The following is a 57,136-nucleotide window of genomic DNA, read 5'->3' as shown; positions in this document are numbered from 1 at the left end:
CGAAGCCTTCCTGGATGCGAAAATTACCGGTGGCCGTCAGTGTCGCCAGAGTGCGGCCATGAAAAGCGTTGCTGAATACCAGAATCCGCGGTTCGGCGATGCCTTTGCCATGACCGTGGAGACGGGCGATTTTGATGGCCGCTTCATTGGTCTCGGCGCCGCTATTGCAGAAAAAGGCCGCATCCATCCCACTGATCGTGCAGAGGGTGTCAGACAGTTTTTCCTGCGCAGGGATGTGGTAGAGATTGGAGGTATGCAGCAGTTGGCCGGCCTGGGTCTGCAGGGCGCGGGTCACGGCTGGATGGCTGTGACCCAGGCCACAGACGGCGATCCCTGCCAGGGCGTCCAGATAACGGCGCCCCTCGGTATCATAGAGCCATACCCCCTCACCCCTTGCAAAAGCGACTGGCAGCCGGGCGTAAGTGGACATGAGTGGCATCAGGCTGCTGCCCCCCCGTCCAGGGCAAAAGCCGCGTGCAGCGCCCGCACCGCGAGTTCTAGATATTTTTCTTCGATGACGACGGAAATCTTGATCTCGGAGGTGGAAATCATCTGGATGTTGATGTTTTCCCGCGCCAGCGTTTCGAACATGGTGGCGGCGATACCGGCATGGGAGCGCATCCCGACGCCCACCACGGAAACCTTGACGATATGGGTATCGCCCCGCACGTCCTCGGCGCCGAGTTGCTGGGCCACGCTCTGGAGAATACCCTGGGTCTTGGCGAAATCATTGCGGTCCACCGTGAAGGTGAAGTCGGTTTTACCCGCCTCCGAAATATTCTGGAGGATCACATCCACATTGATATTGGCCGCAGAAATTGGGCCCAGAATGGCATAGGCGATGCCCGGATGGTCGGGCACGCCGACGACGGTGATTTTCGCCTCATTGCGGGAGAAGGCGATGCCGGAGACGCGGGGAGCTTCCACAGAATTTTCCTCATTGGTGACCAGGGTGCCGGGTCCATCCTGAAAAGACGACAAGACCCGCACGGGAACATGGTATTTCATGGCGAATTCGACGGAGCGGGTTTGCAGAACCTTGGCACCGAGGCTGGCCATTTCCAGCATTTCTTCAAAGGTGATGCGATCCAGACGGCGCGCCCGGGATTCCACCCGCGGGTCGGTGGTGTAAATGCCGTCCACATCGGTGAAAATGTCGCATTCATCGGCATGCAGGGCGGCCGCCAGGGCCACGGCGGTGGTATCGGAACCACCGCGACCCAGGGTGGTGATATTGCCATGCGGATCGACCCCCTGGAAGCCCGCCACGACCACAATCTTGCCGGCATCCAGTGCCGCCCGGATCTTGTGATCGTCAATATGCTCGATGCGCGCCCGGTTATGGGCCGAATCGGTCATGATGGCGACCTGCCCGCCGGTGAACGAAACGGCGGGTTGACCGATACCCTCCAGCGCCATGCTCAGCAGCGCGATGGTCACCTGCTCGCCGGTGCTGAGCAGGGTGTCCAATTCACGTTCCGCCGGGGCATCGGCCAGGGCGCGCGCCAGTTGCAGGAGTCGGTCCGTCTCGCCCGACATGGCGGAAACCACCACTACCACCTGATGACCGGCGCGATGACTGGCGGTGACCCGTTCCGCGACGGCCCGGATGCGTTCCACGCCGCCCACGGAGGTGCCGCCGAATTTCTGTACGATGAGTGCCATTTTCAGTGATTTTATGAAAAATTAAGGGCAAATGATAAATCGTTGCGGCGGGGTCTGTACAGGACGAACTGCGGACGCCCTTTGCGGAAGCCGTTTGGCGGCGCTGTGCCGGTAAGGCCTTCTGGTGGTAGGCGTGCGGGGGCGCCAAATGAGGTAAGAAAGATCCTATGGTTCGGCAGGATGATGGGCGCGACGGTGGGAGCGGAAATGTCTGCCCACCAGAATGAGGAACTGGATGGTCTGCTGGGTTTCGGGTTGTTTGATGATCTCCCAGAGGCCACCTACGCCTCCCTTGGGTGCGGGGACATGGGCGGCTTCTTCAGCGGCGCTGGCGAGAGACTGGAGGAGATCCGTAATGGCATGGGTCTTTTCGATCTGCTCGGCTATCTCTAGCAGGCGTTCCGCCGTGCCTGCGCGCGTGATGCGGTCCACCAGACGGAGGATATCCCCCACCATGCCAGCCATCCGGCTGATCATCTCGTCACTCATGGCATCCTGTGCCGCCCCGGCCAGGCGCGCGAGGTGGACGAGTCGCTCCAGATCGCCGTTCTCCACCAAAGTCGTGATGGTGGGCAGGGCCTTGACCACGCCGGAGCGGATGACCCGATCCAAGAGATCCAGACCGTCACCGGTCATGGCGGAGAGGCGACTGACCATCTCATCGCTCATGGCATCCTGGGCAGAGCCGATCAACCGTGCGAGGTGGACGAGGCGGTCAAGGTCGCCATTGTTGATCAACTCGGTCAAGGCCTCCTGGGCCCGGCTCGGTTCGGTATCGTGGGTATGGTGTTCTGGGATTGCGGTAGCCATGCTGTCCTCCCTTCTTAGAGTAAGCCACGGGCAGTCGCCCAGTAGAGCTGATTGTAGGCCATCTTGAAGGCATGGACTGCACCGGTGGGCGCTTTGGGCTGGGGCGGCGTCTTGTAGTTGAACGAAGCATAGGTGGCGCGATCCTTGCCCGCCTCAATGAAGCAGAAGACCTTGCCGTCATATTCCCGCACCGGGCACCCGATCTTGATCAAGGCCGCGACATTCTCGGCGGCGACTTCTGCCTCATAATGGGCGGTGGAGCCGGCCTTGCTGATGGGAATATTGGTGGTATCGCCCAATACCAGAACATTTTTACCATATTCACCTTCCATATGCAGGCTGTTGCGATTGGTGGGGATCCAACCGTTTTCACCAAGACCATTCTTCTCGATAACTTCCTGACCCCTGTGCGGCGGGACTGCCACCAACAGGTCGTATTTCACGGTACCACCTTCCTCGCTGAGGACGGCAGCATTTTTGCCATCCACCTCCTTCATGTTGAACAGGGTTTCATATTGGATGCCCATACGGTCGAATTCCGGCGCCGCCCACTTGGCGACATTCTCCAGGCTATGGACGCGACCGATGGGATAGGTGTAGTAAAACTCCGTCTTGTCCAGCAGACCGCGATCCTTGATGAAGTCGTGTATGGCAAAGGTGATTTCCAGCGGAATCATCGGACATTTGTGCGGCAGGCCCACGGTGATGACGATGCGGCCGCCCTTGAACGTCGACAGTTGCCTGAAAAAGTTCAGCGCGTCATCCGCCGTATAGCAGTGGATAGAGTTCTCCCGGAGGCCGGGGATGGTCTCTGGCGTGGGCCGGGAACCTGTGGAAATGACGATGAGGTCATACTCATGGACCTTGCCGCTCTTGCATTTGACGTGATTCTCGGCGAGGTGGAACTCCTCCACCGGGTCCACATGGAACTCGATGCCGGGTTCCAACAGGCTTGCTTGCTCACGGACCAGTTCATCCGGGGTGACACGGCCCATGGCCACATATAACCAGCCAGGCTGATAGACGTGCTCGTGACTGGCCGAGAGCATGGTGATCTGGATCTTGCCGACCTTTATTTCATGAGGGAGACGGCGGGCCAGATGGTTGGCAAAAATAGTACCACCCATACCGCCGCCGATGACGAGAATTTTCATGCAGCACTCCTTTGTAATTAGTTGGTTACCTTACATTGGTTAATAGATCCTGTTCATACTGCGCAATTGGTTCACGGCCATCGCATATGCAAATCCTAGTGGAAACGCTCCCTGAAATGGCCGAATGTATCGGACACTGATGCAGTATCCTAATCAGAATTGTTTCGTCTTCTGCCGACAATTGTAAAGGTAGTTTCAATATGACATCAGCACATTCTATCCGGGCCGAACCGGTATTTTTTACCGTCATACGGATGCTTGTCAGGCAACATGATTTTAGATTTCTGCGCTCCAGAAACCGCAAGGCGAGTTCGGCTATGCATTGACCAAGAGCTATGTTTAGCATATGCAATGGGGTGAGTTGTGCATCATCCAAGGAAAACCCAAAAATTATATTTTTAGAATCATCCAGCTGGCATGCTGCAATATGACGCTCTTTATCCCTGAAAATATGAACTGTAGTCTCTTTCATTATCATGCGTTCCGAATATTCTCAATCATACGTTAACAACATCCGAGATGTTTTCCTCCAATGATAGGTGTTGCGACAGGTGTACCGCCGCACCCACAATGATGATTGTCGGACTACCAAGATCGGCTTCATGAATTACATCGGAAAACCGGTTTAGTCGGGTGTGCACATGGCGTTGCTGTGGCAAGGTCGCCCAATGTACCGCCAGTACCGGCGTGTCTGGATGCCGTCCACCGGCGATTAGGCCGCTCTGGATCTCCGTTGTCTGTGCCAGCCCCATGTAAATTACCAGTGTATCCGCAGCCTTTGCGAGATGGGCCCAATCTATCGGAGGCCCCCCCGGGGCCGCATGTCCCGTTACGAATAGGACGGATTGGCTGATTGTGCGGTAAGTAAGTGGCATGCCGACAGCGGCAGCGGCGGCGATGCCACTGGTGATGCCGGGCACTACTTCATAGTCGATACCAGCCGTCCACAGGGCTATACATTCCTCACCACCGCGCCCAAAAATGAAGGGGTCACCACCCTTGAGGCGAACTACCCGCATGCCTTGCCGCGCTGCGTGAATCATGCGTGTCTGAATGCTCATTTGAGAAGTTGAGGGCTGACCGCCACGTTTGCCGACGTCCACCAATTTGGTATCTGGCCGTGCCATTGCCAGGATGCGGATATTAACCAGTGCGTCATGGAAGATAATGTCGGCCGTCCCCACAAGCGTGGCCGCCTTCAGGGTGAGGAGTTCCGGGTCGCCGGGGCCCGCCCCAACAATCCAGACTTTTCCAGCGCTGCCGTAACCAACTCCGCTCATAGACGAAACCGCTCCATTCCAGAAGCGTTGCGGCGAATCATCCCCGCCGCGACTGTTTGGTGGGTCACTTCATCAATCAGAATGAACGCACCGGTCGAGCGAATGGCGTCATACGCATCGGCGGCGAGCGGCTGCTGCACATTCAGCGTGATGCTGGCGATGTCATTCAGTCGCAGGGCATTGGCCGGGTGCTTCTGTTGCGTATTGACGTCGAGTAACGTATCGATTTCCGTGACGCGCGCGGTGACTTGCCTGGTCGTGTGTTTCAGCCAGTATTTGCGACGCAGATCGAGCGGATCCTCCGACAACCAGCAGACGTCGGCGGTGACGGTTTTGAGCAGGCTGGCCGGACGATCGGCGGACGCGAGCATGTCGCCGCGCGAAATATCCAGGTGTTCCTCCAGCAACAGCGTTACCGATTGGCCGACGACGGCCGATTCCAGCGACCGATCGAGTATCAGGATGTCTTTCACCGTCGCCGTTGATCCACTTGGCTGCACTACCAGTCGGTCGCCCCTGCTGACTTTCCCGGCTTCGATACGGCCCATGTAACCGCGGAAGTCGTTGGCCTCGTGACCATTGTGGCGCGCCACCAGTTGTACAGGAAAACGCAGCGGTTCGTCATGGCATGCGTCATAGACGCTCAGGGATTCGAGCAGTTCGATCAGCGTCGGCCCCTGATACCAGGGCATTCTGTCGCCCGCAGTGACCACATTGTCGCCCGCCAGGGCGGACAACGGAATCGTGCGGATGTCCTTCAGGCCCAGCCGTTGCGCGAATTCCCGGTATGCCTGTACGACACGGTCATACACCGCCTGGTCGTAATGCACCAGATCCATCTTGTTGATCGCGACCACGACATGCTCGATCTGCAGCAGGTGGGCTATGCTCGAATGGCGCTTGGTTTGCACCAGTAATTCCACACTGCCATCGTCGCCCAGCCGCACTTTCGAGACATCGATCAGGATGACGACGGCGTCGGCGGTGGATGCTCCAGTGACCATGTTGCGCGTGTACTGTTCATGGCCCGGGGTGTCGGCGATGATGAACTTGCGCCGGGGCGTGGCGAAGTAGCGGTAAGCGACGTCGATGGTGATGCCCTGCTCGCGCTCGGCTTCCAGGCCATCCGTCAGCAGCGACAAGTCGATCGTGTCGCCGGTCGTGCGCCGGTGCTTGGCGCGCGACATGGCACTCAGCTGGTCGGCGAAAATACCCTTGCTGTCGAACAGCAGGCGGCCGATCAGCGTGCTCTTGCCATCGTCTACCGAACCGGCAGTAATGAAGCGCAGCAAGCCGCGTTCTCTGGTCAGTTCCTGCAAAAACCGTTTGGGAATGGTTGCGCTCATCAGAAATATCCTGCCTTCTTGCGTTGTTCCATTGATGCTTCCGATGCCTGGTCATCCATCCGCGTCGCACCACGTTCCGTGATTTTGGTCATGGCGGTTTCGGCGATGACGGCTTCGACGGTGGCGGCATCCGACGCCACCGGGCAGGTGCATGAAATATCGCCGACCGTGCGGAAACGCACGGTTTTGGTTTCTATCGCCTCGCCTTCTTGGGCCGGGGTCAGGGTGGTCAGTGGTACCAGAAAGCCGTTGCGTGAAATGACCTGGCGCTCATGGGCAAAATAAATCGGTGGCAGCGCCAGTTTTTCGCGGGCGATGTATTGCCAGACGTCCAGTTCGGTCCAATTTGAAATCGGGAACACGCGCATATTTTCGCCAGGATGAATGTGGGTGTTATATAAATCCCAGAGTTCCGGGCGCTGCGCCTTCGGATTCCACTGCCCGAACTCGTCGCGGAATGAAAAGATCCGCTCTTTGGCGCGCGCCTTCTCTTCGTCGCGACGGGCACCGCCGATGCAGGCATCAAACTGAAACTCAGCGATGGCCTCCAGCAGCGTGACAGCCTGCGCCGCATTGCGCGAATCGCTTGCGGGGTTACGCAGGCGCACGGTGCCGCGCCTGATCGATTCCTCGACCGAACGCACGATCAGTCGTTCACCCAGTTCAGCAATGCGTCGGTCGCGGAATTCGATGACTTCAGCGAAGTTGTGGCCGGTATCGATATGCACCAGTGGAAATGGAAACCTGCCCGGACGGAAGGCCTTCTCGGCGATGCGCAGCAGCACCACCGAATCCTTGCCGCCTGAAAACAGCAGTGCCGGCTTGCCGCATTCGGCCGCAACCTCGCGCATGATGTGGATCGCTTCTGATTCCAGCCAGTCCAGATGGTGATCGCTGGCGGCATCGATAACGTGCTTTTCGACTGCAGTGTTCATTGTATTTACCCTGACGTTTTTTGTGACGCTGCTGGTTTGATGCGAATCACTTTGCCGTCAACGACATGCAAGCCGCACTCTCTGGTATCCGGACTCTCCCACCACCAACGACCCGCGCGGATGTCCTGGCCGGGGGAGATGGCGCGCGTGCAGGGGGCGCAACCGATGCTGGGGTAACCCTGATCATGAAGACGATTGTAGGGCACCTTAAAATCACGGATATAATCCCAAACTTCCGCATGGTGCCAATCGGCCAGGGGGTTGAACTTGGGCAATTCATGGGTGGTGTCCCATTCCCGGACGGCGAGGTCCTGCCGCGAGAGCGCCTGTTCCCGACGCATCCCGGTCAGCCAGGCCCCTTTACCCCGCAATGCCCGCTGCAAGGGCTCGACCTTGCGCATATGGCAACAGCTCTTGCGCAATTTCTGGCTTTCATAAAAGGCGTTGGGCCCGTGTTCCCGGACATAGCGCTCCACTGCCCCGTGCTCCGGAAAATACACCTGAATGGGGAGGTGGTAGCGCTCCCGGGTTTCCTGCATCAGTCGGTAGGTTTCCTCCGGTAAACGGCCGGTATCGAGGGTGAATATCTCCATCCAGGGCGCATGCTTCGCAATCAGGTCCGTGAGCACCATGTCTTCCGCCCCAAAGCTGGTGGCAAAAGCCGCCGGGGCATACGGCGCATTGCGCAATTCCCCGAAAAGGAGGAGCACGTCCTGTATCTTGGTCTCTGTACTCATGGGTTCCTCACTGCCTCCCTGTGTGCAGGAGACCGGGATCCGGCGGTAATAAATCCTGTCGCCGGACAAAGTCCCCGAATGTCTCGCCGGGCCAGCGGTGACCGGAAAATCGCTTCAACAGGGGCCGTAGGGTATCCAGCAGGGCTGCCTCGCCCATCGCCTCCCGGTAAAGGGTATTGAGGCGCATACCGGCTCGGTCGCCGCCCAGATAAAGATCGTAAAGGCCGGGCGCTTTGCCGACCAGGCCGATCTCCGCGAGATAGGGCCGGGCGCACCCGTTGGGGCACCCGGTCATACGCACTGCCAATGCTTCTCCTTCCAGACCGGTCTCGGCAAGCAACGCCTCGATGCGATCCAGAAAAACCGGTAAATAGCGTTCGGCCTCGGCCATCGCCAAGGGGCAGGTGGGCAGCGCTACGCATGCCATCGCGTGGGTACGGACAGGGGCGAGATTCAGCAGTCTGTTGAGCCCGTATTCAGCGAGCACGGTTTCGACAACGGGGCGTTCCGCGGGGGAGATGCCGGCGATCAGCAGATTTTGATTGCAGGTCAGCCGGATTTCGCCATGGTGCAGACGGGCGAGTGCATCCAGCCCGCTGAGGAGCGGAATATCGCCATCGGCAACCCGGCCACCGGGTATGAAGAGGGTAAGGCAGGCTGTTCCGTCATCATTTTCGAGCCAGCCGAACCGGTCTACCGAAGTCTCGAAGTGGAACGGGCGTGGCGGGGCCAGCGGGAATCCAGTGCGTTGCTGCACCTCCGCCATGAAGCGATCCAAACCCATGCGGTCCACCGTGTATTTGAGCCGGGCATGGCTTCGATCACTCCGGTCCCCGTGGTCGCGTTGGGTGGTGAGCACGGCTTCGGCAACGGCCAACACTTGTCCGGGGGCGCAAAAGCCGCAGACATCCGCCAGCCTCGGGTAGGTATCGGGTTTGTTGTGGCTGCGGCCCAGGCCTCCCCCAACGCACACATTGAATCCCGCCAGTCGCCCCTCCTCGTGTATGGCGATGAACCCAAGATCCTGCGTGAACACATCGACGTCGTTGTGCGGTGGCACTGCGATGGCGATCTTGAACTTGCGGGGCAGATAGCTGGGTCCGTACAGGAGGTCCTCCTCCGGCGCGGTTATCTGCTGGCCGTCGAGCCAGATTTCATGATAAGCATGGCTCCGCGGCAGCAGGTGTTCGGCAATTTTCTGCGCCCAGCCGTATGCCTCGGCATGGAAGGCGGAGATCTGCGGGGCGGAACTGGCGATGACGTTGCGGTTGACATCGCCGCAGGCGCTGACCGTATCGAGCAGTGCCCGGTCGAGGGCTTGCAGCGTCGGCTGGAGATGCGGTTTGAGCAGTCCGTGAAATTGTATGCTCTGTCTGCTGGTGATACGCAGACCACCATTGCCGTAGGTGCGGGCGATGTCGCCCAACGCCAGCCATTGTGCTCCGCTTAATACGCCGCCCGGCAGGCGCAGCCGGGCCATGAATTGATACAGGGGCTCCAGTTTCTGCTGGTGGCGTTCCGCCCGCAGGTCGCGATAGTCCTGCTGGTAAATGCCGTGGAACTTGATGACCTGAACGTCATCTTCCGCCAGTGCACCGGTGACGGGATTGCGCAGACTCTCCCGCAGCGTACCGCGCAGCCCCCGGCTCTCCGCCTTGATCCGTTCCACGTCGGAAAGCGCTTTGTCATTAATAGACATCTCGGTGATATCTCCCCGTCTGTTTCAATTCCAGAATATATTCCTCGGCCTGAACCTGCGTGCGCCCGGCAGACTGAACGATATCCACCAGAGATTGCTGTACCGCCCTGCCCATCGCTTCGGCCCCGCACACATACACGGCGGCACCTTCTTCAAGCCATGCGAATACGTCACCGGCACGCTCCCGTAAGCGGTCCTGGACATATATCTTGCGTTCCTGGTCGCGGGAGAAGGCAACGTCGAGCCGGCTGAGGTGCCCATCCTTGAGCCAGCGCAGCCACTCCCGCTGGTATAGAAAATCGGTGCTGAAGTGGCGGTCCCCGAAGAAAAGCCAGTTATTTCCTGCAGCACCCAGCGCCTCCCGTTCCTGCAGGAAGGAACGAAAGGGGGCCACCCCGGTTCCAGCCCCGATCATGATCATTGCCTGTCCGGAATCTTCGGGTAGTCGGAATTCGGCGTTAGGCTCGATAAATATGGGTACAGGCCGACCGATGGCGACACGATCCGCCAGAAATGTCGAGGCAACCCCCAGACGCTCCCGCCCGTGGCTGCTGTAGCGGATGGCGGCGACCGTCAGGTGGATCTCGCCCGGAACGGCCAGAAGGCTGGAGGCGATGGAATACCGCCGCGGCGGCAAGGGCCGCAGGCAGTCAGCGAAGGATTGCGCGCTAAGCCCCTTGACGGGGTATTGCCCGACGACGTCGATGATTTCCCGGCCGTCTGTCCAGGTGCCGAGGCCGTTGACATCCCGTTCGGTAATCGCGCTTTGCAAAGCCTTCGCATCGCTCAGGCGCGCGTAACGCTCCAGAAATGGCCATGTGATTCTGGTGATTTCATAATGCGCGGCAAGGGCCTCCACCAGCGGCATTTCACCCTGCCTGGTCCGTACGGGAGCCTTGTGGTCCAGTTCGAGCCGGTCGAGCAGTTCTTCCACGAGTTGGGGCGGATTGCTTGGGGCAACGGAAACGATATCGCCTGGTGCATAGTGAAGACCAGATTTGTCGAGGTCCAGTTCGAAATGCCAGACTTCTCGGCTCGATCCACGGCCCGAGAGATTCACCTTGTCCAGCAGAACGGCGGGAAAAATGGCATGGTTCGAGTATCCCTGTTTTGGAGCGGCGGCGGGAAGCGATGCTGCCGGAGAGAAATCACCAACGGTGAGGGCTTCCAGAACCTGCCCCATCCAGTATGCAACCCGCTCTTCATAATCCACATCGCAATCGACACGGGGGGCCAGGCAATGAGCACCAGCGGCCGCCAAGGCAGCATCGAAATCTCTTCCGGCCTGGCAAAATCGAGGGTAACTCGCGTCGCCCAATGCCAGTACAGAGAAGCGGAGATGGCGCAAGTCCGGCGGCGCTTGGCGGTCCGTTAAAAGGGCGTGCAGGGCACGGGCGCTGTCAGGGGGCTCGCCGTCGCCATGCGTGCTCACGATAATGAGCAGCGTGCGATCCCGCCGCATCTTGGCGCGACCATACGTCAGCATATCCTGGAGATCAGCCTGCATGCCTGTGGCTCGTACCTTGGTTGCCAGAGCCTCCGCCAACCTTTTGGCGTTACCGGTCTCCGTACCAAACAAGATAGTGATACGCGCATCGGCATCTCCTGATATCCGTTGAACGTGGATCGTGTTTCCAACACCCGTCAGATACCCGCTGGCCCAAAGTAATTGCTCACGGCTCAAACTTTCGGCGAAACGCCGCAGGTCTTCCTGTTTGGAGGAAGGCAGCGGAACATCTGATCGTTGAAGCGATTCCATGTCATCCTCAAGATTTTTAGAATTATTTATCGTGCAGCTCGAATGGCTGCGATTTTCTGGAAGGCAGATCAAGAAGAATAGGCTCTTAGGGTTCTTGGTGTATCTGTGGATACATTGTGGTGTGTACGAGCCCGATCAACCATATGGGCGACCAGCGCGATTTCATGGGCAACGCAATATTGTTTTCTCGTCAAGCCCCATTCCCGCAACTCATCAAGGTCTAATCCAACGCCGTCGCAGGGTACATCAAGCTCCTTACATGTCTTGCTATCATTGAGGAATCCGGCCATTTCGGCGATCTGATTGTTGCCTAGCACGGCTATGGCCATATCCATGGAGAGTTCCGCCGCTCCTGCCAGTTGTTCCCCAACCGCAATCGTCGCCGCGTTTAAACTACTTGTTTGGGTAAGAAACGTGGCACGTTCAATGGCATTTTTACGGTTGATAATGATCATTCAGTGCTCCTTGTCCAAAACATAGTTATATTTTTGTAAGCCATACATTCCTTCTTCTCTTGGGATCTCGTGGCAAGTCCGAGATCCAGAAAGACTGAGACAGTCCGTTCCACGCTGGCAAAAGTGCATTAACGCTCCCTTGTGTACGGGGGTAAACTTGCCAAGTTCATCAAGGGTTTTGATTCTAAGTACGGATGTGCAAAGGGGGAAATACTGATATATTATATCTATATATGAATTAGATTGGTTAATGGTCTCTCTGCTGAACTTGCAACGGGCTCTGTGCCTGTCTGCGCGGTGGTGCGTCAGAACTTCAAAGACGCTGCCGGTGGCCTGCATACGTCGCAGGCTGGGGTGAGCAAACAGATCCAGCTTTTGGAGGTCGAAACCCACGTTGAACTTTCTTGCGTAGGGACAAACGAATAGTCGGAATGAGCGCAGAGAGAATATCCGCAAAGTGGGACAGGATTTTCTTCTGGAGATTATGGAGAATTCGTGATTGACACTACCCGTATCCAAGCCCGATATACGCTCAGTAGTGCCGTTGGAAGGTATCATTAGTGTTGCCGAACGCTAATGACCGTCGGCTCCGGCGAGCAGCCGATGGCATCCGCTGGTTGCTGGTGCTGATGGGCATCATCGGTACTGTTTACCGGGTAACGGAGCGATCGGTTGGACCCGTGGCGGGCCTCCTGATCCGTCTGTGGTTGGCAAAGGTCTTCTTTGTGTCGGGGATATTGAAGATTTTCGATCTGAGCGTCGCGCCCTATCTGTCTAATGTTGCCTATCCCGTGCCTTGGGTGGAGCCGCTAAGCCCTACCTATCTGGGGGCAGCGATACAAATGCTTATTCCGGTATTGCTCGCGCTGGGGTTGGCAACCCGGTGGGCCGCGCTGTACATGCTTATTCTCGTGCTGGTGGTCCAGTTCAACTATCTCGCCCTGGATATCAACCTGTACTCGGCAGTGCTATTCGGGTGGTTCGTGATATGTGGCGCGGGGCCGTTGTCGTTGGATCATCTTCTTGCGCGCGGATTAGGGGATACCGCGCTGCCCTTCGCCACCGCCCTAACCCGCCTGGCAAGCGCCGTTACGCGGTATCTCAAGCCATACTATCAATTGGTCCTCCGTCTATGGCTTGGCTTGGCGCTGCTGGTGGTAAGTTTGGGAGCGGTGATACCAATTCGTCTGGTAAAACTACTGCCGGGAAAATCGCTTGCTCATTTTACACCAACACCTACTCTGACGCTGGTATGTGCGCTACTTATTGCTTTCGGCTTTGTTGCCCGTCCCGCGGTGCTAGTGCTTATCATGACCGTTATCGGTATGCATATAACCGGCTCAGATGGCCCGGCGGACGTATATTTTGTGATGACGCTCGCACTTGTTGGCTTGTATGGGCCTGGCAGGTTATCGCTCGACAAATGGATTCTGGATGTCCTTCCACAGATTAGTGGCGGGCAGGTATTCCCACTGGAAGGGGCGCCGCGCGTGGTGATCGTGGGCGCTGGTTTCGGCGGGCTGGCTTGCGCGGCGAAGTTGGCGAAAACGGCGGTGCACGTGACCCTGATCGATCGTCATAACTACCACTTATTCCAGCCGCTATTATACCAGGTCGCCACAGCGTCTCTGTCTCCTGCCGATATCGCCGCCACGGTGCGAGGCCTGTTTTGCGATCACCTCAACGTGCAGGTGCTGCTGGGTCAGGTGACCGGGATCGATACGGTCCAACAGGGGGTGTTAATCGGTAAGCGGATTATACAATACGATTATTTGGTGATCGCCACAGGCGCATCCCACAGTTATTTCGGGCGGGACGAGTGGGAACCGTATGCGCCCGGATTAAAGACCATTGATGATGCGGTGGAAATACGACGACGGATTCTCTCCGCTTTCGAACGAGCGGAGGCCGCCGAAGATCCCGCCGAGCGGCAGGGTTTGCTCACCTTTGTGATTGTGGGAGGCGGGCCGACGGGGGTAGAGTTGGCAGGCGATATTGCCGAACTGGTGCGCCACGGCATGGAGAAGGAGTTCCACCATTTCGACCCGGCCAGCGCTCAAGTAGTTCTGGTCCAGTCGGCTCCGCGCCTATTGCCGACCTTTCCCGAGACGTTATCGGAGAAAGCGAAGCGGGCACTCGAACGATTGGGTGTCGAGGTCATGCTAAAAAGCAAGGTGGATCATATTGATCAAGAGGGAGTACTCATCAACGGCAAGCGCCTGGCGTCTCACACCGTGTTGTGGGCGGCAGGGGTCGTGGCATCGCCGGCGGCACAATGGCTCAATGCCTCGGCCGATCGTAGCGGACGGGTGAAAGTCGAAGCGGACCTCTCGGTAACGGGTCTACCAAACGTGTTTGTTATCGGTGATACGGCGCTGGCCAATGCCTGGAAAGGGAAACCGGTGCCCGGCTTGGCACCGGCGGCGAAGCAGGGTGGTGCCTACGTAGCCAGAGTGATTCGCAGAAAACTGCAGGGACAGCCTGCGCAACCACCATTCGCATACCGCCATATGGGTAGCCTAGCCACCATCGGCAGGAAAGCTGCGGTGGCAAGCTTCAACGGCGTAAACATGAGCGGCGCACCGGCCTGGTGGCTATGGGGTGTGATTCATGTGGTGCTTCTGGTGGGCTTGCGCAATCGAATCTCGGTGATGTTCAACTGGTTTTGGGCTTATCTCACTTTCAAACGGGGTACACGCCTGATCACGGGAGACGAGCGGCCGCTGGAAGCCGGAATAAATCCTACCGTAAGAACCTTAGGCAAATAATGGTCGTTTTAGGACGAGGGTGCCAAGGGGCGTTATGATGTACGGCAATATACCGTACAATTTTGGTTAAATTAATCATCCCCATATGCGCAGTGGGGTGGGAGGGAGTAAGATTGTGAAAACTTCACCAATCCCGGCCAGATCTTGGATGCCCGATCCCGCAACGTATGGCGATCCTCTCGCTGCGCTACTCACCCGCGTTCGCCATTGCGAACTTTGCGCCGGGCACCTGCCGTTTGGTGCGCGTCCGGTGCTGCAGATGGATTCGCGCGCCCGTATTTTGATCGCTGCGCAAGCACCGGGCAGGAAGGTGCATGAAACAGGAGTTCCCTTCAATGATGCCAGCGGCGATAGACTTCGTGCCTGGCTGGGTATCTCCCGAGAGGTGTTCTACGATGCCCGACAGGTGGCGCTCGTGCCCATGGGGTTCTGCTACCCGGGTACCGGGACATCCGGAGATCTGCCGCCGCGGCCAGAGTGCGCTCGTGCCTGGCATGGGGAATTACTGCCGCATTTGCCGCATCTGCAGCTCACCCTGGTCATCGGCCAGTATGCCCGGGCTTATCACCTTCCCGCCGAGGTCGGAACGCTGACTGAGGTGGTCCATGCATGGCGTAAAAACTGGCCCAACCGGATACCGCTGCCGCATCCCAGCCCGCGTAATAATCTGTGGCTGAAGCGCAATCCGTGGTTCGAGGAAGAACTTATTCCGGTACTTCAGGCGCGCGTGGCCGAGGTGCTTGCGCATGGCCGTTAACCTGGTATTCAGGAGCGTGTTATCCTTGAATATGCATGGTCACCTGCGGCCCGTCCCAGTGAGCGCTATGTCCCGCAAAAGGTTTTGAATGGCCCGAAATCCTCGGGGGCGGGCTGGGTATAGCTCTCCAGTCCTGGACGCTCCGCGAAGGGTTGTTCCAGCACGGCGAGCAGCGCTTTAAACGGGGTGAGGTCCTGGTCCTGCGTAGCGGCGGCTAAGGCCTCCTCGACTTTATGGTTGCGGGGTATGTAGAGCGGGTTGACGTGATCCATGGCTACTGCGCGGGCCTCCGCAGTGGTGTTTTCGCGCGCCAGTCGCGCCTGCCACTGCACCAACCAGAGATCAAATGGCGCCGGGTTGGCAAAGTGGGCGCGGACCTGCGCCGGATCACCGCGCACTGCCGCTGATAACGCGCGGAAGACCTGTGTGTAATCGGCATCCTGGCCTTCCAGGGCGGACAGAAGATCTTGCGCCAGCGCGAGATCGCCGTCCTCTGCCGTGGCCAGGCCCATCTTGGCGCGCATGCCATCAAGCCAGCGGCGGGTGTAGAGCGTAGGAAAATCGTTGATTTGCTCGGTCAGCAGGCGCACTGCCTCATCGGCGTCGGGGTGAACCAGATCAATCAGCGTTTCGGCGAAGCGCGTGAGGTTCCATTGCGCGATCGACGGCTGGTGGGCATAGGCATAACGGCCCTGCGCGTCGATGGAGCTGAAAACCGTCTCCGGATCATAGGCGTCCATGAAGGCGCAGGGGCCATAGTCGATGGTCTCGCCGGCGATGCTCATGTTGTCCGTGTTCATCACACCGTGGATGAAACCGACCAGCATCCAGCGTGCGATGAGCGCGGCCTGTGCGGCGGATACCGCAGCAAAGAGGCTGAGGTAGGGATTATCGGTCCCTTTCAAGGCGGGGTAGTGGCGAGCAATAGTGTAGTCGGCCAACCGTTTGACCTTGGCACTTTCGTTGCGCGCGGCAAAGAACTGAAAGGTGCCGACGCGAATATGGCTGGCGGCGATACGGGTGAGGATGGCGCCGGGGAGCGATGTTTCCCGACGGACGGTTTCCCCTGTCGTGACGGCGGCCAACGCGCGGGTGGTGGGTATGCCCAGCGCATGCATGGCTTCGCCGATGACATATTCGCGCAGCACCGGCCCCAGTGCCGCCTTGCCATCGCCGCCCCGCGAAAAGGGCGTGCGACCGGAGCCTTTCAGTTGCATATCCCGGCGCCGACCATGGCGGTCGATCAACTCGCCGAGCAAGAGGGCGCGGCCATCGCCCAATTGCGGGGAGAAATGACCGAATTGATGCCCCGCATAAGCCTGGGCGAGCGGATGCGACCCTTCCGGCACTCGGTTCCCCGAAAAAATGGCGGCACCGAGATCGCTATCCAGTGCCGCGCTATCGAGCCCCAGTTCTTCGGTCAGCGCGTGGTTCAATAGCAGCAATCGGGGCGCCGGAGCAGCAGCGGCCTGCCAAGGGGCGAAAAACCCCTCCAGATCGCGCGCATAGGTATTGTCAAAATGTAATAACACCCTACCCATCCGTCATTCCTGATGCACCGGCTCCGGTATCTCCAGCTTCACCGCACCATTCTCCAGGCGCGCAGTGATGCGCGTGCCCTTGGGCAAGTCGCCAAAGAGGATATGCTCCGCCAGCGGCTTCTTCAGATGTTCCTGAATAATCCGCGTCATCGGCCGTGCGCCCATCTGCGGGTCATAGCCTTTGTCTGCCAGCCACTGTCGTAGTTCGGCGCTGATCTCCAGGCTGTAGCCCTTTTGCAATAACTGCTCGTCCAGTTCCATGATGAACTTGTCTACCACATGCAGCACCGTCTCCTTAGAGAGCGGTGTGAAGGGTACGACGGCATCCAGGCGATTACGGAACTCTGGTGCGAAGACCCGGCGGATGGTTTCCATCTCTTGTCCGCTGTCATCCTGGGGCGTCGTCATAAAACCGATGGTGGCCTTGCCGCGCGCTTCGGCCCCCGCGTTGGTGGTCATGATCAACACTACATTGCGGAAGTCCACCGTGCGGCCGCCAGCATCCGTCAGCTTGCCGTGATCCATCACTTGCAAAAGCACATTGAAGATATCCGGGTGTGCCTTCTCAATTTCATCCAACAATAGCACCGCATGTGGATTGCGGCTCACTGCCTCCGTCAGTTGCCCAGCCTGGTCATGCCCGACATATCCCGGTGGTGCGCCGATAAGCCGCGACACCGTATGCCGCTCCATGTATTCACTCATGTCGAAGCGCAGTAGCGGAATGCCGAGCAGGCTGGCCAACTGCCGACTGAGTTCGGTCTTACCTACCCCGGTCGGGCCGGAGAAGAGGAAATTTCCCACCGGCTTTTCATGGTGGCGCAGGCCTGCCCGTGCCATTTTGATAGCTGCGGAGAGTTCGTGGATGGCCTTTTCCTGACCGTAGATGACGAATCCCAAATCCCGCTCCAAGTTCTTCAGCGCCTGACGGTCGTTAATAGAGACATTCTTGCCCGGAATACGGGCCACCCTGGCGACCATCTCTTCAATATCGTGAACGCCGATGCTTTTCTTGCGCCGAGAAGCAGGCAAAAGCGCTTGTGCGGCACCCACCTCGTCGATGAGATCAATGGCCTTGTCGGGCAGATGACGATCATGGATATGCTTGACAGACAGTCCTACCGCCGCGCGCAGGGCGGCGTCGGTATAACGCAGGCTATGATGCTGCTCGAATTGCCCCTTCAGTCCGCGCAAAATCTGCACGGACTCCTCCTGAGAGGGCTCCGGCACGTCAATTTTCTGGAAGCGGCGGGTGAGCGCTCTGTCCTTCTCAAAATACTGGCGGAACTCTTGATAGGTGGTCGCCCCGATACACTTCAGTTCACCTGAGGCGAGGGCGGGCTTCAGCAAATTGGAGGCATCCATGGCGCCGCCCGAGGCGGCCCCGGCGCCGATCAAGGTATGAATCTCGTCAATGAAGAGGATGCTGTTGGGTTTCTTGCGTAGTGCCTTCAGTACTCCCTTCAGGCGTTCTTCAAAGTCACCCCGATAGCGGGATCCGGCGATCAATGCCCCCAAATCCAAGGCATAAATGGTCGCATCTTCCAGCATCTCCGGCACCTTGCCGGCGACGATGGCGCGTGCAAGGCCCTCGACGATGGCGGTTTTCCCGACTCCCGGTTCACCAACGAAGAGGGGGTTGTTTTTTCGGCGCCGCGCCAGCACTTGCAGGGCCCGGATCAATTCCTCCTGGCGTCCGATCAGCGGGTCCAGTCGTCCGGCTCGCGCCATGGCGTTGAGGTTGCGCGCATAGACGGTAAGCGGGTCTTTACTATTTCCCTTCTTTTCCGTGGTGCCTTCGACTTCCTCTTCTTCCTCATCCATGACTTCATCCTTGCGCATGCCGTGTGCTAGAAAATTGACCACATCAAGTCGTGTAACATGCTCTTTATGCAGGAAATAAACGGCGTGGGATTCCCTTTCGGCGAAGATGGCGACAATGACATTCGCCCCCGAAACCGCCTCCTTACCTGCCGACTGCACATGGTAGAGGGCGCGTTGAATGACTCGCTGAAAACCCACAGATGGTTGGGTATTGACCGTTCCTGCAGGACCTATGGCGGGTACCTTGCGTTCCAGAAACTGCTGTAATTCCGCCGACAGATGCGTGCGATCGGCACCGCAAGCGCTGAGCACATCAACGCCGTCAGGATTATCCAGAAGAGCAAGCAGGAGATGTTCCACGGATGCATATTCATGTCCGTACCGACGGGCAATCTGAAAGGCCTGATTGATGGACTGTTCTAGGGATTTATCGATCATGGTTCACTCCTTTTCCATGATACAACGCAGGGGGTGCTGGTGTTGCCGGGCATCGGCGGTGACCAAGGCAACCTTGGTTTCCGCCAGATCATAAGGAAAAATCCCGCAGAGTCCCTTGCCCTGCTGATGTACCGCTATCATCACCGCGACTGCCTCGTCATGGGGCTTGTGAAAATACGTCTTAAGAATATGAACCACATAGTCCATGGGGGTAAAATCATCATTGACCAGCAGCACCCGGTACCTTCGGGGCTCCTGTACCTGTGGCTCGCGCTCCAGGATGGTGCTGCGACGATGCTGCGTTTTACCCATGACCTACACCCCGTAGTATTTAACATCCGCTGTCATTGTGGCGCGTGCCCTCCGCTCTGGCAAGATAGTCCATCAGCAAGATCGGCATATCTTATACCCCTTGAAGATGGGGCCGTCGGCGGCAAAAAAAAACGCCGGGGGAAACCCCCGACGCTTCTACTCAAGCGATATCGAAATTACTTGGTGATATTGATTTTCGCCTGGCTGCGCAGATCGGAGACAAATTTGGCGGCCTCTTGCTGTTGCAACTGCGCCTTGATACGGGTCTTCATGGTGCTCAGTGGCGGAGGGGTCAGGGCACGAGTCGCCTGGACCTCAATCACATGATAGCCGAACTGGGTCTGCACTGGGCCAACGGGCTTGTCGATAGGGGCTGTCTCAATGGCCTGAGCGAAGGGCGGAACGACCATGCCGGGGACAATCCAGCCCAGCTCGCCACCGTGGGCGGCGCTGGCCTTGTCAATGGAGTCTTTCTCCGCTAGGGCGGAGAACTTTTGGCCAGCCTTGAGTTCGGCCACAATCTTGTCGGCTTCGGCCTTGGTTTTCACCAGAATGTGACGCACTTCGAATTCTTTTTTACCCATGGCCTGGACGAACTTGTGGTAGGCGCTCTGAATATTGGCCTCGGGAATCGGATGATCTTTCACATACTGGTCCACCGCCGCATCGGCCAGGATCTGGCGCTTGGCTATGGCCAGACGTTGCTTGACATCAGACGACTGGCCCAGCTTGTGATGGATGGCGTACTGCGAAAGTACTTCCATGTTTACCAGATTCTGCACCACTTGCTCGCGGGCATTGGGCTCTTTGGCAAGCGCCGGGCTCATGGACATGATGGCCTGCACCTGACTGTTGTCGATGGCGGTACCATTGACGGTGGCGACAGGGGCAGCAAAAGCAGGTACTGCAAAAGCGCTGACTGTGGCAGCAAGAATGACCGCGCGAAGTTTCATAAATTTTCCTTCAGGTTAAGTGATGCTGGCCCTATTATCCATAGTGGCGGACAAAGGGGAAGTCTCAGGAGGTACTACGTTGCAGTGGCGCCTCTGTTTCCCGACGTTTTTCAGGACCGAGGAGAAGCTCCACCAGGGTAAGAGCAAAATCCATAGCTGTACCAGGCCCTCGTGAAGTAACCAGGGGGCCGTCAACCACTACGGCATTTTCTTGATAGATATAGTCCGAGCTCTGCGGGTCGAGGATGCCTGGATAGGCGGTGACTTGGCGCCCGTCGAGCAGATGGTGGGTGGCCAGTATGCCAGGTGCCGCACAAATGGCGGCAATAATCTGCCCCCGCCGATGCCTTTCCTGCAGGAGCTGGATAAGCGGTTGATGCTTTGTCAGTCGCTGCACGCCCCTATTGCCGCCAGGGAGCAGGATTATATCGATATCAACATTGGCCGCATCGGCTAACAGCGCATCGGGTTGCAGACGCAACCCGCACCCACCGGTGACCAATCCTGCGTCGAGTCCAGCGAGGACAACTTTTAAGCCTGCCCGTCGCAGAATATCGCAGGAGATCACCACCTCCATATCCTCGAAGCCATCCGCTACAGGGATAAGCACCTGCATTGCCGAGGTCACCATAGCCCTGTTCCTCCTAGCATCGGGCAGCCCGAACAACCCTTCTTGGTTCGACCGTGCGCGTGCGAAATTTATCCGTGATCAGCACATGACAAAGCAAAATGTTTCTATCGGGATTATTGTCCCACTGCCCTTGGAAGGGGGATCACGGTATCGATAGCATGCCCTTTCCCCTCTCGTACCGGGACGGCCTTGCCTTCTAGGATGGCGAGCGCTTCGTGCAGAGGATAATCCTTGGCCAAATCTGGTGTTAGGGCACCGCTGGCGGCCATGACCTCATCTTCCCTGGTGGATTGGGCAGTGGCAGAGCCCGGTAGGGCGATGGTGTACTGGGGAGTGGCCTTGCTGCACTCATCCGGCGCCTTCAGCACGCCGTGTAGTTCCGATTCATTCAGGAGATCGGCATTCAGGGCGCGCTGCTGTGCATTGGCTGACTGCACCTCAATGTTGGGAACGATACCTTGGCTCTGGATGGAACAGCCCGCCGGGGTGTAATAGAGTGCAGTCGTCAGTTTGAGGGCACCGCCATTGCCCAACGGCATCACCGTCTGCACCGACCCCTTGCCAAAGCTGTGTTGACCCATGACCAGAGCACGGTGATCATCCTTGAGAGCGCCGGTGACAATTTCGGCTGCCGAGGCCGAGCCGCCATTGATGAGCACAATCATGGGCGCGCCGTGGAGGTAGTCTGGACCATGGGCGGAGAAGCGCATGTCGCTGCCGACGGTACGGCCTTTGGTATAGACGATCAGTCCCTTGTTCAGAAAGGTATCCGCCGTCTCGACCCCGGCCCCGAGCACTCCCCCCGGATTATTGCGCAGGTCGAGGATCAAGCCGTTGAGGTGCCCATTGGCCTCCTGCTCCAGATGCTCTACGGCCTTGCGGGTCGCGCTGCCGGTGTTTTCCTGAAACTGACTGATACGGATGTAGCCATAACCGGGTGCAAGCATGGCCGCGCGCACACTCTGTACCTTGATGATGGCGCGGGTCAGGGTGAAGTGCAGGGGCAGGACCTGGGGGGGCCGCAAAATGGTCAGGGTTACCTGCGTACCGGGTTTGCCACGCATCATATCAACACTTTTTTGCAAGCCAATGCCCTGTAGGACCTTGCCGTCAATTTTGACGATGAGGTCGCCTGATTTGATACCCGCCTTCGCCGCCGGGGTGCCGTCGATGGGGGCAACGACTTTAAGTACCCCATGATCCCCCGTTACCTCGATCCCCAGCCCACCAAATTTGCCATTGGTGAGTACTTGCATTTCTCTGAATTCTTTTGGCGATAGATAGGCGGAATGGGGGTCCAGGGCGTTGACCATGCCATTGATGGCGCCATCCATCAGTTTTTTATCGGAAGTGGGGTCGACGTAATTGGATTTGATGATCGCGAAGACCTGGCTGAAGGTCTGGATTTGTTCCAGCGGGATTGTATCCCGATCCTTAGCCGCATAAACAGTGGCGGCAAAGCTGATGCTGACGCTCAGAACGAGCCCGACACCAACGCCCAGGAAAGTATCGCGGAGCGGTTTAGGGAAGCGGGGAGTGGACATGGATGAAATCTCCGAGGGTATGGCTGCAACCTGTGGCTATTTGCGGCAAGGGGAAGGCGATCGGCAACATGGTGCATCTCATAAAAGCTAGGTCATCCCTCAATTGTGAATGTAGTACAAGGGATTAACAGGGTGTCCCGCGTTGCGCATCTCAAAATAGAGGCCATCGTTCCCCAATTCCCCACCACTACCAACGCTGCCTACCTGACGACCTGTAGAGACCTGTTCTCCGACGTGGACATCGGTAGCACCCAAGTGCCCGTATATGGCTAACAAACTGTGTGCGATTTGCACGATGACAATTTGTTCATAGCCCCGTAAAGGCCCCGCATAAAGTACCATGCCGGGCGCAATGGCGCGAACTGGTGTCCCCGCCACGGCCTGGAAGACAATACCTTGCCAGTTGAGTCCGCCAGTCACCCGCGGGGCACCAAAACGGGCGCTGATAGGCCCGTTTACCGGTGCCGGGTAGGGGCCGTGGCCGACGATGGGTGTCGTTGGCAATGCGGGCGCTAACATTGGCGGGCGAACTACAGTGGTCGGCGGTTGCATTTGCGCGGTTACCGCCCGTTGAACCTGCCGCGCGCGCTGTTCTGCTTGGGTCCCCTGGGCTAGACGACGTTGCTCGATGGCCTGCCGTCGTGCGGCTATTGCCGCTGCGCGACGGGTCGCTGCTGCGGCTTCGGCCTTGCGTTTTGCCTCGGCGGCAGCCGCTTTCGCGCGGGCGATTTCTTCCTGATGGTGGAATTGTACGACCAGACGGCTCACCAATCCGTCGAGAATATTGGCGTTTGCCTGCAGTTCGGAAATCTTCGCCTTGTCGGCGGCAATGCGGTCTGCCAACTGACTTTCCAGTGCGGCGTGATGCCGACGCTGTTGCTGGAGGGTGTGTTCCTGAGCACCGACTTGTCGTGCCAATTGGGCGAGACGGGTTTCGTGGGTTTGTACCTCGCGCTTGGTCTTCAGTATTTGTTGCGCCGTGTCTTGCGTCTTGCTAATAAGTGTACTGCGCGCCTTAGCCAAGGACTCATAAAAGACGCTCATACGCCCCAGTTCTCCCGGACGTTCCGTTTGTAGCCAGACGGCCAGTGGCGTGACACCTCCCAGCATGTAGGCGGCACGCAACTGTTGAGCGAGAATGCTTTTCTGCTGCGCCAGTTCGGCCTGGAGTGCGCTGATTTTTGCCCGCAGGTCAGCAATCTGCGATTTTGCCAGGCGCTGCTGCTGCTGAATACCGACCAGTTTTTCTTGCACCACAACAACCTGTTGATCGATGGCGTTGATTTCTCTGTGCAGTTGCGCTTGGGTTTTTTGCCCTGCCGCGAGGTGCGCCTGCATTTGCCCCAGATTCTCGTGGATATGCTCCAGCTTTTGCCGACTGTCTTGTATTTTCTCTTGCAATGTTGCCGCCCCTGCTCCCACCGGGAGGAGAATAGTCAAAGCAAGCAGTGCGCCGACGCGGGGATGGGACAGAAGCAACATGGATTAGAGGGTCTGCACCAGGTTTTTCCCGCCCATTTCAGGAGGCACCGGCAAGCCCATGAGCTGGAGCAGGGTGGGGGCGATGTCTTCCAGTGCGCCTCCGGTCAGAATCTCAGCGGAACGCCCAATATAGAGCAGAGGCACCGGATTGCAGGTATGGGAGGTGTGCGTTTGGCCGCTCTCTACGTCCAGCATTTGTTCAACATTGCCATGATCGGCGGTGATCAGTACTTCGCCGCCTATGGCGCGCGCAGCGCTGACAATGCGACCCAGACTACGGTCTACCGCCTCGACCGCAGCAATGGCGGCGGCCAAGTTGCCACTGTGGCCGACCATATCGGGATTGGCAAGATTGCAGATGATGGCATCGTAATGACGGCTTTCGATACGGGTGACCAGGGTATCAGTCAACTCATCCACACTCATTTCCGGTTGCAAATCGTAGGTGGCGACTTTGGGGGACGGAATCAATACGCGATCCTCACCCGGGAACACCCTTTCGTCACCGCCATTTAAAAAGAAAGTGACATGGGCGTATTTTTCGGTTTCGGCGATGCGCAGCTGATGCAAGCCGTGTTGAGACACCCATTCGCCAAAGGTGTTTTTCAGGCGGGTAGGGGGGTAAGCCACATGCACGTCAAAGCGCTCACTGTATTCTGTGAGGGTAACGAAGTCGGCGAGGTGGGGTGTTGCTTGCCGGGTAAAACCATCGAAATCCGCTTCGACAAAGGGGCGGGTGATCTGTCGGGCGCGATCGGAGCGAAAGTTCATGAATAACACCGCATCATGATCGCCGATACATGCCGGGCTGGCACCAATCTGGGAGGCGGCAACAAATTCGTCACTTTCGCCACGCGCATAGGCGGCGGCGAGCGCTTCTACACCCGTGGCATAGTGTTCACCCTTGCCGAGGGTAAGCAGATCATAAGCCTGCTGTACCCTATCCCAGCGGTGGTCGCGGTCCATGGCATAGAAACGGCCAATCACTGAAGCCAGGGCACCACCATGGGTGCTGATCTCGGCATCCAGCTTTTCCAGTGATAGCGCCGCGCAGCGTGGCAGGGTGTCACGACCATCCAGAAAGGCATGCACATAGACCCGTTCAGTCCCCCGGCCTCGTGCCAGGCGCAGCGCCGCGAGAATGTGTTCTTCGTGGGAGTGCACTCCGCCTGCTGAAAGCAGGCCAAGAATATGTACAGCACCGCCCCGTGCCTTGGCGGCATCCACCGCCGCACAGAGGGTGCTGTTAGCATAAAAGCTGCCATCGGCGATGGCACGATTAATACGTTCATACTCCTGATATACCACGCGACCGGCACCGATATTGATGTGCCCGACTTCGCTGTTGCCCATCTGCCCGCCCGGAAGCCCTACAGAGGCACCAGACGCATTGATGAGGCCATGGGGATGACTTTGCCACCAGCCATCCCAGTTCGGCGTACGTGCCTGGGCAATGGCGTTATCCTCGGGATCTTCGCGATATCCCCAGCCATCGAGGATCAGGAGTAACACCGGACGTGGTTTATGGGTCATCAGTTTCCTCTGCATGGCGAACATACCCCGTTAGTGAAAAGCATTAGAACAGATCGGGAGAATCCTGTCATGGGGTCATGATCAGAGGTTTCAGATGCCAGATATCCGCATTGTACTGGGCAATGGTCCGGTCACTGGAGAAAACGCCGCTGGCCGCCGTATTGAGGATACTGAGACGTTGCCATTCGGTCTGATCATGCCAGAGTTCCGCTGTTTCTCGTTGCTTCAGCTTGTAACTGGTAAAGTCGGCGAGCACCATCCACGGATCCTGGGGATGGGTGACGGCGTGGATGATGGGGTCGAAAATGCCCGGTTCGAAAGCGTTGAAATAGCCGCTCTGTATGAGATCCATGACCCGTTGCAGATCATGGTCCGCCTGTAGGTAGATTTGCGGGTTATAGTGCCCGCGTTGTTGACCCACCTCCTGGGCATTCAATCCGAAGAGGAAAAAATGTTCGGGACCTACCGCGTCGCGGATTTCGATATTGGCGCCATCCAGAGTGCCAATGGTCAGTGCCCCGTTCATCATGAACTTCATGTTGCCGGTACCGGAAGCCTCCTTGCCGGCCGTGGAGATTTGTTCGGAGAGATCCGTCGCCGCGCAAATTTGCTCCATGAGAGAGACCCGGTAATCGGGTAGAAAACTCACGCGCAACAAACCCTCGGTATCGGGATCGTGATTGATGACATTGGCAATGTTGTTGATGAACTTGATGATGCGCTTAGCCATAAAATAGCCGGGCGCGGCCTTGCCCGCGAAAAGGACATTGCGGGGAGTCACCTCGGCCGCTTCGCCGCGCTTGATGCGGTCATACAAGTGGATGACATGCAGGGCGTTGAGTAGTTGCCGCTTGTACTCGTGGATGCGCTTTACCTGTACATCCACTAGGGCCTCGGAGATGAAAGTGACGCCAGTATGCTGATGCACGAGCGCCGCCAGCCTTTTCTTGTTAACGCGACGTACCTCTGCCCAGCGTTTGCGGAACTCCGCATCATCCGCTGCCGCCGCCAGGTCTTGTAAACGCTCCAGATCGTACTTCCAATCGGGGCCGATGCGTTCGGTGATGAGATCACGCAGCCCTGGATTGGCCCATTGCAGCCAGCGTCTCGGGGTCACCCCGTTGGTTTTATTGTTAAACTTTTTTGGCCAGAGACGGTGAAAATCAGCGAAAAGTTCATCGCGGAGGAGTTGGGTGTGCAGTGTTGCGACCCCGTTGACCGAAAAACTGCCGACCACGGCGAGGTGCGCCATCCGCACCATTTGCTCACCGCCTTCTTCGATAATAGACAGCCGCCGCAGCAAATTGGTGTCGCCCGGTGCGCGCCGGGCCACCTCTTGCAGGAAACGTCCATTGATTTCCAGGATGATTTCCAGCAGGCGTGGCAGGAGTTGTCGGAATAAACGCACCGACCATCGCTCTAGTGCTTCGGGCAATAAGGTGTGGTTGGTATAGGCCATGGTGTGGCTGGTAATGTCCCACGCGTCTTGCCAGCTTAGGCCATGCTCATCCATCAGCAGGCGCATCAGTTCCGGCACGGCGCAACTGGGATGGGTGTCGTTGAGTTGGAAGCAGTGATGTTCGGCAAAATCGCGGAAATTTTCGCCGTGGACAGCGACCCAGTCCGCGACTACATCCTGAAGACTGGCGGAGGCCAGAAAGTACTGCTGGCGCAGGCGCAATTCTTTGCCGTTTTCGCTGCTATCGTTGGGATAGAGCACCATACTGATGTGTTCTGCGCTATTTTTTGCCGCAACCGCCTCCGGATAAGCGCCAGCGTTGAACTCGCCGAGATCAAAAATGTCGGTGGCTGCTGCACGCCACAGGCGTAGAGTGTTGACCACGTCGTTACGATAGCCGGGGATGGGGATGTCGTAAGGCACGGCGAGGACATCGTGGGTGTCGACCCAGCGCTGACGCATTTTTCCGTGGGCATCGTGATAGGTATCGCTACGCCCAAAGAAATGGATCCGGCGCACGCGCTCTGGCCGTTTCAGTTCCCAGGGATAGCCGTTCTTCAACCAGTGATCGGGTTCCTCTAGTTGCTCGCCACCGCGAATTTCCTGACGGAACATGCCGTAATCGTAGCGAATACCATAACCCGTGACCGGCAAGCCCAAAGAGGCGCAGCTGTCGAGAAAGCAGGCGGCGAGACGGCCCAGGCCGCCGTTACCCAGGCCGGCGTCAGGCTCGACCTCGAGGAGATCCGTCAGCTTACGGTGTTCCTGGGTAAGCATGTCGCGCGCAGCGTCTTCCAGCCCCAGATTGAGCAGGGTATTACCCATAGTCCGCCCCAGTAGGAACTCCAGAGACAGATAAAAGGTGCGCTTGCCATTTTCGGCAGCCACCCTTTTCTGGGTAGTCTTCCAGCGTTCGATGAGCCGGTCACGCAGGCTCATTGCCAGCGCGGTGTAAACACTATTCCCCGAGCTGGCTGACTCTTCGGCACCCAGGGTGCGAAGCAGATAATGGCGCGTGTCCATGCACAGGCTGGAGGCATCCATACCCAAAGAGGGTAGTGAGCACGCGGTTTTTCTGGGGCGTTGGGAGGGCATAGGGGACTCCTCAAAAGACAGATGGCAGGCAGTCTCATCATAGAATGATGTTCTGGCCCGGGGAAAGAGGGGTTTGTTGCTTGTTTTTTGCGATTGCCGCATCTATCTATGTAAGGTAACCATTGAAAAACGGAGAACTCATGATGGCTATCGTAACCTGGGTGTTGGTGAGTAATGCCGCGGAAGCGCGTCTCTTTAAAAATGAAGGTTGCGATACAGGGCTGCATCTCTTGCAGGATTGGACCCACCCCGACAGCCGCAAACATCAGGACGATCTGGTGACGGATGCAGGAGGGCGGGCTCAGCAAAGCTTCGCCGCCGGGGCACGACCTGGCATCGAATGGCAAACCAGTCCTAAAGAGACGGAAATGTTGCACTTCGCCAGCGAACTGGCAACCTATTTAGGCGAGGCGCGCAAACAGAATGCTTTCCAACACTTGGTGCTTGTCGCTTCTCCACATGTTCTGGGCTTGTTGCGGGAAAAACTGGATGCACCTACCATAGCGATGGTCTCGGGCACCTTAAACAAGGATTACACCAGTGCCGGGGTTGACGAACTCGCTAAACATCTCGCCCAAGTGATGTGTCCCTGATGGCCAAATCGTTGGCAGATTTTATACGGAATGCGCGCAGTCAAATTCGCGAAATAGACTGCGACACGCTTGAGGATTGGTTGCGCAGCCGCGATGATGTGCTGGTGGTGGATGTCCGGGAGTCCTGCGCCTTTGCGGAGGGGCATCTGCCCGATGCTATCCACGTGCCCCGCGGCTATCTGGAGGCTTTGGCCGATCCGGAGTATGGCCATTGTCATCCGGAGTTGGCCTTGGCGCGTGGTCGGGTCGTTGTCCTTTACTGTGACAGCGGAACGCGCTCCGCGCTGGCAGCGGTGACCTTGCAGGAGATGGGCTTTACCGAAGTTTATAACCTCGGCGGCGGCATCAATGTCTGGGATGCCGAGGATAAGCCCATCGTTTCCTAAGTGGCTCGAAATCTAGCCGATATTCTCGCCAAAGTTTTCATGATAGCGCGCCTGGAATTCCGGCCAGGTAAAGCGGTGGTTTTGGGTGCCCGGACTTTCAATCTTATAGGCGCCCATCAACGAGGCGATCTTGCCGATCGTTTCCCAGCCGAGGCTGCGCTCCAGTCCATATAGCAGCCCTGCGCGATAGGCATCACCGCATCCGGTAGGATCCAAAACGGCTTTGGGCTTGGCGGCCGGAATGATCGTTTCCTCGCCATCATGATAAATCACCGAGCCATGTTCGCCGCGGGTGACAATCAGGGCCTTCAGACGCTGGCAGATCTCATCGACACCGAGACCCGTGCGTGCCTGTACCATCTGGCACTCATAATCATTGACGGTGAGGTAGTCGGCGCGATCAATCAGATGCGTCAGGGTTGCGGTATCAAAAAGGGGCAAGCCCTGGCCCGGATCAAACAGCGTGGGGATGCCAGCATTCGTAAGGTCTTCCAAATGCTGCACCATGGCGCCGAGGCCATCGGGTGAAACAATGGCCCAATGCACGTCCTCGGGAATGCGGCCGGCCAGGTGATTTTCCTGGGCCTGAAACATGGCGCCGGGATGAAAGGCAGTGATCTGATTGTCGTCCAGGTCAGTGGTAATGAAGGCCTGCGCAGTGTAATGGTCCGGGAGAATTCGCAGTAGACTGGTGTCTAATTCTTGTGCATTTAGGTGATCGAGGTAGGGTGTGAAGTCCTGGCCAGCGGTGCCGACAATCAGCGGGTTGCCACCTAACAATTTTAGATTGTACGCGATGTTGCCAGCACATCCGCCAAAGTCGCGCCGCATTTTCGGGACGGTAAAGGACACGTTCAGCATGTGTACCTGATCGGGCAGAATGTGCGCCTTGAAGCGATCCTGAAAAACCATGATGGTATCAAAGGCCAGAGAACCGCAGACGAGAGTGGACATGGAAACTCCTTGTTGGTTTTTTGTCAAAACTGGCTAAAAGGTGTGGTATATTCATCTAAATCAGGCTACGATTGTAACAGGTTTCAGTTCACAGTGCTGCTATATACGAGGTGCATGAAGTTATGAAGGGGGGGTTGCGCGCTTTACTGGTGTTCTCCGGGCTTGTCCTCGCCATTCCGGCTTGGGCGGCGGGCCAGTCTGCGCACGATGAGACCTACATCAACCTCTTTGGCGGAAGCACCTTTTTTGATGCATCCAGCGGACTGGGTGGCGGAGGTAATGCTGGTGTGGTTGGCTTGCGCCTGGGGCGGCGTGTAGATGCCCATGTGGGGGTTGAGGCGCAGGTGGCGGCGGCCTTCGCTCAGTTACAGAGCCCCGCGCATACTAGCGCCGCCAATCAATACAGTGCGGCGGTCCTGGGCAATCTTTACGCTTTCGACAGTCCTAATACTCCTTACCTCTCGCTGGGTTTGGGGGCATCCAGCAACCTGTTTAATAGCCGGGTTGGACGAGGTGGCTCGTTGATGGGTGTCTTCGGGGTGGGATATCAGTATCTGTTGAATGATCAGATTGGTTTGCGTCTGGGGGTGCAGGATCAGTTGCTCTTTAATACCCCTACGCCCAGCAGTGCGAACTTCAATGATGTACAGGTGACGGGTGGTATTTCCTATTTTTGGGGTGGTGGCAATAAATCTTCTTTTCCGATAGTCGGCCCGGCGCATCCTTAAGCCGTATCCCCACATCACGCTTGAGCAGTTTTTGCCTTTGCGGTGAGCGTGTTTCACTTCGCTTGTGCTGCTTCCCTTTGATATAGTGCGCACTGTCCCTGTCGACAGTGACAGTCGGCCTAGCCAGCGAGGAACTTAGCGCATGTCCAAAAGTCATCTTTTCACCTCTGAATCTGTTTCCGAAGGTCACCCCGATAAAGTCGCGGATCAGATTTCCGATGCCATTCTTGATGCGATTCTGGCCCAGGACCCCCGTGGTCGGGTGGCGGCCGAGACACTGATTACTACGGGTCTGATCGTGCTCGCGGGTGAAATTACCACCACAGCGGTGGTGGATTATGCGGATGTGGCGCGCCAGACCGTGCGCCGGATCGGTTATAACTCCTCGGATATGGGTTTCGACTGGGCCTCCTGCGCGGTGGTGCAGACCTTGGACAAGCAATCCCCTGATATCGCTCAAGGCGTGGACGAAGGTGCCGGCCTTGACCTCGATCAGGGCGCCGGTGACCAAGGCCTGATGTTCGGCTTTGCCTGTGACGAGACGGATGTGCTGATGCCGACGCCCATCTACTTTGCCCACCGTCTGACCGAGCGGCAGGCGATGGTGCGCAAGGATGGTCGCCTGTCCTGGCTGCGTCCCGATGCCAAGAGTCAGGTGACGGTACGCTATGAGGATGGTCGCCCAGTCGCCATTGATACCGTGGTGCTTTCCACCCAGCATGGCCCGGATATCAGCCATGCAGATCTCGTCGAAGCCGTGCGCGAGGAAATCATCAAGCCCGTCCTGCCTCCTGAGATGATCCATAAGGATACTAAATACCTCATCAACCCTACCGGCCGTTTTGTGATCGGCGGACCCGTGGGGGATTGCGGTTTGACCGGGCGCAAAATCATCGTGGACACCTACGGCGGTCAGGGTAGCCATGGCGGCGGTGCGTTCTCCGGCAAGGATCCTTCCAAGGTAGATCGTTCCTCTTCCTACGCCGGACGCTATGTGGCCAAGAACATCGTGGCCGCCGGTCTGGCCAGGCGTTGCGAAGTACAGGTGGCCTATGCCATCGGCGTTTCGCAGCCGGTGAGCCTGATGGTGGATACTTTCGGTACCGGAGTGATTGACGACGACCGGATCGCCGCTCTGGTGCGCGAGCACTTTGACCTGCGTCCCAAAGGTATCATCCAGATGCTCGACCTGTTGCGGCCCATCTATGCCAAAACGGCTGCCTATGGTCACTTTGGTCGCGAAGAGCCTGAGTTTACCTGGGAGCGCACGGACAAGGCAGCCGCCTTGCGCGACGCTGCCGGACTGCGGTAAAAATGCCTTGGCGGGGGTTCCCCCCGCTGGAAGATCGGGTCGAGGGGCGCTGCAGTCGTCATGCCTCGCTTTGCCGTCCCGGCTGGATGCTTTCCCGGCCGGAAAGGCGGCGGAGGCGACGATCAGGCTCGGCCTATGCTTCCCATCTGTAAAACTGCGCTCGCTTTCATGCTCAAGGAATGACTTACATGAATGCTGTGCTCAAAAGTTCTGCTGATTACAAAGTCGCCGATATTTCCCTTGCTGATTGGGGACGTAAAGAAACCCGCATCGCCGAAACAGAAATGCCGGCATTGATGACCATTCGCCGCAAATATCAGGCGCAGCAGCCCCTCAAGGGCGCGCGTATTGCCGGCTGCATCCACATGACCATCCAGACTGCGGTGCTGATCGAAACGCTGGTGGCGCTCGGTGCGGAAGTGCGTTGGTCCTCCTGTAACATTTTCTCCACCCAGGATCAGGCGGCGGCGGCCATCGCGGCGGCTGGTATTCCGGTTTTTGCCTGGAAAGGTGAGACGGAAGACGAGTATTGGTGGTGTGTCGAGCAGACCATCACCGGTCCGGATGGTTGGCGCCCGAACATGCTGCTGGATGATGGCGGAGACCTCACCGGCCTGCTGCACCAGAAATATCCGGAGCTGCTGGCCGGTATCCATGGTGTCTCCGAGGAAACCACTACCGGTGTGCATCGCCTCTGGGAAATGGCCCAGGAAGGCAATCTGAAAATTCCTGCCATCAACGTCAATGACTCCGTGACCAAGAGCAAGAACGACAACAAGTATGGTTGCCGTCACTCGCTGAGTGACGCCATCAAGCGGGCCACCGACCATCTGCTCTCCGGTAAGCGCGCGCTGGTGTTGGGCTATGGCGATGTGGGCAAGGGCTCGGCGGCCTCCCTGCGCCAGGAAGGGATGATCGTCCGCGTCTCAGAGGTGGATCCCATTTGCGCCATGCAGGCCTGCATGGACGGTTATGAAGTCGTGTCGCCCTATAAAAACGGCATCAACGATGGTACGGATGCCAGCGTTGATCGTGATCTTCTGGGCCAGATGGATTTGCTGGTGACCGCTACCGGCAACTTCAACGTCTGTGACGCCGGTATGCTCAAGGCCATCAAGAAGGGCGCCGTGGTCTGTAACATCGGTCATTTTGATAACGAGATCGATACCGCTTTCATGCGCAAAACCTGGGCTTGGGACGAAGTGAAGGCGCAGGTCCACAAGGTCTATCGTGATGCCGCTGCCGGTAAAGCCTTTGATCCCGATAGTGATGACTACCTGCTCCTGCTCTCCGAAGGGCGTCTGGTGAACCTGGGCAATGCGACGGGTCACCCCAGCCGAATCATGGATGGTTCTTTCGCCAACCAGGTGCTGGCGCAGATTCATCTGTACGGCGAGCGTTTTGCCGATCTGCCTGCCGCGGAGAAGGCCGGTCATATCTCCGTTACCGTTCTGCCGAAGGCTCTGGATGAAGAAGTGGCGCGCTATATGGTGGAAGGCTTTGCGGGGGTATTGACCCGTCTGACCGATGCACAGTCCAAGTACCTTGGCGTGTCCGTTGATGGCCCCTTCAAAGCGGATGCGTACCGCTACTGATGGCACATTCCGTCGAGTTCTTTCCCCCCAAAAATGCCGCGGGTGAGGAACGTCTGCGGGAGGCGATAACCGCGCTTCTCCCCTTGGGTCCCGAGTATGCCTCGGTGACCTTCGGGGCGGGCGGGTCCACCCGCGAGCGGACCTTTGCTACCGTGACCATGATCCGTCAGGATTATGATCTGGAGGCGGTGCCGCATCTCTCGTGCATCGGGTCTACGGAAGCGGGGATCCGGGAGATTCTCGAAGATTACCAGAAGCAGGGCGTACGGCGTATCGTTGCCCTGCGCGGTGATTTACCGGAAGGTATGGAGAATCCCGGCCACTTTCAGCATGCCGCAGATTTGGTTGCATTTATCCGTCATTTTGGTGGTTTTGACGTGTATGTGGCGGGTTATCCGGAGATTCATCCCCGGGCGACTTCGGCTCGTGATGATGTGGCATATCTCGTGGCCAAGGCGCGGGCCGGGGCGGATGCGATTATCACCCAGTATTTTTTCAATCCCGATGCCTACCTGCAGTTGCGCGATGAGTTGCAACGGCAGGGGGTTGAAGTACCGGTGGTGGTCGGCGTCATGCCCATCACTAACTTTGAGCAAATATCCCGTTTTTCTGCCATGTGCGGAGCGGACATTCCACAGTATGTGCGACGACGGATGGAAGCCTACGCCGATGATCCACAATCCCAGTATCAATTCGGAATTGACTTGTTGAGTCGGCAGTGCCGGCTACTGTTGCGGGAGGGGGCACCGAGCCTGCATTTTTATACCCTGAATCAGGCTGAAGCGACGGCAGCGATTTGGCGTAACCTCAGTCTCTAGTCATCATTGACGCTATCTATCTCATCAGGCCATTGCACAGGCCTTCTGTGGTGGCGTTTTATGTTGACCGGCGAGCGTCCTTTGCTAAACTGCCCGAAAACGGTGCTTTGTCCGTAGAGCGGACTGCTGCAGATTTTATTCACTAAAGAGGTTACATTCTCATGTCTAAGAAACATCCCGTCGTTGCCGTGACTGGTTCATCAGGGGCGGGTACCACCACCGTCAAGCATGCCTTCCATGACATTTTCAGGCGCTTGAAAATTAACCCGGTCATTATCGAAGGTGATAGCTTCCATCGTTACAACCGTACCGAGATGCGCGAAGCCATCGCCAAGGCGGCGGCTGATGGTAAAACCATTAGCCATTTTGGCCCGGAAGGCAATGATTTCGAAGCGCTGGAGCGGCTATTCCGCGAGTATGGTGAGACCGGTCATGGGCAGATGCGTTACTACGTTCACGACGAGTCTGAGGCTGAACTGCGCGGTAGCGCACCGGGTACGTTCACCCCTTGGCAGGATATGCCATCTGGTACGGACTTACTGTTTTATGAAGGACTGCATGGTGGTGTGAAGACCGATGATGTTGACGTGGCTAATTACGTCGACCTATTAGTTGGTGTGGTGCCGGTGGTCAATCTGGAGTGGATTCAGAAGATTCACCGTGACAATGCCCAGCGTGGCTATTCCGCTGAGGCGATTGTGGACACCATTCTGCGTCGTATGCCGGACTACATTCACCACATTACCCCGCAATTCTCACGTGCCCACATCAATTTCCAGCGTGTACCGCTGGTGGATACGTCCAATCCCTTCATTGCCCGCGATATTCCGACACCGGACGAAAGCATGGTGGTCATCCGCTTTCGTGACCATAAGGAAGCGAACTTCCCCGCTCTATTGCAAATGTTGCCGGGTAGTTTTATGTCTCGTTCTAATACCTTGGTAATCCCCGGAACCAAGATGGGTTTCGCGATGGAAGTCATCCTTGGGCCGCGTATTGAACAGATGCTGGAAGACATGCGCGACTCTATCTGAGGCCATGCAGGCTTAACCTCAGATTAATCCCGTGGTGGCGGTGCTACTGCGGGATTTGTTTTCTGGCAGGGGTTATTGGTGCAGCAAGCGCCAATGCCAAGTAGTCGTTGTGACTGGGTCGATCAAGATGTTGGCATCACTCGAAAGGTGGGCGGTCTCGGTGATTGCGCCATACTGTTTGGCGCGCTGCAGCCATCCGGCCATCTCCGGTCCGTGCCTTAAAGCCCGCCAACGCGATATAATCACGACAAACGATCTGGAAAGGGTGACCCATGAGTTTATCCAAAGAACATTTGATTATTTTCGACACTACCTTGCGCGACGGCGAACAGTCGCCGGGCGCGGCCATGACGCGCGATGAAAAACTGCGTATCGCCAAGGCCCTGGAGCGTTTGCACGTGGATGTCATCGAGGCAGGCTTTCCCGCCGCCAGCAACGGCGATTTTTTTGCGGTGCAGGCCATCGCCGCGGCGGTAAAGGACAGCCGTATCTGTGCGTTGGCCCGTGCCCGGGACGCTGATATCCGCCGCGCCGGGGAGGCCATCGCTGGTGCAGCGGCGGGGCGCATCCACACCTTCATTGCCACCAGTCCGGTACACATGCAGGCCAAATTGCGCATGTCTCCCGACGAGGTCTTGGATCGGGCGGTGGCTGCGGTGAAGCTTGCCCGGCGGTATTGCGATGATGTGGAGTTTTCGCCGGAGGATGCCGGGCGTTCCGAGGAGGACTTCCTGTGCCGGGTTATCGAGGCGGTGATCGACGCCGGAGCGCGTACCATCAATATCCCGGATACGGTGGGTTACAACCTCCCGGACCGCTTCGGACAACTCATCGCCAACCTGCGCGCGCGGGTGCCCAATGCCGACCAGGCGATCTTCTCCATCCATTGCCACAACGATCTGGGTTTGGCGGTGGCAAACTCGCTGTCGGCGGTGCAGCATGGTGCGCGTCAGGTGGAGTGCACCATTAACGGATTGGGCGAGCGGGCGGGCAATGCAGCCCTGGAAGAAATTGTCATGGCTGTGCGGACCCGGACTGATGTCTTCGCCTGTGATACCCGTATCGACATCAGCCAGATCGTACCTACCAGCAAATTGGTGTCCACCATTACCGGTTTCCCGGTGCAACCCAACAAGGCCATTGTCGGTGCTAATGCCTTTGCCCATGAGTCAGGTATTCATCAGGATGGCGTCCTCAAACATCGTGAAACTTATGAGATCATGCGTGCCGAGGATGTGGGTTGGGCCGCCAACCGTATGACCCTGGGTAAGCTCTCGGGTCGAGCGGCCATGCGGGCGCGCCTCGGTGCCCTCGGTATTCATCTGGAGGGGGAGGCGTTGAACGTGGCTTTTGCCCGTTTCAAGGACCTGGCCGATCGCAAAGCCGAAATCTTCGACGAGGATTTGCAGGCGTTGGTCAATGAGGATATGCAAGAGGAACAAGCAGAACGCTATCGCTTGGGTTATCTACGCGTTTGCTCGGAGATGGGTACCCATCCCGAAGCCCAGGTGGAGGTCTTGGTGGAAGGCGTGGCCAAGACCGCCGGTGCCATGGGTGGAGGACCAGTGGACGCCGCCTTCAAGGCCATCGAAGCGGTGGTGGCAAGCGGCGCGCAATTGTTACTGTATTCAGTCAATGCCATCACGACGGGTACCGACGCCCAAGGGGAGGTCACGGTGCGTTTGCAGCAGAACGGACGCATCGTGAATGGTCTGGGAGCGGATACGGACATCGTCCTCGCCAGCGCCAAAGCCTATCTTTCGGCCTTGAACCGCCTGCAACAACCCCAAGAGCGGCGGCATCCGCAGATCTAGGGTGACATGGCCTTTCCCCGCAACCCCATTGCCCGCCAATGACGCTGGGCGTGACTTCCACTTCTGAGGAGAAGTTCATGGAAACGGTATCGGAGTTGGGTTTTTGGCAGCGCATGGCGACGACCCAAGGACTAATCATCCTTTTTTTTACCTCCGCAGGTTGCCATTCCTGCCGGATCTGGCGCAAGTTGCTAGCGGATTACGAGGCTACCCGCAGTGGTTTGCAAGTCTGGGAGGTCGACGCAGGGATCGATATGGGGATCACTCGGGAGTTGAATGTCTATCATCTGCCCGCGCTTTTTCTTTTCCGGGATGGCCATTATCAGCGCCCCATTCAGGTGGAAGCGCGGGCGCATGCGTTAGACCGGTGGCTGGCAGCGATGGCTGACCAGCCACCGGAAGAAATGCCATGACGACCTGGGACGATGTGGGTTGGCACCGTCAGGCGCAGCGCGCGCCGTCGCCCTACCACGACGAACGTCCGGTGAGCACGGTGGTGGACCTGCTGGTGGTGCATGCCATCAGCCTCCCGCCCGAGAGTTTTGGTAGCGGTGACGTGCAGCGTTTTTTCATGGGGACTTTGGACTTCGATAGCTATCCGTACTATGGCGCTTTGCGCGACTTGCATGTCTCCGCACACTTTTTTATCGAACGGGATGGTACCTTGTGGCAGCATGTCGGTGTATTTCAGCGCGCCTGGCATGCCGGAGCGTCTGTATGGCAGGGCCGCCCAGCCTGTAACGATTATAGTGTCGGCGTCGAGTTGGAGGGCAGTGAAAGTACTACATTCATGCCGATCCAGTATCAGCGTCTGGCGACATTGGCGAAAGACTTGCGGGGCCTATTCCCGGGTATGAACCCTGAACGTATGGTGGGACACTCGGACATTGCCCCTGGCCGTAAATGGGACCCAGGCCCCGGTTTTTCCTGGTCCTATCTGGCGGCGGTGAGTAAAAATGGCGGGAATGCGGCAAGCGCCTAACGCAATTGGCGGCGTGGCTGGCAAGCGGAGCAATGGTTGGCGCAGCGCGTTGCAGAGACTGCGCGACTGCTATGAGCTTTTGAAGCCAACAGTCCCCACGACCTCTGCATCTGGCTCATGAATCCGTTCGTCGCGACCGTAGAACTTCACCCCGCGGATGATTTTGTCGCGGCCCTGACTGATCCGGTACTGGTTGTTGTCGCGCAGGGAGTACACACAGCCGCAGTATTCCTGCTGATAAAACTGTTCACGTTTGGCAATGTCGATCATCCGCGCGCTGCCGCCGTCCTTGCGCCAATTATGGTCCCAGTATTCCAAGCCCGCATGGCGCGCGGCGGCCCGGTGTCCACAACCATTAATCTGCTGCATGTCCTTCCAACGGGAAATCCCGAGGGTGCTGGAGAAAATACTGAAGCCATGTTCAACAGCGTACAGGGCGGAGCGCTCAAAGCGCATATCGAAGCAGGCGGTGCAGCGTTTACCACGCTCCGGCTCCCACTCCAGCCCTCTCACCCGGGAAAACCAGTTGTCCTTATCGTAGTCGAGGTCAATAAAGGGCACCCCAAGTTGCTCAGCGTAGCGGATATTTTCTGCCTTACGCAGCTCATACTCGGCCTGGGGATGGATGTTGGGATTGTAGAAGAGTACGGTAAACCCGATGTTTGCCGCGCGGATATCATCCATGATAGGTCCGGCACAGGGCGCACAGCAGGAATGCAGCAGGATATGCTGGCTGCCATCGGGCGTTTGTAGCGGGGCGGCGGGCTTTTTGGACATGGGGCGGTTCCCTGATGAATCACTTACCGGATGGTAAGGATAGCGCTTTGCACCGATTTTGCCAAAAAGAGGAGGAAAAAATGGAGAGCGATTTGCGTAGAGGGGGTTGCCAACCCTGTGAAGGCGGGATGGCAGGGTTGTCGGCGGCGGCCATTCAGGCGGGATTACAGGATTTATCCGGCTGGCGGCTTGATGGCCATACGCTACGCCGAGATTGCCATTTTAAAAACTTTTACGAAACCATGGCCTTTGTAAATGCTGTGGCCTGGATTGCCAACCGGGAAGATCACCATCCTGATATGGAAATCGGTTATGGACGTTGTGTGGTGCGCTATAGCACCCATGCCATAGATGGGCTGACAGCTAATGATTTTATCTGTGCCCGGCAGATTAATGCACTTTTGGCTTGATGCCGTGCTTTGGGAGCAGCATGTTCAGGTTCTGCTCCCCAGCTGCGAAGTGGGGCGCCGCCTTAAGCCTGATGGACCGGGCGCAGGAGGGGACGCATACCTTCCCGAATCTGGCGCTGGATGAAGGCGGCGCGGCCAGGCTCGCGCTTGTCCAGTTCAGCGGCGCACTGGGAATCCGTCAACGCGGCGGCGCTGAGCATGACTTCCAGTTCACAGGTGTCTACCTTGGGATCGGTGAGCGCGGTCGGGGCGACATTCATCTGGTTGCCAACCTGCCAGAACATCCGCGCATTCCACAGGCGCAGGCGCACATTGGGATTCTGAAAGAGTTCTACACAACGGGCATTGAGGGCTTTGGGGTCCACCGTCATCCTCCTGTTTAAACGGATAAAGACATCGCCTGTATTGACGAGTGTGCCTAAGCATACTCGAAAAATGTGTCGGAAGGGGAGGTTTTTGTGGATTGAAGTATTTCATGCCCGGATAGATTCATGGGGAAATAAATAACTCCGCACTAGGCGGAGTTATTTTGCGCATCAGTCTGAATCAGGCGGAAGCTTTCTGCATATTAATATTTTGATTAATGGCGAGTTCGGGGTTGTAGAGGTACTCCACATTACCCTGTTCCACCTGTTTGAGATATTCCTGGAAATCGGCCTTGGCCTTATCCCAACTGATGCCCATTTTTTCGACCAGGTCTTCACAGGGTGAAGCGTGCCACTGCAACTGGACGATCTTGAAGGGATCGGCGCCACAGGCCAGAGCCGCGAGTTGCACGTCGGCGATGATCGGCATGGAGTAATTCATGTCGTGCGCCTTGCCGATCCACTGGTTCTTGTCCAGCGTGGTGATGCAACCGGTGTCGATGCCGATCATGACGTCGGCCTTGGCTTCTTCCCGGGCCACCTTGATCTTGCGATTCATGGAGAAGCTGCGGGTGAACTCACGCTCGGAAATGATGTGGCGAAAACCAAAGCCACAGCAGTCGTACCAGGTGGAGTAGTCGATAACCTGCGCACCCAGGGCCTGCGCGACGGAGGTGCCGACCGCTGTGCGATTGCCACCGAGCACCGCGTTGTCGTACACGGCGTCTTCCTGCACCATCTTGTAGTAATGACAGGCGGCATGGACGGTGACGCGAAGGTTGCTCAGGTCGATGGTCTGCATCTCCGAGGCAATGCGGTGACGCATAACGTGCAGCCATTCACTGTAGTGCACCACTTCTTCGGGAATGACGATCTTGCCGTCGACCAGGCGGCCAAGCTTGCCCAGAATCTTCTTGACCTTTTCGCGCAGTTCAGCGGATTCGATCAGATACTTGCGGATTTCCTTATAATTGCCGAAGGAGGTGCCGCAGTGAACCAGAGGGAAGAAGTGACCGTTCGCAAAGCCGTGCTGCTTGCCGGAGACGTACGCCTGATGGAAGTTGCGCAGGAAAACGGCGGCGAGAGATTCAACGTTGCCGATGCCGGAACCGTGGTAGTTCCAGGCGGTGCAGGAGGTCTGGTCGGTTTCGTCCAGATAATCGACCCCAAGGTGATTCATGAACCACATGAGACTGGTGGGGTAGCCGGGGATATTGCCGCACTGACCACAGCTTTTGTGATGCCAGAGGTTGTTGGTGGGAACCCGTTTTTTCCAGCCAAACAACGTATCCACCTCAACCGCCTTATGATCGTCGGTGATGCGATGGACGATGATCTCGCCTTCCTTCTCCAGTTCCCACATGTGATCGCGAATGTCGTCCAGCCGCTCACCCAGGTCCACCGTGCGCCGGTCAACATGATTCCGCACCCAGGCCGTAGCCGCCTCAGCTTCGTTCGCCGAAAGATTCGTATCCTGAAAAAAGGCGCCGTGACCCGCTACGCCCTGCTGCGTGCTGTTGTCGCTCATGATGGTCTCCTTGGCCGTTAAGCCGCTTGTTGCGAATATGTTCTACACGTACCCAAGTAGTTGACTATTGTGCTCCACAATAATTCCGTTGCCAAGTAAATGACTATATGATTATCGTTGTGGATGGTGTTTTGTATTTATGCCTTCGGATGGCTTTCCTGTGCACTCATGCACATGAAAACAAATGGATGGGATATTATGGGAAGCTTGGGACAGACGCAGATTCCGGCACCTGGGGAGATTGACGAACGTTGCCGCGCATTGTATCTGACTCCAGCGGTGCGCAGTAAAGGATGGTTGCCGAACCTGTTTTGGCGACCTGCGACGCGGGATAACCCCTTCGGGACGCTGCGGGTGGATCCCTGGGAGCTGGAGGTGCTTTTTGCCGCGATCGGCGGTGAATCTGCCTTGTCGCGGGCGGCACTGGAACAGCGCGCACCCGGTCGCGCTGGATTCATTGAGCGCTCCATTGCCCACGGTGAATTGCCACTGCTGAGTTTTCGCGAGGACATACCTTAAGTCATGCCCGCGCCGCCCCGCATTGCGATTCTCTCGCACCATACCGGGTTGTACTCGACCCGTCGCCTGCTGGATGCGGTTGCCGCGGCGGGCGCAGAACCCGTATTGCTTCAGCCTGAGCATTGCTTACTGATGTTAGATAATACCGCGGCCCGGCTTTACTACAGATCATCTCTCCTGGCGCCCTGCACCGCAGTGATTCCGCGAGTAGGCGGTCCGCTGACGCACTTAGGGTCACGCCTGCTCCGTTTTTTTGCGGGGGAAGGCAGTTGCTGCCTCAACAGTGCGGAATCGCTGGAGTTGTCCCGTGATAAGTTTGCTTCTTTGCAGGTCCTGGTTGCCGCGGGTATTGCGGTGCCGAAGACGGCCTATTTCACGCAGATGGGGCAGCGTGATCTAGCAGTGTCTGCCGTGGGTACGCCCTTGGTACATAAACTGCTCAGTGGTTCCCAGGGGGTGGGCGTTAGTCTGGCGGAGACGGATATAGCGGCACGGGGAATGCTGGACACCTTTCTTCATCTGCAACACGAAGCGATGGTTCAGCGCTTTCTTCCAGGGCGTCATGATTTTCGGATGATCGTCCTCTTCGGCGAGGTGGTTGCGGCCATGCGCAGGGATGCTTCTGCTGAGGATTTTCGCAGCAATCTGCATTGCGGGGGCCGGGCGTCGGCGCTGCTGGATTTGCCTGAAGATTTTGCCGCCATTGCCCGCCTGTCGGCGGCTTCACTAGGTCTGGGTTTTGCCGGGGTGGATATCATGCTGGCGGAAAATCAGCGGCCTTTGGTACTGGAAGTAAATCCCGTCCCCAGCTTGGAAGGTATCGAAGGAATCACGGGTCAGGATATCGCCGGTACTTTGGTTAAAGCGCTTTTACAGCAGGCCCTGTCCCCATCTCTGCAACCGCGGTTGTAATCCAGTCTTGTGCTTGCTGGTTGAGAGCTGCGGCTTTACCTACGGGGGCTAGTGCGGGGCCGATTTGCACCTCAACTACCCCCGGCCATTTGCGCCAATCTGTGCGTGGCCAGAAGCACCCGCTATTCACGGCGATGGGCAGGAGCGGAACCTGGGCGCGAATGGCCAGGCCAGCGGCCGTGCTGCTGAAAGGGCCAACCTTGCCACAGGGGTGACGGGTGCCTTCCGGGAAGATCACTACATTAAAGCCTGCCGCCAGACGGATTTTGCCTTCTTCAATTACTTCCACCAAGGCCTGCCTGCCGGCGTCGCGGTCGATACCAATGGGCCAGGATAGATGCAGGCCCCAGCCAATCACTGGGATACGGAGAAGTTCCTTTTTCAGTACATAGGAGAGTCGTGGGAAGATGCACCAGAGGAGCAGAGTCTCCAATGCCGATTGATGGTTGGCGACGATGACGCAGGGCGTGGCGGGAATGTTGGCGAGGCCGCAAACCCGATAACGCAGGCCACAACTCCAGTGGAGCCAGCTGACGCCGGTACGTGCCCATAAACGACTGGTCCAGACTCTCGCCGTCAGCGGCAACAAGGTGACGGTCAGGCTGAAAAAGGCCCAGATCAGGGTCCAGATTGTAAAACCAATGTAGAACAAGCTACTGCGAATAGTACGTATCACGGAATGCCGAGAATGGCGTGTACCGCCGCGTTAAGATCCGTAAAAATGGAAACGCCCGCCGCTTCCGCTGCCAAACGCATGCTTTGGCCTTTACCCGTCAGCACCAGCATGGGCCGTGCACCGGCTGCACGCGCGGCGAGCATATCGCGCATACTGTCACCAATGGCGGGAACCTGCTCCAGTGAGATCTGCAGACGCTCCTGTATCTCGCGAAACAGGCCGGGCGCCGGTTTGCGACACGCGCATTCTGCTTCCGGAGTATGAGGACAGAAGAAAATGGCATCTATCCGACCGCCTACGGCAGCGAGTTCCTGACGCATACGCTGATGAATAGCGGTCAGGGTACGGATATCGAAAAGCCTTCGACCTACACCGGACTGATTGGTGGCTACCACAACCTGGTAGCTGGCGCGGTTCAGCCGCGCAATAGCCTCTAGACTGCCCGGAATAGGGCGCCACTCGGCGGGAGATTTGATAAAGGCGTTACTGTCTTCGTTGATGACACCGTCACGATCAAGGATCACCAGTTGCCCCATCAGACCCCCTGTAACTGCGAAAAGTCGGCGATGCGCAGAAACACCTCCTGGAGCTGGGCAAGCAGGGCGAGACGGTTCTGGCGTAGTACAGGTTCTTCAGCAAGAACCATGACCGCATCAAAAAATTGATCGACCGAGGGACGTAAGCCCGCGAGCAAGTCTAAAGTGGCGGCATACTGGCTTTTTGCGAGCTGCACATGAACGGGTTGCGCCAGGACTTGCCAATGTTCCCAGAGTGCGCCCTCTGCGGGATCCGCAAAGTGCCGCGGGTCTACTTGCCAGTCAGCGGAGAGGGGTTCCTTGCGTAATAGATTGTTGATCCGTTTGATCAGCGCCGCCAGAGCATCCGCCGCCGCATGTTCGGCCTGGAAAAGGGCGAGGGCCTCAAGACGCTGGCGCGCATCCAGTGGTTCGTGGGGTTGGCGGCTGAGCACGGCGGCGATCTGGTCGGCGCGAAAGCCCTCTTCCCGGAAATGGACACGCATCCGATCTTGAAAGAAGTCGAGCACTGCGCTCCGTGTTTCTGTTCTGTTCTTGGCAACAGTGCTGCCGTAAGCGACCAGCGCACTGGTTACCGCTGTGTCCAGATTCAGGGGCACCCGAGCATCCAGCACAATGCGCAGCACCCCCAGTGCGGCGCGGCGCAGGGCAAAGGGGTCGCGGTCACCGGTAGGCACTTTGCCGATGGCGAAAAAGCCGCAGAGGGTGTCCAGTTTGTCGGCAATGGCCAGGCACTGCCCATGCGCATCTGCCGGAATTTCATCATCGCGACCACTGGGCATGTAATGCTGGGTGATGGCTGTGGCAACACGGATATTTTCATTGTCATGTCGGGCGTAGTGGCCGCCCATGATGCCCTGCAATTCCGGAAACTCGCCCACCAGACCGCTAAGCAGGTCACTTTTGCAGAGTTCTGCGGCGCGGCCCACATCGCTTGCATTTGCTGCGAACTGCGGCGCGAGGGCTGTTGCAAGTGCCTGCAGGCGCGTGGTTTTGTCGAAAATGCTGCCGAGGCCGTCCTGAAACAGCACTCCGGCGAGTGCGCCCCGTCGCGTCTGCAGGGAGACTTGGCGATCCTGATCCCAGAAGAAGGCAGCATCGGCCAGTCGGGCGCGCAGTACCCGGTTATTCCCATTGATGACGACCTTCGCATCCAGGCTGTGCAGGTTGGCCGCGAACAGATAATGGGGCACCAGGCACCCATCCTGGCCGCGCAGGGGAATATAACGCTGGTGCTGCATCATGACCGTAATCAGCACCTCTTCCGGTACCTGCAGATAGTCCTCGGCGAAGCTGCCGGCGAGAATGACCGGCCATTCGTTGAGTCCGGTGATCTCATCCAGCAGTGCTTCCGGCAGGATGGGGATGACGGCCATCTCATCGGCCAAGGTTGCTATTTTGCCGGCAATGCGCGCGCGACGCTCGGCAAAATCTGCCATCACTTTTGCCTGCGATAAGGATTCGGCGTAATCGGCGGGGGTGGTGATCTGGACCGACTGGGGATGATGGACGCGATGCCCGAAACTTTCTCCACCGGCGTCCAGACCAAAAACGTTCCAGTCCAGCACCTGCTGGCCCTGGCGCAGCAAGAGCCAGCGCACCGGACGCAGGAAACTATCGGGACGTTCCCCCCAATGCATACGCTTGCGCAGGGGCAAGCTGGCCACCAGTTTGCTGGCGATCTCGGGTAACAGGAGATGGCTGTCCTGGGCCGCGCCGACCTCCCGCCACGCAAGGATTGGGCCTTTGTCCGTTTCCAGGGTGAGCAGATCGTCTACGCTGACCCCGCAGGAGCGGGCAAAGCCCTCTGCTGCCGCCGTGGGCCTACCCCGCGCATCACGGGCGCGCTCTACGGGCGGGCCACGACGCAGGGTTTCCTGCGACAGACTCTGCCGGGACACGTCTTTAATCCAGAGGGCGAGTCGTCGCGGAGTGACATAGCCGCGGATGCTTCCATACTGCAACCCAACTTTGTCGAGTAATTGGCCCACGATCTCGGTCGCGGCATCCTGCAGGGGTATTTGTTCCCGCGCCGGCAATTCTTCACAACCTAGTTCCAGCAGGAGATCTTCAGTCGCTGACATCTTGGCTCCGCAGTAAAGGATGACCGAGGGCGGTACGCGCTTCGGCATAGTTCTCGGCGACGCCACGGGCGAGAGTACGGACGCGGCCGATGAATCGCGCGCGCTCGTTGACGCCGATGGCATGGCGGGCATCCAGCAGGTTGAAGGTGTGGGAGCAGTCCAGTATCCGTTCGTAGGCGGGCAGGGGGAGCTGCGCCGTCAACAACGCACGGCAGTCTTTTTCTGCCTGGTCGAAGCGCTGGAAAAGGTCTTCTACCGGAGCCAGCTCAAAATTATAGCGGGACTGCTCCACTTCGTTCTGATGAAACACATCTCCGTAGAGGACGCCGGGGGTCCACACGAGGTCATAAACACTTTCGACGCCCTGCAGGTACATGGCCAGCCGTTCCAGACCATAAGTGACTTCGCCCATGACCGGATGACAATCCAAGCCACCGACCTGCTGGAAATAGGTGAACTGGGTGACTTCCATCCCATTCAGCCAGACTTCCCAGCCCAGACCCCAGGCACCCAGGGTCGGTGACTCCCAGTCATCTTCGACAAAACGGATATCCTGCACCCGGGAATCAATACCGAGGGCCGCCAGCGATTCGAGGTAGAGTTCTTGCAGGTTCACCGGATTGGGTTTGAGCACCGCCTGAAACTGATAGTAGTGCTGGAGACGATTGGGATTATTTCCGTAACGGCCATCCGTGGGACGCCGGGAGGGCTGCACATAGGCGGCCCGCCATGGCTCGGGGCCGATGGCCCGCAGGAAAGTGGCGGGGTGGAAGGTGCCGGCACCGACCGGCATGTCCATGGGCTGGAGCAGAACACAGCCTTGACCGGCCCAGAAGCCTTGCAGTTGCTGGATGATTTCCTGGAAGGTCATACGGATCTCTGGCAGAAGTTTCGCGCATTATGACCCAACGCAGCCTGCCCTGTGAAGGGCGCCCGTCTGTTCGTGCGCCGCGATTGACCTCAAAGTAATTCGGCAATTCCCAGAGCCGCCCGCTTCGCGTCGAGAAATACCAGTCCAAGCTTCGCCTCTTTACGCGCAATAACGGTCAGAACGGCATCCGGGCCAGCGTGAATGAGTAGGACGTAGCCGTTATCGCCCTTGATCATGACTTGTTCCAGCTCGCCTCGCGCCAGTTCTACGGCAGTGCGGTCGCCCAGGGAAAGCATCGCCGCCGCCATGGCACCGACCCGGTCTTCATCCATGGTCGAAGAAAGCAGTGAGGCGATAGTGAGTCCATCGGTAGAAATTACGGCTGAGGCCTCGATGTCCGCAGAAGACCCGTTCAGATCACTGAGGACGGACTTGAGCATTTCTTCACGCATTTTTATTCTCCTGATGACTTGTTGAGTGTATGAAAATATTTGTTTCTTTAGAAATAGCGCTTGTCTAGATCTTGTACCAAGGTAACGAAGGATTGGTCCTGCAGGCGAGGCGTACCGCCGATCACAAGCATGAAACGCTGCTGACCGATAAATAATGGCCAAAACCCCAGCTCAGAGCGTCCGGCGGGATCGAGCAGTCCCCAGGTCTCGGTGTTGATACGCAGGTTATTTTTCAGCAAGCGGCCATGCCTGGTCTGCAAGGAGAGTAAGTCTGCCGAAAGTCCGGCGAGTTCTTCCGCGGCTTCATGGGTGTAGCCGGCTGCTGCGAGGTAAAAGCCATTTTCATCGGCGAGGAGTGTCTTTTGTGCATCCGAAAGTCGTGCGAGGAGGGGAGGTAACGCATCTTCCAGACGTTTATCTTCTTGCTGACGTGGATGCGCAGTACCCCGTAATAACCCCAGTCGTTGCAGGCGGAAAATGCTGCGTAGGGCTTCCTCTGCGTTTGCCGCCTGAGTCCAACGCTGGGCGGCTTTAATGCTGAAGGGGGCTCGATGTCCTTCTCGCAAAATATATAAAAGAATTGCCCGGTTTCCTTCCTGCTCCGGGCTGGATGTGGCATAAAAAGCCCCGGCTGGTGTCACTTCACCATAGAGATCAGTGTTGGTGGCGACCAGTTCGATACTCATAATTGATCCCCGATCCCGGGATCGATGGAATAAAGAAGTGCCATAACCATATTTTTAACGTCGTCCTTGTTACGACCGTCTACTTCGAAAATCGGCGGAATGGGATTAAGCATCCGCAGATCAGTGATTACTTCTGGGAGCATGTTGGCGTAGTCAGCTATCCGGGGCTGCGCCTGGATATCCGTTTTTGAAACTCCGATGACTATGGGAACGTTGACAATAAAATCTTTGAAGGCATGGAGAAAAAAGTGCAGATCTTTTTTCGGGTTAGGGCGGGTATTGTCCAACATCAAAATGAGGCCCAGACCACCAGTGGTGAGAATGTCCCACATGAAGTCGAAACGCTCTTGGCCAGGGGTGCCATACAGGTGAATTTTAGTGCCCTCGTCCAGCTTGAGTATGCCATAATCCATCGCCACGGTGGTGTGACCCTTGCGGTTTAATGTCATATCCGAGGCCTGGGCATCGGTGGAGATAATTGGGATATCTGATAATGCTGAAATGGCCGTTGTTTTGCCCACACCAACAGGACCGGTAAAGATAATTTTATTGTCTTCTTTCACAACGTTGGCTCCTTCAATATAATTTTTGGCCAAGTACTCTCTGCATTTTCATTTTACAGCCCTGAAATGCGGGCAAGAAGACGGCCCAAGAAGCTTCTTTTGGCCGTGGGTATTTCTGCAACCGTTGGCGTATTAGGCATCACTGGTTGGATGCGGTTGTCGGGATTCTCCGCCGTGTTGTAGCGCAACAGTCCTAAGCTGTCTGCGGCGGCAAGAAAATTGAAGAGATCATGGGGCTCAACGTGTAACATCTTCACCGTTAATGCCGGAGAAGCTGGCGAGCGGGCAAGAAAAGCTGCTAAACGCAGTGCGTCAGGCAGCATGGTGAGTCGCGTCAGGTTGGGCCATTGCTTCAGTTGTACCGGGGCGTTGATCTGTAGCTGCTGGCTGAGGCGCCCGTCAGCTGTCCATGCACCCATTTGCCAGAGCAGAGACTGGAGAGTGAGGTGCCGTGTGGATGCATGAGCGGGGATGTCGGTGTTACTGGGGGCACGCATTTGTAGCCGTGGGTGTTCTTCCCGTGCCAGCGATTTGAGATGTTCATCGTCCGTCAGCAAGATGGCCTGATCAGTCATCGGATCTAATTGCAGGATGATCCGTTGTTGGTCATCCACAATAACGCTTGACGACTGATCGCGCCGGATCATCTGTAAAAGTCCCAGTAGGCCGGCCTGAGGATTGAAATGACGTATTTCTTCAGGATGCAACACCGGAACGGGACGTGGCATAGCGGTTGGCGCCGTGACGGGTTTTGGGGCAGGCGGGTTTGCGGCGGTGGGCGATGGGACAACGGTGGTGGACAGCGCGGAGATCGTGACCTCGGGCCGAATAGGCATGACCGTGGCACCACTTCTTCCTGCTGGTTTTCCTGGTGCGGAGCCACCATTCAGTAACGACTCCAGCGCTGGAAACAGGGTTTCCATACGTACAGGTTTCTGCAACACCGGGAACATGCTATCGGCTTGCGGGGAAACACTCGTCAGGAGAATACGTTGTTCTGGTCGTTCGTCATGTAATCGCTGAGCGATGGCCATACCCTCCGTACCATCCACATCAATAATGGTCACCGCAGGTGTTTGTGTGTCACCGGTATCCAGCAGTTGATAATGGCGTCGGGTAAACATTTTGAAAGCCATACGGAAGACGGCTTCTTTGCGTGCATCCATCCCAATGCTGCGAATGAAAATTCTGTCGCTATTAGAGGGGTTTTTCGTCATGATCAAATCCTAAATGATCTGTCGTTGCGGTTGGCGCTGGAGGCGTTCAGCAAGGCTGAACATTTGGCGCATGATATCTTCATTGGGCTGCGTATCCATTGCAAGAATCGATTGGATGAATTGGGAAAAGCGCTCGCGGGCGTCCATCCGTTCATACATTTCGAGGAGCGGTCCGTAATAAACGCTATGCTCAGGTTGAGCTAATGTGACCTTTTCCAGAAGATCTACGGCTTCATCTACCTGTCCATACTCCAAAAGCAGGTCGCATTCTTCGATAATACTGTCCTCACTGTCTTTCGGAGTGATCTGATGATCGCGGCGAATTTCTTCTGTTACCAGTGGTGGACTACTCAGTGGTATGGCGGTGATCGGCAGATAAAGTCCGTACTGCTCTGCCAATTCTGCAAGAATATTTTCTTCTCCGTCACTTTCGGCAAGGGCGGTCCACAGGTCATGCTTACCCAGTCGCTGGCCGCGGTGCAGCAATCGCGTCCGCAAGGCGCTACCTGCGCCCCACAATGTAATATAGAGCTGAAGGAGGGATTCGGCATAGGCGGCGCATCGTCGCTGGATGTAAAGCACTTCCAAAAGGGTAACCTGGAGGATGAGTTTGCGCGGATCGAGAATAAGGTTACGGCGTAACAGGCGTTCAGCCTCAGAATATTGGCGGCACGTCAGTAAGTGACGTGCGGCACTGAGAGGTGAAATCAGTCCGGCCACTATCTCATACTCCTCCTCGGCCAGCGGTGTGAGGTCTTCGGACCCGGTCAGCAGCATGACACCTGCGTCCGCAAAGCCGTTTTTCGAAGCTCCGCTCGATGCCTGCCCGGGCTTCACAACGAATCCAGATAGAAGATCCAGCGGTTCCGGGTTGACGATGGCTTGCTGCAACGCTCTCTGTGCATCGACGAGTGAGGAAGATATCGCAGATTGCGGCGCATGCAGAGCGTGTGTGACGACCGCAGCAATTTGCGCGCTGTTCACCCCTAAATTTTCTGCAGTTACCCGCAATTGCAGGTTTTGCGGATCCAGTTTTAATCCTTCCAAAACGAGATCTTGGGCTTCTGTGCCGGGGATGGCCCCAGAATCATTGAGCTTTTCTAAAAGTTCAGCGAAGTGATCAATGTCAGAAATCTCACGATAGATCGACAACAGCCGACGCATCTGCTGAATATCGTCGGGGTTGTGATCCACGTACCAGCTCAGGGATGTGGCAGCTTGTTCAAGGTGACCATAGGAAAGATAAATCTCCACTTCGTCAAGAATACTGGTTTCATTGACCTGTACAAAGGAGCTTGTTTCCGGCATATCATTGACTGGACCGATTTTAATGGCCGGGGTTGCTTGTGCCTTGCCCCCGCTGTTCTCGCGGGCATTGCGTCGTGTGCTTGGGGCGTTGAGGAGCTTTTGCCTGTGCAACACCTTCCACAACCCGGCCAAGATGACCATGGCCACGAGGAAAGCTATAATAATCAGGCTATCGATGGGCAATTCCATGCAGGAATCTCGCTTCAGGATGGGCGCGGTTTTGCTTCTTTGCCGCCATTGGCCTTGTAGATAGGCGTTTTAATGGTGCTGTCAATGTGCGAAGAGTTCGGCAATTTCATGGATGCGCTTCGTGCTGGGACGGCTTGCAGTCGGAGAGACATCCACTGCGGCTGCGTAACCCGCAAATAATACCGGTAGTGCATTGACGATGAGGGGGAGGCGCTCGCGACTTACGGCGGCCAGTCGCCATTCGGCACGCCATCCATGCACGGGATGGCTCGTGCAAACCGCAACCCCCCAGCCGCGTTCCTGTAGTGACCATTGCTGTTCGGCGATACAGATCCGGTGTTGCTGAGGCGTGTGCTTCAGACCGACGTAGGGACCCCCGTAAGTCACGCGCAGATTGTTAGTCAGATTAGTTAGCATATGATCGAGACGGTGTAGCGCATCGCGTAATTTCTCACTGGAAGCAGGTTTATTGTTTACTACACTTCTCAAGAATATCAGGTGTGGTGATTCCATACACGCCTCCTTTTACCTTATGATTATGACGGTAATGCCGGACGCTGCCAATGCGCGCGTGCGGTGGATGGTGTTTTTGCTTTTTCTAATGTGCCGCAAACAGGAAAATATTAATGATGCGAAAACAGTTAGGTGTCTGGTGTCTGGCAGCCTTCATGGGGTATGGTGCGACGGTCGCGGATGCCAGTGTCTATGCTTTGCCCGCCCAGGGCAACGTTGTTGGAGCGCTTAAGGCAATAACCACCCATAGCGATGATACGCTTCTGGATATTGGGCGTTTCTACGACCTGGGTTACAATCAGGTGACGGCGGCTAACCCCGGCATCAACCCCTGGCTTCCTGGCCAGGCCAGCAAGGTGGTTATCCCGGCCGAGTATGTTTTGCCGCCGAAGCCATGGACCGGGATCATCGTGGATATTCCAGCACGGCGTATTTACTATTTTCCGACGAATGACCGAGTGGTATACACTTATCCTGTTGGTGTCTTTTTGCCGGGCTGGAAGGAGCGTTTGACGGCCACGCAGATTATTGCCAAGTTTAAAATGCCCGCATGGAATGTCCCCAAAAATATCCATGCGTGGTTCGAGAAGAAATTCCATATGGATATCCCGTGGTATTGGCCACCAGGCGCAGAAAATCCCATGGGTGAACTGGCGATGGAGACCGGACTCTCCGGCATCTTCATCCATGGTACTTACCATCCCTGGGGTGTTGGTATGCGGGCCAGTCAGGGCTGTTTTCAGATGTTCCCGGAGAATGTCGCGCAACTTTTCCCCATGGTTCCAGTGGGTACCCCGGTGCGGATCATTGATCAGCCCAACCTCGTGGGTGTACGGGATGAGCAAGTCTATCTGCAGTCATACAAGCCGATGCATGCCTATCACAAGAAAGGCATCCCGGATTTACAGCGTGCTGTTATGACGATCAAGTCTTTTATGGTGCAGAATCACATCAATCAGGATATCGATTGGGCCAAGGTCCGACGTATCGTGGCGGAGCACAACACGGTGGCACTCCCCATCGGGGTCGACGCGCCGAGCTATAAAACACTGTCTGCCGCACTTCCCGCAACGCCGTATGCATACGCACCTTACGGTCCATCGGCGAATGGCGCCGCAGTGCCGCCGCCGTTGTCTTTGGCGAGCGCCACCAACCAGGAACATCTGCATGTCCAGGTGACTTTCCCCGATCAGAAGCCGTAGAACGTCATTCTCTCCTCGAGGAGGTGGGGCTACTAGTGTCCCCCTCCGATCCCCTGCTCCTGAATCCAGAGCCAAAACAGCCCGAGGTATTCGTGACTTGCCTCGCTGCTGATTTCCAGATAAATGGCCCGCGGCAACCAGCTATCCAGCCGGAGTCCGCTCACCCGATCCAGACGGTAATCGGTGGGAACGGCGATCACGTTCAAGCCAGCGTGGCGGAACCAGACAACCGCCCGTGGCATGTGCAATGCGGAGGTCACCAGGTATACCTGGTGGATATTGTGCCTGGCCAGCAATGCCGCGCTGTCTGCGGCGTTAGCTGCGGTATTGTAGGATTGGGTTTCCGGCCAGATAGCGCCTTGTACGCCTAGATCCTGGCGCAGGATGTGCTCCATGGTGACCGCCTCGGGTGGGACGCCCAATCGCGGTGCCCCGCCGCTGGGAATTATGGGGAGTCCGGTTTGTTTGGCCAGTTGGGCGGCGGTCATCAGGCGCACGAGCGTGCGCGCATTCGCAGTCTCCTGGGTAGATTCCGGAGACTGCATGACCTCGCCGCCGCCCAGCACCACAATCGCCCTGGGCGTTTCGCTGCTGCCCACGGGTTGTACGAATGGGGGGTAACGATCCTCCAGTGGCAGGAGGAGGAGCCTGGCACCGACGGCGGTAGAGAAAAAATAAAGGATGCCCAGTGCGAGCAGAATGAGCACTCGTCCGAAATAACGCCAACCCAGGACTTCTGCCAACCAGCCGATGGCGGCGAGGACCAATAAAAGACCAGGCGGCTGCAGCGACGCTGAGGCCAGGGTAAGTACGGTGGTGTAGCGCAGCAACATGCCTCCTCTGGCTCCGCTCAGTCCCTGCGTATCTCATGGAAGCTGCGTTCGGCATGATAGGAAGATCGCACCAGTGGGCCGCTGGCGACGTGGCGGAAACCCATGGCCATACCCTCTTGCTGTAACTGCTGAAACTCTTCCGGTGGAACGAAACGGGCGACCGGCAGATGATGGCGGGAGGGTGCCAAATATTGCCCCAGGGTGAGTAGCTCGCATCCGGCCTGCCGCAAGTCTTGCATCACCGTGCGGATTTCATCGAGTTCCTCGCCCAGGCCCAGCATTAGTCCGGATTTGGTGGGGATTGCGGAGTGCTGTGCCTTAAAAGTCGAGAGCAGTTGCAGCGAGTGGCCATAATCTGCACCTGGTCTGGCCTGCAAATACAGGCGTGGCACGGTTTCCAGGTTGTGATTGAAGACATCCGGCGGTGTCTCCCGGAGTGCTGCCAAGGCCTTGCCCACCCGGCCGCGGAAATCCGGTACGAGGATTTCCACGTGCAGTTCTGGGCAATTCTCACGCAGGGCTGAGATAACTTGAGCAAAGTGCTGGGCGCCGCCATCGCGCAAATCATCGCGGTCTACGGAGGTAATGACGACGAAACGCAGTCCCATTGTTGCCACGGTCTGGGCAAGGTGCGCAGGTTCCAGAGGATCGGGTGCTTGCGGGCGGCCATGGGCCACGTCACAGAAGGGGCAGCGACGGGTGCAGATGTCTCCCAGGATCATGAAGGTCGCCGTCCCAGCGCCGAAGCATTCGCCCAGATTAGGGCAGGAGGCTTCTTCGCAGACCGTGTGGAGGTCCGCTGCACGCAGGATCTTTTTGAGCCTGTCCACTTCAGGGGTTAAGGGTGATCGTACCCGCAACCACTGGGGCTTGGGTTGGCGTTCGGACTTTACCGGAATGATGGGTATGGGGTTGCGTGCGGTCTTTTCGGCACCGCGCTCGGCTTTGTTAGACTGGTGTTGGGGGTCCATGTCAGGCACCTCCTTTTCTTAAGGGGCGATCCAGGCTGATAGCCAATTCCGCCATCAGGGTTTCGGCAACGTCGTGGCTTGGCCAGTTCGGACAGAGGTCGTGCACCTGAGTGACAGCGAGATTGACCATGCCACAAGGATGAATACGCTGGAATGGGCTCAGATCCATCTCCGTGTTGAGGCTGAGGCCGTGGTAACTGCGACCGCGCTGAATACGCAGGCCCAAGGAGGCGATTTTGGCATCGCCCACATAGACTCCGGGAGCATCGCGACGTGCATGGGCACTCACGCCACGTTGCTGGAGCAGATGAATGACGGATTGTTCCATGGCGGTGGTTAAGGTGCGGACGTTGATTCCCATACGGGGGAGATCAATGAGCATATAGACTACCCATTGTCCCGGTCCATGGTAGGTGACTTTGCCACCGCGATCACTGCGAATAACCGGAATGGGACCAGGGTCAAGGACGTCTGCCGCGTCAGCATTGCGTCCGAGGGTAAAAACCGGAGGATGCTGGAGAAGCCATATCTGGTCTGGTGTGTCGGCATCTCGCTGGGACGTGAATTCGCGCATGGCGTCCAGCACCGTGAAGTAAGGAAGTAACCCTGGCCAGCAGCGAATGAGTATGGGCGTATTCATAAGCAAAGGATCACGCCATCAATCCTTTTGATGGAGTTATAAATGTTGGTTAGGTGTTCATGGCTGTGGACCTCCAGGGAAACCGTGACGGCTTGATATTGTCCCTGGCTGCTGGGTCGGCAGGAGAAGGCCGTGTCCGGTAAGTCCGGTGCATGAGCTGCGATCGCCGCACGTACCGCCGCGAGTAGATCCGCGTGCTGACCAATGGCCTTGACATGGTGCAGGTGCGGAAAGTCTTCTGCTGGATTTTTTTCGGTTTCCATAGCGTCTCGTAATCCTCTCGTGTCATTGTCGGACAGGACCAATCCATGGTACCTCCCGGTCATGGTAAGTCTTCCTCTGTCTGAGGTGAAGACCTGCCATAGCTTCGGCATTTTGCTTATAGCGCGTTGCTGATCTTGTGGAAGATCTGCGCTATCCAGCTCGCCTTCTCCACAGAAGTCTGGGCGACAACTGGCACGGACTTCAGTGGTTTGCCATCCAGCAGGAAGACGAGCCGCCCGACGACCGCACCTTTCTTTAGCGGGGCCTGGAGATTGGGTGTAATTTCTACCACGCGTTGTACTTCGGAAAAATGTCCTTTCGGAACCGTAAGGTTCACGGCTTGTTCGATACCTACGGGGATATGCATGGGCGATAAATCGCTGCGGGTGATCTCGCTGACTTTTTCCCCGGCAGTATAAAGCGGATGGTTAACGAAAAAGCGGTATCCATAATCCAGCAGGGCTTCGACGGCATTGGTGCTGCCGGCCCAGTTCGGTCCGCCGAGAACAACGGCAATCAGGCGACGACCATTCCGCATGGCAGTAGCATCAATGCAGTAGCCGGAGGCGTCGGTTAGGCCGGTTTTCAGTCCATCCACCGTAGGGTCACGAAAAAGTACGGGGTTCCAGCTCCGCTGGGTAATACCATTGTAAGTATAAGACTTTTCCCTGGTGATCTGGATCACCTGTGGGAACTGCTGAATGAAGGCGTGCGACAGCTTGGCGACATCCAGCGCGGTGGTATAGAGATTGCTGTCTGGCAGACCATCGACATTGCTGTAATGGGTGTTGTGCAGATTGAGGCGCAGGGCCATATCGTTCATCAGCGTGACAAAGCCCGACTGACTGCCACCCACCGCTTCGGCAAGAGCTACCGCCGCATCGTTCCCTGAATCAATCAGCAATCCATGCAGTAATTGATCAACATTCGCCGGCGTGTTGGGCTGGACGAACATGCTGGAGCCCCCTGTCTTCCAAGCCGTATTGGAGATAGGGACGTTTTCCTGAGGGGTCAGAGTGCCGCCCTGAATAGCCTGATAGGTCAGATAGGCCGTCATCAGCTTGGTGAGGCTGGCTGGCGCGCGGCGCAGGTTTTCACTTTTAGCCGCGATGATCTGTCCGGTATCGTAGTCCATCAGCACATAGCTGACGATGGTTGGCAAGGCCGGTGCAGGTGGTGTGGGTAGCATGGGCATCGGGGTTGCGGCAAACGCCCAGGGTGCGAGAC

Annotated in this window: 56 protein-coding genes and 1 riboswitch (2 of these 57 cut by a window edge); of the genes, 17 read left to right on the top strand and 39 right to left on the bottom strand. The window is 57.2% G+C overall.

Annotation, left to right across the window (positions count from 1 at the left end):
• The 11 genes from PJU76_RS10565 to PJU76_RS10515 form a co-directional block, all read right to left on the bottom strand.
• A protein-coding gene (locus PJU76_RS10565; RefSeq protein ID WP_271779510.1) for an aspartate aminotransferase family protein crosses the window boundary here: on the bottom strand, positions 1-439 show its beginning. 728 nt of this gene lie to the left of the window's left edge; the window shows 439 of its 1,167 coding nt (coding positions 1-439); its start codon is at positions 437-439; the stop codon falls past the left edge of the window.
• Positions 439-1,665 (bottom strand): aspartate kinase, encoded by a 1,227-nt coding sequence (locus tag PJU76_RS10560; protein WP_271779509.1) that lies wholly within the window; start codon positions 1,663-1,665, stop codon positions 439-441. The genes PJU76_RS10565 and PJU76_RS10560 overlap by 1 nt, the downstream gene beginning before the upstream one ends.
• A gap of 165 nt (positions 1,666-1,830) precedes the next feature.
• Positions 1,831-2,475 (bottom strand): PIN domain-containing protein, encoded by a 645-nt coding sequence (locus PJU76_RS10555; RefSeq protein WP_271779508.1) that lies wholly within the window; start codon positions 2,473-2,475, stop codon positions 1,831-1,833.
• 14 nt (positions 2,476-2,489) lie between these two features.
• A complete protein-coding gene (locus tag PJU76_RS10550; protein WP_271779507.1) occupies positions 2,490-3,629 on the bottom strand; it encodes an NAD(P)/FAD-dependent oxidoreductase in 1,140 nt (379 codons plus the stop codon).
• A gap of 497 nt (positions 3,630-4,126) precedes the next feature.
• Positions 4,127-4,909 carry a uroporphyrinogen-III C-methyltransferase gene (gene cobA / locus PJU76_RS10545; protein ID WP_271779506.1) on the bottom strand — a complete coding sequence of 261 codons (783 nt, stop codon included), beginning with the start codon at positions 4,907-4,909 and terminating at the stop codon, positions 4,127-4,129.
• Entirely contained in the window at positions 4,906-6,255 is a 1,350-nt protein-coding gene (locus PJU76_RS10540; RefSeq protein WP_271779505.1) for a sulfate adenylyltransferase subunit 1, read from the bottom strand. Before PJU76_RS10540 ends, cobA begins: the two co-directional genes overlap by 4 nt.
• Positions 6,255-7,190 carry a sulfate adenylyltransferase subunit CysD gene (gene cysD, locus PJU76_RS10535; protein ID WP_271779504.1) on the bottom strand — a complete coding sequence of 312 codons (936 nt, stop codon included), beginning with the start codon at positions 7,188-7,190 and terminating at the stop codon, positions 6,255-6,257. The genes PJU76_RS10540 and cysD overlap by 1 nt, the downstream gene beginning before the upstream one ends.
• Before the next feature lie 5 nt (positions 7,191-7,195).
• On the bottom strand, positions 7,196-7,927 hold the full coding sequence (locus PJU76_RS10530) for a phosphoadenylyl-sulfate reductase (protein ID WP_271779503.1): 732 nt from the start codon (positions 7,925-7,927) through the stop codon (positions 7,196-7,198).
• Between the two features lie 7 nt (positions 7,928-7,934).
• Entirely contained in the window at positions 7,935-9,626 is a 1,692-nt protein-coding gene (gene cysI, locus PJU76_RS10525; RefSeq protein ID WP_271779502.1) for an assimilatory sulfite reductase (NADPH) hemoprotein subunit, read from the bottom strand.
• Positions 9,616-11,385 carry a diflavin oxidoreductase gene (locus tag PJU76_RS10520; protein ID WP_271779501.1) on the bottom strand — a complete coding sequence of 590 codons (1,770 nt, stop codon included), beginning with the start codon at positions 11,383-11,385 and terminating at the stop codon, positions 9,616-9,618. Before PJU76_RS10520 ends, cysI begins: the two co-directional genes overlap by 11 nt.
• Positions 11,386-11,453: 68 nt before the next feature.
• The gene (locus PJU76_RS10515; RefSeq protein ID WP_271779500.1) at positions 11,454-11,840 is read right to left on the bottom strand and encodes a hypothetical protein; all 387 of its coding nucleotides are present in this window, start codon (positions 11,838-11,840) and stop codon (positions 11,454-11,456) included.
• 282 nt (positions 11,841-12,122) lie between these two features.
• On the opposite strand from PJU76_RS10515, the gene PJU76_RS13635 reads away from it, so the two are divergent.
• The 3 genes from PJU76_RS13635 (at position 12,123) to PJU76_RS10505 (ending at position 15,365) form a co-directional block, all read left to right on the top strand.
• Entirely contained in the window at positions 12,123-12,266 is a 144-nt protein-coding gene (locus PJU76_RS13635) for a LysR family transcriptional regulator (RefSeq protein ID WP_334212483.1), read from the top strand.
• 134 nt (positions 12,267-12,400) lie between these two features.
• A complete protein-coding gene (locus tag PJU76_RS10510) occupies positions 12,401-14,608 on the top strand; it encodes an FAD-dependent oxidoreductase (RefSeq protein WP_271779499.1) in 2,208 nt (735 codons plus the stop codon).
• Between the two features lie 115 nt (positions 14,609-14,723).
• On the top strand, positions 14,724-15,365 hold the full coding sequence (locus PJU76_RS10505) for a uracil-DNA glycosylase family protein (protein ID WP_271779498.1): 642 nt from the start codon (positions 14,724-14,726) through the stop codon (positions 15,363-15,365).
• Between the two features lie 65 nt (positions 15,366-15,430).
• Here the strand turns inward: PJU76_RS10505 and PJU76_RS10500 are convergent, their stop codons facing one another.
• The 9 genes from PJU76_RS10500 to PJU76_RS10460 form a co-directional block, all read right to left on the bottom strand.
• Positions 15,431-16,906 carry a protein adenylyltransferase SelO gene (locus PJU76_RS10500; RefSeq protein WP_271779497.1) on the bottom strand — a complete coding sequence of 492 codons (1,476 nt, stop codon included), beginning with the start codon at positions 16,904-16,906 and terminating at the stop codon, positions 15,431-15,433.
• Positions 16,907-16,909: 3 nt separating this feature from the next.
• Positions 16,910-19,168: an ATP-dependent Clp protease ATP-binding subunit ClpA gene (gene clpA / locus PJU76_RS10495; protein WP_271779496.1), complete on the bottom strand. Its 2,259-nt coding sequence runs from the start codon at positions 19,166-19,168 to the stop codon at positions 16,910-16,912.
• A 3-nt stretch (positions 19,169-19,171) separates the two neighbouring features.
• Complete coding sequence (gene clpS, locus PJU76_RS10490) at positions 19,172-19,480, bottom strand: ATP-dependent Clp protease adapter ClpS (protein WP_064219086.1); 309 nt, start codon at positions 19,478-19,480, stop codon at positions 19,172-19,174.
• 176 nt (positions 19,481-19,656) lie between these two features.
• Entirely contained in the window at positions 19,657-20,433 is a 777-nt protein-coding gene (locus PJU76_RS10485) for a peptidylprolyl isomerase (RefSeq protein WP_064219087.1), read from the bottom strand.
• A gap of 64 nt (positions 20,434-20,497) precedes the next feature.
• Complete coding sequence (locus tag PJU76_RS10480) at positions 20,498-21,064, bottom strand: DJ-1 family glyoxalase III (RefSeq protein ID WP_271779495.1); 567 nt, start codon at positions 21,062-21,064, stop codon at positions 20,498-20,500.
• Between the two features lie 113 nt (positions 21,065-21,177).
• Positions 21,178-22,608, bottom strand: a complete 1,431-nt coding sequence (locus tag PJU76_RS10475) for a S41 family peptidase (RefSeq protein WP_271779494.1) — start codon at positions 22,606-22,608, stop codon at positions 21,178-21,180.
• Between the two features lie 99 nt (positions 22,609-22,707).
• A complete protein-coding gene (locus PJU76_RS10470; RefSeq protein WP_271779493.1) occupies positions 22,708-24,090 on the bottom strand; it encodes a murein hydrolase activator EnvC family protein in 1,383 nt (460 codons plus the stop codon).
• Positions 24,091-24,093: 3 nt separating this feature from the next.
• A complete protein-coding gene (gene gpmI, locus PJU76_RS10465) occupies positions 24,094-25,623 on the bottom strand; it encodes a 2,3-bisphosphoglycerate-independent phosphoglycerate mutase (protein WP_271779492.1) in 1,530 nt (509 codons plus the stop codon).
• A 67-nt stretch (positions 25,624-25,690) separates the two neighbouring features.
• Positions 25,691-28,177 (bottom strand): glycogen/starch/alpha-glucan phosphorylase, encoded by a 2,487-nt coding sequence (locus PJU76_RS10460; protein WP_271779491.1) that lies wholly within the window; start codon positions 28,175-28,177, stop codon positions 25,691-25,693.
• Positions 28,178-28,317: 140 nt separating this feature from the next.
• Between PJU76_RS10460 and PJU76_RS10455 the strand changes: the two genes are divergently transcribed.
• Positions 28,318-28,770: a host attachment protein gene (locus PJU76_RS10455; RefSeq protein WP_271779490.1), complete on the top strand. Its 453-nt coding sequence runs from the start codon at positions 28,318-28,320 to the stop codon at positions 28,768-28,770.
• A complete protein-coding gene (locus PJU76_RS10450; protein WP_271779489.1) occupies positions 28,770-29,156 on the top strand; it encodes a rhodanese-like domain-containing protein in 387 nt (128 codons plus the stop codon). Before PJU76_RS10455 ends, PJU76_RS10450 begins: the two co-directional genes overlap by 1 nt.
• Before the next feature lie 12 nt (positions 29,157-29,168).
• Here PJU76_RS10450 and PJU76_RS10445 read toward each other — a convergent pair whose 3' ends face one another.
• Positions 29,169-30,110: a carbohydrate kinase family protein gene (locus tag PJU76_RS10445; RefSeq protein WP_271779488.1), complete on the bottom strand. Its 942-nt coding sequence runs from the start codon at positions 30,108-30,110 to the stop codon at positions 29,169-29,171.
• Between the two features lie 122 nt (positions 30,111-30,232).
• On the opposite strand from PJU76_RS10445, the gene PJU76_RS10440 reads away from it, so the two are divergent.
• The 8 genes from PJU76_RS10440 to ampD all read left to right on the top strand — a co-directional run bounded on the left by PJU76_RS10440 (position 30,233) and on the right by ampD (position 38,393).
• Positions 30,233-30,838, top strand: a complete 606-nt coding sequence (locus tag PJU76_RS10440; RefSeq protein WP_271779487.1) for an outer membrane beta-barrel protein — start codon at positions 30,233-30,235, stop codon at positions 30,836-30,838.
• A gap of 142 nt (positions 30,839-30,980) precedes the next feature.
• Complete coding sequence (metK, locus tag PJU76_RS10435) at positions 30,981-32,150, top strand: methionine adenosyltransferase (protein WP_271779486.1); 1,170 nt, start codon at positions 30,981-30,983, stop codon at positions 32,148-32,150.
• A gap of 35 nt (positions 32,151-32,185) precedes the next feature.
• Positions 32,186-32,319: riboswitch (S-adenosyl-L-homocysteine riboswitch) on the top strand.
• Between the two features lie 19 nt (positions 32,320-32,338).
• Complete coding sequence (gene ahcY / locus PJU76_RS10430) at positions 32,339-33,745, top strand: adenosylhomocysteinase (RefSeq protein ID WP_271779485.1); 1,407 nt, start codon at positions 32,339-32,341, stop codon at positions 33,743-33,745.
• Complete coding sequence (metF, locus tag PJU76_RS10425) at positions 33,745-34,563, top strand: methylenetetrahydrofolate reductase [NAD(P)H] (RefSeq protein WP_271779484.1); 819 nt, start codon at positions 33,745-33,747, stop codon at positions 34,561-34,563. The genes ahcY and metF overlap by 1 nt, the downstream gene beginning before the upstream one ends.
• A gap of 161 nt (positions 34,564-34,724) precedes the next feature.
• The gene (locus PJU76_RS10420; protein WP_271779483.1) at positions 34,725-35,597 is read left to right on the top strand and encodes a phosphoribulokinase; all 873 of its coding nucleotides are present in this window, start codon (positions 34,725-34,727) and stop codon (positions 35,595-35,597) included.
• A gap of 272 nt (positions 35,598-35,869) precedes the next feature.
• On the top strand, positions 35,870-37,411 hold the full coding sequence (locus PJU76_RS10415) for a 2-isopropylmalate synthase (protein ID WP_271779482.1): 1,542 nt from the start codon (positions 35,870-35,872) through the stop codon (positions 37,409-37,411).
• 77 nt (positions 37,412-37,488) lie between these two features.
• Complete coding sequence (locus PJU76_RS10410; protein ID WP_271779481.1) at positions 37,489-37,824, top strand: thioredoxin family protein; 336 nt, start codon at positions 37,489-37,491, stop codon at positions 37,822-37,824.
• On the top strand, positions 37,821-38,393 hold the full coding sequence (gene ampD, locus PJU76_RS10405; RefSeq protein WP_271779480.1) for a 1,6-anhydro-N-acetylmuramyl-L-alanine amidase AmpD: 573 nt from the start codon (positions 37,821-37,823) through the stop codon (positions 38,391-38,393). The genes PJU76_RS10410 and ampD overlap by 4 nt, the downstream gene beginning before the upstream one ends.
• Positions 38,394-38,462: 69 nt before the next feature.
• Here ampD and PJU76_RS10400 read toward each other — a convergent pair whose 3' ends face one another.
• Positions 38,463-39,170 carry an epoxyqueuosine reductase QueH gene (locus tag PJU76_RS10400; protein WP_271779479.1) on the bottom strand — a complete coding sequence of 236 codons (708 nt, stop codon included), beginning with the start codon at positions 39,168-39,170 and terminating at the stop codon, positions 38,463-38,465.
• Between the two features lie 80 nt (positions 39,171-39,250).
• On the opposite strand from PJU76_RS10400, the gene PJU76_RS10395 reads away from it, so the two are divergent.
• Positions 39,251-39,580 (top strand): 4a-hydroxytetrahydrobiopterin dehydratase, encoded by a 330-nt coding sequence (locus PJU76_RS10395; RefSeq protein ID WP_271779478.1) that lies wholly within the window; start codon positions 39,251-39,253, stop codon positions 39,578-39,580.
• A 62-nt stretch (positions 39,581-39,642) separates the two neighbouring features.
• Here the strand turns inward: PJU76_RS10395 and PJU76_RS10390 are convergent, their stop codons facing one another.
• Together PJU76_RS10390 and PJU76_RS10385 are read right to left on the bottom strand one after the other, a co-directional pair.
• Complete coding sequence (locus PJU76_RS10390) at positions 39,643-39,951, bottom strand: hypothetical protein (protein ID WP_226839302.1); 309 nt, start codon at positions 39,949-39,951, stop codon at positions 39,643-39,645.
• A 175-nt stretch (positions 39,952-40,126) separates the two neighbouring features.
• Positions 40,127-41,473, bottom strand: coding sequence for a heterodisulfide reductase-related iron-sulfur binding cluster (locus tag PJU76_RS10385; protein ID WP_271779477.1), 1,347 nt, complete (start codon positions 41,471-41,473; stop codon positions 40,127-40,129).
• Positions 41,474-41,671: 198 nt separating this feature from the next.
• Here PJU76_RS10385 and PJU76_RS10380 point away from each other — a divergent pair, with 198 nt between their 5' ends.
• Positions 41,672-41,992 carry a hypothetical protein gene (locus PJU76_RS10380; protein WP_215849326.1) on the top strand — a complete coding sequence of 107 codons (321 nt, stop codon included), beginning with the start codon at positions 41,672-41,674 and terminating at the stop codon, positions 41,990-41,992.
• A gap of 3 nt (positions 41,993-41,995) precedes the next feature.
• On the top strand, positions 41,996-42,904 hold the full coding sequence (locus tag PJU76_RS10375; RefSeq protein WP_271779476.1) for an ATP-grasp domain-containing protein: 909 nt from the start codon (positions 41,996-41,998) through the stop codon (positions 42,902-42,904).
• Here the strand turns inward: PJU76_RS10375 and PJU76_RS10370 are convergent.
• From PJU76_RS10370 to PJU76_RS10325, 10 genes are all read right to left on the bottom strand, one after another.
• Complete coding sequence (locus PJU76_RS10370; RefSeq protein WP_271779475.1) at positions 42,852-43,556, bottom strand: lysophospholipid acyltransferase family protein; 705 nt, start codon at positions 43,554-43,556, stop codon at positions 42,852-42,854. The two genes, PJU76_RS10375 and PJU76_RS10370, sit on opposite strands and share 53 nt — an antisense overlap.
• A gap of 20 nt (positions 43,557-43,576) precedes the next feature.
• Entirely contained in the window at positions 43,577-44,116 is a 540-nt protein-coding gene (gene gmhB, locus PJU76_RS10365) for a D-glycero-beta-D-manno-heptose 1,7-bisphosphate 7-phosphatase (RefSeq protein WP_271779474.1), read from the bottom strand.
• Positions 44,116-46,200, bottom strand: coding sequence for a glycine--tRNA ligase subunit beta (gene glyS, locus PJU76_RS10360; RefSeq protein WP_271779473.1), 2,085 nt, complete (start codon positions 46,198-46,200; stop codon positions 44,116-44,118). Before glyS ends, gmhB begins: the two co-directional genes overlap by 1 nt.
• Complete coding sequence (gene glyQ / locus PJU76_RS10355; protein ID WP_271779472.1) at positions 46,187-47,071, bottom strand: glycine--tRNA ligase subunit alpha; 885 nt, start codon at positions 47,069-47,071, stop codon at positions 46,187-46,189. Before glyQ ends, glyS begins: the two co-directional genes overlap by 14 nt.
• Before the next feature lie 89 nt (positions 47,072-47,160).
• Positions 47,161-47,523 carry a roadblock/LC7 domain-containing protein gene (locus tag PJU76_RS10350; RefSeq protein ID WP_215849321.1) on the bottom strand — a complete coding sequence of 121 codons (363 nt, stop codon included), beginning with the start codon at positions 47,521-47,523 and terminating at the stop codon, positions 47,161-47,163.
• Between the two features lie 47 nt (positions 47,524-47,570).
• Entirely contained in the window at positions 47,571-48,209 is a 639-nt protein-coding gene (locus PJU76_RS10345) for a roadblock/LC7 domain-containing protein (RefSeq protein WP_271779471.1), read from the bottom strand.
• The gene (locus PJU76_RS10340) at positions 48,206-48,772 is read right to left on the bottom strand and encodes a GTP-binding protein (protein WP_271779470.1); all 567 of its coding nucleotides are present in this window, start codon (positions 48,770-48,772) and stop codon (positions 48,206-48,208) included. Before PJU76_RS10340 ends, PJU76_RS10345 begins: the two co-directional genes overlap by 4 nt.
• Before the next feature lie 53 nt (positions 48,773-48,825).
• On the bottom strand, positions 48,826-49,989 hold the full coding sequence (locus PJU76_RS10335; RefSeq protein ID WP_271779469.1) for a response regulator: 1,164 nt from the start codon (positions 49,987-49,989) through the stop codon (positions 48,826-48,828).
• A 9-nt stretch (positions 49,990-49,998) separates the two neighbouring features.
• A complete protein-coding gene (locus PJU76_RS10330; RefSeq protein ID WP_271779468.1) occupies positions 49,999-51,297 on the bottom strand; it encodes a hypothetical protein in 1,299 nt (432 codons plus the stop codon).
• Between the two features lie 270 nt (positions 51,298-51,567).
• Complete coding sequence (locus PJU76_RS10325; protein ID WP_271779467.1) at positions 51,568-51,999, bottom strand: hypothetical protein; 432 nt, start codon at positions 51,997-51,999, stop codon at positions 51,568-51,570.
• 113 nt (positions 52,000-52,112) lie between these two features.
• Here PJU76_RS10325 and PJU76_RS10320 point away from each other — a divergent pair, with 113 nt between their 5' ends.
• Positions 52,113-53,201 (top strand): L,D-transpeptidase family protein, encoded by a 1,089-nt coding sequence (locus PJU76_RS10320; protein WP_271779466.1) that lies wholly within the window; start codon positions 52,113-52,115, stop codon positions 53,199-53,201.
• A gap of 32 nt (positions 53,202-53,233) precedes the next feature.
• Here PJU76_RS10320 and PJU76_RS10315 read toward each other — a convergent pair whose 3' ends face one another.
• From PJU76_RS10315 to PJU76_RS10295, 5 genes are all read right to left on the bottom strand, one after another.
• A complete protein-coding gene (locus PJU76_RS10315; RefSeq protein WP_271779465.1) occupies positions 53,234-54,034 on the bottom strand; it encodes a YdcF family protein in 801 nt (266 codons plus the stop codon).
• A 17-nt stretch (positions 54,035-54,051) separates the two neighbouring features.
• Positions 54,052-55,005, bottom strand: coding sequence for a lipoyl synthase (lipA, locus tag PJU76_RS10310; RefSeq protein ID WP_271779464.1), 954 nt, complete (start codon positions 55,003-55,005; stop codon positions 54,052-54,054).
• 1 nt (position 55,006) lies between these two features.
• Entirely contained in the window at positions 55,007-55,645 is a 639-nt protein-coding gene (gene lipB, locus PJU76_RS10305) for a lipoyl(octanoyl) transferase LipB (RefSeq protein WP_271779463.1), read from the bottom strand.
• Positions 55,642-55,908, bottom strand: a complete 267-nt coding sequence (locus tag PJU76_RS10300; protein ID WP_226824907.1) for a DUF493 domain-containing protein — start codon at positions 55,906-55,908, stop codon at positions 55,642-55,644. The genes lipB and PJU76_RS10300 overlap by 4 nt, the downstream gene beginning before the upstream one ends.
• 116 nt (positions 55,909-56,024) lie before the next feature.
• Positions 56,025-57,136: the 3' portion of a D-alanyl-D-alanine carboxypeptidase family protein gene (locus PJU76_RS10295; RefSeq protein ID WP_271779462.1), read on the bottom strand. 55 nt of this gene lie beyond the right edge of the window; the window shows 1,112 of its 1,167 coding nt (coding positions 56-1,167); its start codon lies off the right edge, out of view; it ends in the stop codon at positions 56,025-56,027.

It is taken from the genome of Acidithiobacillus ferriphilus, from assembly GCF_028215975.1.
Lineage (GTDB): Bacteria > Pseudomonadota > Gammaproteobacteria > Acidithiobacillales > Acidithiobacillaceae > Acidithiobacillus > Acidithiobacillus ferriphilus.
This window is presented reverse-complemented; position numbering and strand designations above follow the sequence as displayed.

Coding starts and splice junctions, on each gene's coding strand:
- PJU76_RS10475 (WP_271779494.1), bottom strand. CDS start 22,608: ATGTCCACTCCCCGCTTCCCTAAACCGCTCCGCGATACTTTCCTGGGC.
- PJU76_RS10560 (WP_271779509.1), bottom strand. CDS start 1,665: ATGGCACTCATCGTACAGAAATTCGGCGGCACCTCCGTGGGCGGCGTG.
- cysD (WP_271779504.1), bottom strand. CDS start 7,190: ATGAACACTGCAGTCGAAAAGCACGTTATCGATGCCGCCAGCGATCAC.
- PJU76_RS10375 (WP_271779476.1), top strand. CDS start 41,996: ATGCCCGCGCCGCCCCGCATTGCGATTCTCTCGCACCATACCGGGTTG.
- PJU76_RS10345 (WP_271779471.1), bottom strand. CDS start 48,209: ATGAGTATCGAACTGGTCGCCACCAACACTGATCTCTATGGTGAAGTG.
- clpS (WP_064219086.1), bottom strand. CDS start 19,480: ATGGGTAAAACGCAGCATCGTCGCAGCACCATCCTGGAGCGCGAGCCA.
- PJU76_RS10455 (WP_271779490.1), top strand. CDS start 28,318: ATGATGGCTATCGTAACCTGGGTGTTGGTGAGTAATGCCGCGGAAGCG.
- metF (WP_271779484.1), top strand. CDS start 33,745: ATGGCACATTCCGTCGAGTTCTTTCCCCCCAAAAATGCCGCGGGTGAG.
- glyQ (WP_271779472.1), bottom strand. CDS start 47,071: ATGACCTTCCAGGAAATCATCCAGCAACTGCAAGGCTTCTGGGCCGGT.
- ahcY (WP_271779485.1), top strand. CDS start 32,339: ATGAATGCTGTGCTCAAAAGTTCTGCTGATTACAAAGTCGCCGATATT.
- PJU76_RS10400 (WP_271779479.1), bottom strand. CDS start 39,170: ATGTCCAAAAAGCCCGCCGCCCCGCTACAAACGCCCGATGGCAGCCAG.
- PJU76_RS10480 (WP_271779495.1), bottom strand. CDS start 21,064: ATGGTGACCTCGGCAATGCAGGTGCTTATCCCTGTAGCGGATGGCTTC.
- PJU76_RS10315 (WP_271779465.1), bottom strand. CDS start 54,034: ATGTTGCTGCGCTACACCACCGTACTTACCCTGGCCTCAGCGTCGCTG.
- gmhB (WP_271779474.1), bottom strand. CDS start 44,116: ATGGGGCAACTGGTGATCCTTGATCGTGACGGTGTCATCAACGAAGAC.
- lipB (WP_271779463.1), bottom strand. CDS start 55,645: ATGAATACGCCCATACTCATTCGCTGCTGGCCAGGGTTACTTCCTTAC.
- PJU76_RS10385 (WP_271779477.1), bottom strand. CDS start 41,473: ATGAGCGACAACAGCACGCAGCAGGGCGTAGCGGGTCACGGCGCCTTT.
- PJU76_RS10540 (WP_271779505.1), bottom strand. CDS start 6,255: ATGAGCGCAACCATTCCCAAACGGTTTTTGCAGGAACTGACCAGAGAA.
- PJU76_RS10500 (WP_271779497.1), bottom strand. CDS start 16,906: ATGGGTAGGGTGTTATTACATTTTGACAATACCTATGCGCGCGATCTG.
- PJU76_RS10350 (WP_215849321.1), bottom strand. CDS start 47,523: ATGCGTGAAGAAATGCTCAAGTCCGTCCTCAGTGATCTGAACGGGTCT.
- PJU76_RS10390 (WP_226839302.1), bottom strand. CDS start 39,951: ATGACGGTGGACCCCAAAGCCCTCAATGCCCGTTGTGTAGAACTCTTT.
- PJU76_RS10395 (WP_271779478.1), top strand. CDS start 39,251: ATGGAGAGCGATTTGCGTAGAGGGGGTTGCCAACCCTGTGAAGGCGGG.
- PJU76_RS10530 (WP_271779503.1), bottom strand. CDS start 7,927: ATGAGTACAGAGACCAAGATACAGGACGTGCTCCTCCTTTTCGGGGAA.
- ampD (WP_271779480.1), top strand. CDS start 37,821: ATGACGACCTGGGACGATGTGGGTTGGCACCGTCAGGCGCAGCGCGCG.
- PJU76_RS10555 (WP_271779508.1), bottom strand. CDS start 2,475: ATGGCTACCGCAATCCCAGAACACCATACCCACGATACCGAACCGAGC.
- PJU76_RS10325 (WP_271779467.1), bottom strand. CDS start 51,999: ATGGAATCACCACACCTGATATTCTTGAGAAGTGTAGTAAACAATAAA.
- cysI (WP_271779502.1), bottom strand. CDS start 9,626: ATGTCTATTAATGACAAAGCGCTTTCCGACGTGGAACGGATCAAGGCG.
- PJU76_RS10335 (WP_271779469.1), bottom strand. CDS start 49,989: ATGACGAAAAACCCCTCTAATAGCGACAGAATTTTCATTCGCAGCATT.
- PJU76_RS10460 (WP_271779491.1), bottom strand. CDS start 28,177: ATGCCCTCCCAACGCCCCAGAAAAACCGCGTGCTCACTACCCTCTTTG.
- metK (WP_271779486.1), top strand. CDS start 30,981: ATGTCCAAAAGTCATCTTTTCACCTCTGAATCTGTTTCCGAAGGTCAC.
- PJU76_RS10485 (WP_064219087.1), bottom strand. CDS start 20,433: ATGAAACTTCGCGCGGTCATTCTTGCTGCCACAGTCAGCGCTTTTGCA.
- PJU76_RS10520 (WP_271779501.1), bottom strand. CDS start 11,385: ATGGAATCGCTTCAACGATCAGATGTTCCGCTGCCTTCCTCCAAACAG.
- PJU76_RS10380 (WP_215849326.1), top strand. CDS start 41,672: ATGGGAAGCTTGGGACAGACGCAGATTCCGGCACCTGGGGAGATTGAC.
- PJU76_RS10330 (WP_271779468.1), bottom strand. CDS start 51,297: ATGCCGGAAACAAGCTCCTTTGTACAGGTCAATGAAACCAGTATTCTT.
- clpA (WP_271779496.1), bottom strand. CDS start 19,168: ATGATCGATAAATCCCTAGAACAGTCCATCAATCAGGCCTTTCAGATT.
- PJU76_RS10515 (WP_271779500.1), bottom strand. CDS start 11,840: ATGATCATTATCAACCGTAAAAATGCCATTGAACGTGCCACGTTTCTT.
- PJU76_RS10410 (WP_271779481.1), top strand. CDS start 37,489: ATGGAAACGGTATCGGAGTTGGGTTTTTGGCAGCGCATGGCGACGACC.
- PJU76_RS10420 (WP_271779483.1), top strand. CDS start 34,725: ATGTCTAAGAAACATCCCGTCGTTGCCGTGACTGGTTCATCAGGGGCG.
- glyS (WP_271779473.1), bottom strand. CDS start 46,200: ATGTCAGCGACTGAAGATCTCCTGCTGGAACTAGGTTGTGAAGAATTG.
- PJU76_RS10445 (WP_271779488.1), bottom strand. CDS start 30,110: ATGTCCACTCTCGTCTGCGGTTCTCTGGCCTTTGATACCATCATGGTT.
- PJU76_RS10320 (WP_271779466.1), top strand. CDS start 52,113: ATGATGCGAAAACAGTTAGGTGTCTGGTGTCTGGCAGCCTTCATGGGG.
- PJU76_RS10440 (WP_271779487.1), top strand. CDS start 30,233: ATGAAGGGGGGGTTGCGCGCTTTACTGGTGTTCTCCGGGCTTGTCCTC.
- PJU76_RS10300 (WP_226824907.1), bottom strand. CDS start 55,908: ATGGAAACCGAAAAAAATCCAGCAGAAGACTTTCCGCACCTGCACCAT.
- lipA (WP_271779464.1), bottom strand. CDS start 55,005: ATGGACCCCCAACACCAGTCTAACAAAGCCGAGCGCGGTGCCGAAAAG.
- PJU76_RS10550 (WP_271779507.1), bottom strand. CDS start 3,629: ATGAAAATTCTCGTCATCGGCGGCGGTATGGGTGGTACTATTTTTGCC.
- PJU76_RS10470 (WP_271779493.1), bottom strand. CDS start 24,090: ATGTTGCTTCTGTCCCATCCCCGCGTCGGCGCACTGCTTGCTTTGACT.
- gpmI (WP_271779492.1), bottom strand. CDS start 25,623: ATGACCCATAAACCACGTCCGGTGTTACTCCTGATCCTCGATGGCTGG.
- PJU76_RS10415 (WP_271779482.1), top strand. CDS start 35,870: ATGAGTTTATCCAAAGAACATTTGATTATTTTCGACACTACCTTGCGC.
- PJU76_RS10450 (WP_271779489.1), top strand. CDS start 28,770: ATGGCCAAATCGTTGGCAGATTTTATACGGAATGCGCGCAGTCAAATT.
- cobA (WP_271779506.1), bottom strand. CDS start 4,909: ATGAGCGGAGTTGGTTACGGCAGCGCTGGAAAAGTCTGGATTGTTGGG.